This window comes from Pseudomonas sp. CAM1A, assembly GCF_047501685.1.
In the GTDB taxonomy this organism is placed as follows: Bacteria; Pseudomonadota; Gammaproteobacteria; order Pseudomonadales; family Pseudomonadaceae; genus Aquipseudomonas.
In genome coordinates this window covers 228,002-283,644 of the sequence record NZ_JBFNXP010000004.1, presented here as the reverse complement: position 1 = coordinate 283,644, position 55,643 = coordinate 228,002, and the positions used below count along the sequence as shown (strand labels likewise).

Below are 55,643 nucleotides of genomic sequence, written 5' to 3'. Positions count from 1 at the left end.
GACCACGCCTGGGCCGTAGATCTTCGCCGCCAGGGCGGGCGAGATACAGATCAGGCCGACCGGCTTGCCCGCCTCGGCAAAGGCTTCGGCCAGGGCCAGCACATCCGGGTTCACGGTGCAGTTGGCGCCTTCGACGGCGAAGTTGGAGAGGTTCTTCGCCGCGCCGAAGCCACCGGGCACGATCAGGGCGTCGAAATCCGAGGCACTGGCTTCGCGAATGTCCTTGACCTCGCCACGGGCGATGCGCGCCGACTCCACCAGCACGTTGCGCGACTCGGGCATCTCTTCCCCGGTCAGGTGGTCGATCACATGCATCTGCGCGATGTTCGGCGCGAAGCACTGCACCTGGGCGCCGCGCTGGTCCAGGCGCAGGAGGGTGATCACGCTTTCGTGGATTTCGGCGCCGTCGTACACGCCGCAACCGGACAGAATCACCGCAACTTTTTTCGTCATGCTCAATACTCCAGTGTCGAGGCGCTAAATGTCCTCTAGTTTGGCAGATGTAGCCATGGGATTTGCCCTTCCGCGGGCCTAATCTTCGTGGACAACCTTGGAGGTGGCCGTTCATGGACCTGATTCTGCTGGCCGTGCCGTTCTTCTTCGTGCTGATCGCGGTGGAGCTGATCGCCGATCGCGTGCGCGGGCGGCGCAACTACCAGCTTGCCGACTCGATCAACAGCCTGAGCACCGGCGCGCTGTCCACCAGCACCGGGCTGCTGACCAAAGGGGTAGGGTTGGTCACCTACGCCGTGGCCTGGGAGCACCTGGCCTGGTTGCGGCTGCCGGCCGATGCCTGGTGGGTGTGGCTGGTCGCCTTCGTGCTCTACGACCTCTGCTATTACTGGCTGCACCGCCTGGGCCACGAGCGCAATGTCTTGTGGGCCGCGCACTCGGTGCACCACCAGAGCGAGGAGTACAACCTCACCACCGCCCTGCGCCAGACCAGCAGCGGCTTCCTGTTTTCCTGGATCTTCTACCTGCCGCTGGCGCTGCTGGGCGTGCCGCCGCTGGTGTTCATCACCGTGGCGTCGCTGAACCTGCTGTACCAGTTCTGGGTGCACACCCGCCATGTACCCAAGCTGGGCTGGCTGGAGTGGATCTTCATCACGCCGTCCAACCATCGCGTCCACCATGCGCAGAATCCTCTGTACTTGGATCGCAACTACGGCGGGGTGTTCATAATCTGGGACCGGCTGTTCGGCACCTTCCAGGAAGAGGACGAGCGCGAGCCGGTGATCTTCGGCGTGACCACGCCGCTGGCCAGCTGGAACCCGCTGTGGGCCAACGTGCAGTTCTACGCCCAGCTGTGGGACGACGCCCGGCGAACGGCCCGTTGGTGGGACAAGCTGCGTATCTGGTTCATGCCCACCGGTTGGCGGCCGGCGGATGTGGCCGCTGCTTATCCACAGGCCAAACAGGACCTTGCCGCGTTTCGCAAGTTCGCGATCCCGCTGGGCGGTGCGCAGCAGCTGTACGTCACGGTGCAGTTCGCGATCTACGTGGCGTTGGGCAGTTATCTGATGGAGGTTGCGGAACAGGTGACGCCCGCGGCCCTGACAGTGGGCTGGACGGTGATGGCGTTCGGGCTGTTCGTGCTGGGCGTTGCGCTGGAAGACCGGGCCTGGGCAGGGCGCCTGGAGCTGGCGCGCCTGCTGTCGAATGCGCCAGCGCTGTACCTGGCCGACGCGCTGGGCTTAGTGCCGGTCACGCCCCTGTTCTGGTTGCTGCTCCTGGGCTACAGCCTGCTCAGCCTCGGCGGCCTGGCCCTCAGCCGCCGCGCGGCGCTCGGCGCGGCTATTGCGAAAGCGCCGGCGCAGCCAGAGCGCGAGGCCCAGCACCAGCAGGCCGCCGAGCACCCATAGCTCGTATTTCTTGATGCTGCCCAGCATGCCTTCGAGGATGGCGCCGAAGTGGTAGGCCGCCAGGCCCAGGGCCAGGGCCCAGACCGCGGCGCCGATACCGTTGAGCAGCAGGTAGCGGCGTGGCGGGTAGCCGGACAGGCCGATGGCCACCGGCATCACTGTGCGCAGGCCGTAGACGAAGCGGAAGCTCAGCACCCAGATGTCCGGATGGCGGCGGATATGTTCCAGTGCGCGGTCGCCCATAGCCTGCCAGCGAGGCTTGCGGGCGAGGATCTTGCGCCCGTGGCGGCGGCCCATGAAGTACCACAGCTGGTCACCGGCGTAGCTGCCACAGAAGGCCACCAGGACCACCAGCTTGATATCCATGTATTCGCGGAACGCAAGAAAACCTGCGAGCACGAGGATCGTCTCGCCTTCGAAGAACGTGCCGAGAAAAAGGGCAAAGTAGCCGAAATCGTTCAGGAATTGTTGAAGCATTTTCTGGCGTGCTGGCGAAATGAACGCGCAGCCTACCCCTTCAGGCGCGTTCGGGAAAGTGTCCAAATGTGTCTCGACGTGAACAATTCCTACAAGGACAATGACTGCGGCCACAAGTCGCAGGGTTGCCTAAGGATGTAACACAGGCGTCATAATGGCCGCTTATAACTGTCGCGCTGCCCGCCCGCGCGGGCTCAGGAGTCTGCCGTGAGCTTTACCCCCGCCAACCGTCTGTTTCCTGCCACCCGCCTGCGTCGCAACCGCCGGGACGAGTTTTCCCGTCGCCTGGTTCGCGAAAACACCCTGACCGTCGATGACCTGATCCTTCCGGTATTCGTACTGGACGGCGAGAACCGCCGTGAAGAGGTGCCGTCCATGCCGGGCGTCGAGCGCCTGTCGATCGACCTGTTGCTGGAAGCCGCACAGGGTTGGGTAGAGCTGGGCATTCCGGCGCTGGCGCTGTTCCCGGTGACTCCGACCGAAAAGAAATCTCTCGATGGCGCCGAAGCCTGGAACCCGGACGGCATCGCCCAGCGCGCCACCCGCGCCCTGCGTGCCCGCTTCCCGGAGCTGGGGGTGATCACCGACGTGGCCCTGGACCCGTTCACCACCCATGGTCAGGACGGCATCCTCGATGAGGAAGGTTACGTGCAGAACGACATCACCGTCGACGCCCTGGTGCGCCAGGCGCTGTCCCATGCCGAGGCCGGCGCGCAAGTGGTTGCCCCCTCCGACATGATGGACGGCCGTCTCGGCGCGATCCGCGAGGCCCTCGAAGTGGCCGGCCACGTCAACGTGCGCATCATGGCCTACTCGGCCAAGTACGCCAGTGCCTACTACGGCCCGTTCCGCGACGCCGTCGGCTCGGCGCTGAACCTGGGCAAGGCCAACAAGGCTTCCTATCAGATGGACCCGGCCAACAGCGACGAGGCCCTTCACGAGGTGGCCACCGACCTCGCCGAAGGCGCCGACATGGTCATGGTCAAGCCGGGCATGCCGTACCTGGACATCGTCCACCGGGTGAAGACCGAGTTCAAGGTGCCGACCTTCGTCTACCAGGTCAGCGGCGAGTACGCCATGCACATGGCCGCCATCCAGAATGGCTGGCTGAGCGAGGCCGTGATCCTCGAATCCCTCACTGCTTTCAAACGGGCAGGCGCTGATGGCATCCTGACCTATTTCGCCGTGCGTGCCGCTCAATTGATGAGAGGGCAGTAACGCCCTCCAGGAACGTCAGATGAATAACGAAGTACTAACCCCTGTCGAAATCAAGGATGCCCAGGCCGTGCCCGAAGAGATGGTGCAGACCCCGCCCGACCTGCCGGCGGTAGTGGAGCCGGAGCCGGTCGTCGAAGCCACTCCGGCACCAGCGCCTGTGCCGGCCCCGGCGATCGCCGTGCCGAGCCTGGACGACAGCAGCCTGTACATTCATCGCGAGCTCTCGCAGCTGCAGTTCAACATCCGCGTGCTGGAGCAGGCGCTGGACGAATCGTACCCGCTGCTTGAGCGCCTGAAGTTCCTGCTGATCTTCTCCAGCAACCTCGACGAATTCTTCGAGATCCGCGTGGCGGGCCTGAAGAAGCAGATCAACTTCGCCCGCGAGCAGGCTGGCGCCGACGGCCTGCAGCCGCATCAGGCGCTGGCGCGCATCAGCGAGCTGGTGCACCTCGAGGTGGATCGCCAGTACGCGATCCTCAACGACGTGTTGCTGCCGGAGCTGGAAAAACACGCCATTCGTTTCATCCGTCGGCGCTACTGGACGCCCAAGCTCAAGACCTGGGTACGCCGCTTCTTCCGCGACGAGATCGCGCCGATCATCACCCCGATCGGCCTCGACCCGACCCACCCGTTCCCGCTGCTGGTGAACAAGAGCCTGAACTTCATCGTCGAGCTCGAGGGTGTCGATGCCTTCGGCCGCGATTCGGGCCTGGCGATCATCCCGGCGCCGCGCCTGCTGCCGCGGGTGATCCGAGTGCCGGAGGACGTGGGTGGACCTGGCGACAACTATGTGTTCCTGTCGTCGATGATCCACGCCCACGCCGACGACCTGTTCCAAGGCATGAAGGTCAAGGGCTGCTACCAGTTCCGCCTGACCCGCAACGCCGACCTGGCGTTGGACTCGGAAGAAGTCGACGACCTGGCCCGTGCCCTGCGCGGCGAGCTGTTCTCGCGCCGCTACGGCGATGCGGTGCGCCTCGAGGTGGCGGATACCTGCCCGAAACACCTCTCCGACTACCTGCTCAAGCAGTTCAGCCTGAGCGAGAGCGAGTTGTACCAGGTCAACGGCCCGGTCAACCTGACCCGCCTGTTCAGCATCACCGGCCTCGACAGCCACCCGGAGCTGCAGTACACGCCGTTCACCCCGGCAATCCCCAAGCTGCTGGTGAACGCCGACAACATCTTCAGCGTGATCGGCAAGCAGGACGTGCTGCTGATGCACCCGTTCGAGTCGTTCACCCCGGTGATCGACCTGTTGCGCCAGGCCGCCAAGGACCCGCACGTGCTCGCCGTGCGCCAGACGCTCTATCGCTCGGGCGCCAACTCGGAGATCGTCGACGCCCTGGTGGACGCGGCGCGTAACGGCAAGGAGGTCACCGCGGTGATCGAACTGCGCGCGCGCTTCGACGAAGAGTCCAACCTGCAGATGGCCAGCCGCCTGCAGGCCGCCGGCGCGGTGGTGATCTACGGCGTGGTCGGTTTCAAGACCCACGCCAAGATGATGCTGATCCTGCGCCGTGAGCAGGGCGAGATCGTGCGTTACGCACACCTGGGTACCGGCAACTACCACGCCGGCAACGCCCGCCTGTACACCGACTACAGCCTGCTGACCTCCGACGACGCCCTCACCGAGGACGTCGGCAAACTGTTCAGCCAGCTGATCGGCATGGGCAAGACCCTGCGCATGAAGAAGTTGCTGCACGCGCCCTTCACCCTGAAAAAGGGCATGCTCGACATGATCGCCCGGGAGACTCAGTTCGCCCTGGAGGGCAAGCCCGCGCACATCATCGCCAAGTTCAACTCGCTGACCGACGCCAAGATCATCAAGGCGTTGTACAAGGCCAGCCAGTCGGGCGTGCGCATCGACCTGGTGGTGCGTGGCATGTGCTGCCTGCGTCCGGGCATCCCGGGGGTGTCGCACAACATCCACGTGCGCTCGATCATCGGTCGCTTCCTCGAGCACACCCGGGTGTTCTACTTCCTCAATGGCGGCGAGGAGCAGATCTACCTGTCCAGTGCCGACTGGATGGAGCGCAACCTCGACAAGCGTGTCGAGACCTGCTTCCCGGTGGAAGGCAAGAAGCTGTTGCTGCGGGTCAAGAAGGAGCTGGAAGGGTATCTGACCGACAACACCCAGGCCTGGACCCTGCAACCGGACGGACGTTACGTGCGCAGCACCCCGACCGGCAACCAGAACCCGCGCAGTGCCCAGTCGACCCTACTGGAGCGCCTGAGCAACCCGGTCCTCAACGTACGCTGAGGACGAAGCCGACCCGGGCCAGCCACTCCGCCTCGTTGGCGAAGTCGGCCTGGGTCAGCTGGTTTTCTTCCAGCCAGTTTCCTGGGAAGACCACTTCGAGGCTGTCGTCGCCGGCCTGCAGCACCACTTTCGGCATCTGCTGGTTGCCGCGGATATGGTGGAACAGGATAGCGAAGCGCAGCAGCACGCACAGGCGGATCAGCTTGATGCCTTCGTCGCCGAACTCGGCGAACTTGTCCTTGGGAATGTTGCGGCGATGGCCGCGCACCAGCAGGGCCATCATCTGCTGGTCCTCGCGGGAGAAGCCAGACAAGTCGGAGTGCTCGATCAGGTAGGCACCGTGCTTGTGGTAGTGGTAATGGGCGATATCCAGACCCACTTCGTGCACTTTCGCCGCCCAACCCAGAAGATCGCGCCAGTTGCCGTCCTCAAGGTCCCATGCCTTGGCCACCTGGTCGAAGGCGTGCAGCGCCTTGCGTTCCACGCGGGCGGCCTGGCCTTGATCGACGTGGTAGCGCTCCATCAGCGAGTTCAGGGTACGCTCGCGCACATCTTCGTGATGGTGGCGGCCCAGCAGGTCGAACAGCACGCCTTCGCGCAGGGCACCGTCGCAGTGTTCCATGCGCTGAAGCTCCAGCGCATCGAAGATCGCCTCGAGGATGGCCAAGCCCGCCGGGAAGATGGTCCGGCGATCGGGCTTGACCCCTTCGAAGTCGATCTTGTCGGTCTCGCCAAGCTTGAACAGCTTGCGCTTGACCCAGGCCAGGCCCTCGGCATTGACCTCGCCGTTGCCCAGCCCGCCGGACTTGATGGCGGCGCCGATGGCGCGGATGGTCCCGGACGAGCCGATGGCTTCGTCCCAGGTCAGGCGGTGCAGGGCGTTCTCGATGCTCATCAGCTCCAGGCGCGCGGCGGTGTAGGCCTGGGCATAGCGCGCCGGGGTGATCTTGCCGTCGCGGAAGTAGCGCTGGGTGAAGCTGACGCAGCCCATCTGCAGGCTTTCGCGCAGCAGCGGCTCGAAGCGCTGGCCGATGATGAACTCGGTACTGCCGCCGCCGATGTCGGCGACCAGGCGCTTGCCCGGGGTGTCGGCCAGGGTGTGGGACACGCCCAGGTAGATCAGGCGCGCCTCTTCACGGCCGGAAATGACCTCGACCGGATGACCGAGGATGGCCTCGGCGCGCAGGATGAATTCGTTGCGGTTGCGTGCTTCGCGCAAGGCGTTGGTGCCGACGATGCGCACCGCGCCCTGGGGCATGCCGTTGATCAGCTGGGCGAAGCGCTTGAGGCATTCCAGGCCGCGCTGCATGGCTTCTTCGCTGAGCTTGCGCTCATCGTCGATGCCGGCGGCGAGCTGAACCTTTTCTCCAAGCCTTTCGAGGATGCGGATTTCCGTGTGATGGGCCTTGGCCACGACCATGTGGAAGCTGTTGGAGCCCAGGTCGATGGCGGCGATCAGAGACAGGTTCTTCGCGGTGGTATGCGGCATGGTCTGGAGGTTCTCGGTCGTTAACCCGGCAATCGTGCCACGATCGCGGGTCTACGCCAACGAGCGGCACTGCAAGGCTTGATGCATGGCAATGTCATAGCAATGTTATGACCGTGATATGACGGTTTCGATTCGTGGCGTCTTGCACAACTATAGTTACACTCAATCAGCTGTGGCTTCCTGTCGCGCCTGGGTGCGGCTATGATGGGCAACGTTTTTTGTGCTTACGACCTGGAGATATCCATGAGCAGCGATCTTATCAAACATGTCACCGACGCCAGCTTCGAAGCCGACGTACTCAAGGCTGAAGGCGCGGTGCTGGTCGACTACTGGGCTGAATGGTGCGGCCCATGCAAGATGATCGCGCCGGTACTGGACGACATCGCTTCGGAATATGAAGGCAAGGTGACCATCGCCAAGCTGAACATCGACGAAAACGCCGAGACCCCGGCCAAGCACGGCGTGCGTGGCATCCCGACGCTGATGCTGTTCAAGAACGGCAATGTCGAGGCGACCAAGGTCGGCGCGCTGTCCAAGTCGCAGCTCAAAGCGTTCCTCGACGCCAGCCTGTGATGTGAAGAAGCCCCGCAAATGCGGGGCTTTTCTTTATCTGTTGTAGGTGGTTTCCCTGGGGGCTGGCGAGCCCCGGCCCTGCGGCCATCCAGTCGGATAGCCCCGTAAAACACTGGCCAAAACCACTAGACGTCGAAAAAAGCAAGTGTTACATTCGGCCTCGCACTGCTTCTCCAGTGCCCTCTGCACGCCGTCGCCGAAGCATCCCTAATTCGAATCAGTACGCGATCCTGTCGCCATCTAGCGGCGCGGCCTCATTAAGCCAACTGCTTAATTTTTCCCTTCCTTACATGATTACGTCACTCCCCTTATGAACCTGACAGAACTCAAGCAAAAGCCGATTACCGATCTTTTGGAAATGGCCGAACAGATGGGCATCGAAAACATGGCCCGTTCGCGCAAACAGGACGTGATTTTCGCCCTGCTGAAAAAGCATGCGAAAAGCGGCGAAGAGATCTCGGGTGACGGCGTGCTGGAGATTCTCCAGGATGGTTTCGGTTTCCTGCGTTCGGCGGATGCCTCTTACCTGGCCGGCCCTGACGACATCTACGTTTCGCCCAGCCAGATCCGTCGCTTCAACCTGCGCACCGGCGACACCATCGTCGGCAAGATCCGCCCACCGAAGGAAGGCGAGCGTTACTTCGCGCTGCTGAAGGTCGATACCATCAACTTCGACCGTCCGGAAAACGCGAAGAACAAGATCCTCTTCGAAAACCTGACGCCGCTGTTCCCCAACAAGCGCCTGAAGATGGAAGCCGGCAACGGCTCCACCGAAGACCTCACCGGTCGCGTCATCGACCTGTGCGCCCCGATCGGCAAAGGCCAGCGTGGCCTGATCGTCGCTCCGCCGAAAGCCGGTAAGACCATCATGCTGCAGAACATCGCGGCCAACATTACCCGCAACAACCCCGAGTGCCACCTGATCGTCCTGCTGATCGACGAGCGCCCGGAAGAAGTGACCGAGATGCAGCGCACCGTGCGCGGCGAAGTGGTCGCCTCGACCTTCGACGAGCCGCCGACCCGCCACGTGCAGGTCGCCGAAATGGTCATCGAGAAGGCCAAGCGCCTGGTCGAGCACAAGAAAGACGTGGTCATCCTGCTCGACTCCATCACCCGTCTGGCGCGTGCCTACAACACCGTGATCCCGAGCTCCGGCAAGGTGCTGACCGGTGGTGTCGACGCCCACGCCCTGGAGAAGCCGAAGCGCTTCTTCGGTGCCGCGCGTAACATCGAGGAAGGCGGTTCGCTGACCATCATCGCCACCGCGCTGGTCGAGACCGGCTCGAAGATGGACGAAGTGATCTACGAAGAGTTCAAGGGCACCGGCAACATGGAGCTGCCCCTGGACCGTCGTATCGCCGAGAAGCGTGTGTTCCCGGCCATCAACATCAACAAGTCCGGTACCCGTCGCGAAGAGCTGCTGACCGCCGACGACGAACTGCAGCGCATGTGGATCCTGCGCAAGCTGCTGCACCCGATGGACGAGATCGCCGCCATCGAGTTCCTGGTCGACAAGCTCAAGCAGACCAAGACCAACGATGAGTTCTTCCTGTCGATGAAGCGCAAGTAAGCTTCCCGGCCAGGTACTGAAAGGGGCTGCTTTGCAGCCCATCGCCGGCGAAGCGGCGATGGGATCGCGAAGCGGCCCCTTTTCATTTTTTGCCCCCAAACAAGGCGTGAACGGCGCTACACTCTGCACCCCGACCGATACGCCCAACACGAGGCCCTTGCATGCAGTATCGCGATCTACGCGACTTCATTCGTGGCCTGGAACAGCGCGGTGAACTCAAGCGCATCCAGGTTCCCATCTCCCCAGTTCTGGAAATGACCGAAGTCTGCGACCGCACGCTGCGCGCCAAGGGCCCGGCCTTGCTCTTCGAGAAGCCCACCGGCTTCGACATGCCGGTGCTGGGCAACCTGTTCGGTACCCCCGAGCGCGTGGCCATGGGCATGGGCGCCGAGTCGACCGAAGAACTGCGCGAGATCGGCAAGCTGCTGGCGTTTCTCAAGGAGCCCGAGCCGCCGAAGGGCCTGAAGGATGCCTGGTCGAAACTGCCGATCTTCAAGAAGGTCGTGTCCATGGCGCCGAAGGTGGTCAAGGACGCGGTATGCCAGGAAATCGTGGTCGAAGGCGATGACGTCGACCTCGGCCAACTGCCGATCCAGCACTGCTGGCCGGGTGATGTAGCACCGCTGATCACCTGGGGTCTGACCGTGACTCGCGGGCCGAACAAGGACCGCCAGAACCTGGGCATCTATCGCCAGCAGGTGATAGGCCGCAACAAGGTGATCATGCGCTGGCTGAGCCATCGTGGCGGGGCGCTGGACTACCGCGAATGGTGCGAGAAGCATCCTGGCCAGCCGTTCCCGGTAGCCGTGGCGTTGGGCGCGGACCCGGCGACCATCCTCGGTGCCGTGACCCCGGTCCCGGACACGCTGTCCGAGTACGCCTTCGCTGGCCTGTTGCGTGGCAACCGCACCGAACTGGTCAAATGCCGTGGCAACGACCTGCAGGTGCCGGCCACCGCCGAGATCATCCTCGAAGGCGTGATCCACCCCGGCGAGATGGCCCCGGAAGGCCCGTACGGCGACCACACCGGCTACTACAACGAAGTGGACAGCTTCCCGGTGTTCACCGTTGAGCGCATCACCCACCGGCAAAAGCCGATCTACCACAGCACCTACACCGGCAGGCCGCCGGATGAGCCGGCGATTCTCGGCGTGGCGCTGAACGAAGTGTTCGTGCCGATCCTGCAGAAGCAGTTCCCCGAGATCACCGACTTCTACCTGCCGCCGGAAGGTTGCTCGTACCGCATGGCGGTGGTGACCATGAAGAAGCAGTACCCGGGCCACGCCAAGCGCGTGATGCTGGGTGTGTGGTCGTTCCTGCGACAGTTCATGTACACCAAGTTCGTTATCGTCACCGACGACGATATCAACGCCCGTGACTGGAACGATGTGATCTGGGCCATCACCACGCGCATGGACCCCAAGCGTGATACGGTGATGATCGACAACACCCCGATCGACTACCTCGACTTCGCGTCGCCGGTGTCGGGCCTGGGGTCGAAGATGGGCCTGGACGCCACGCACAAATGGCCGGGCGAGACTACACGCGAATGGGGCCGGGTCATCGTCAAGGACGAGGCCGTCACCCGCCGTATCGATGAGCTGTGGGACCAGTTGGGAATAGATTGATGCAGGTAACCTTGCAGCCTTCCGGGGCGGTACTGGCGGTCGAACCGGGKGAAAGGATTCTGGATGCGGCACGGCGCCTGGGCTATGACTGCCCGAACAGCTGCCGCAACGGCAACTGCCATGTGTGTGCCGCGCTGCTGGTGGAAGGCAGTGTTCGCCAGGAAGGCCAGGTGCGCGATCACGGTGAGCTTTTCACCTGTATCGCCGAGCCGCTGGAGGACTGCGTGTTGCTGTGGGATGGTGTGCTGGCCCTGGGCGAGCTGCCGGTGCGCAAGCTGGCCTGTACCGTGAGCGAGTGCGTCGAGGTCGGCGGCGATGTCTGGCGCGTATGCCTGCGCGCACCTGCCGGCAAGCCGCCGCGCTATCACGCGGGGCAGTACCTGATGATCGAGCGCGAGGGCATGGAAAAGGCAGCGTTCTCCCTGGCATCGGCGCCCCATGGCGGGCGCGACCTGGAGCTGCATGTGCTGGCCCGCGAAAGCAGCGCGGTGCAGTTGATCCAGCAGTTGCAGCGTAATGGCCTGGCGCGCATCGAGCTGCCGTTCGGCGACGCCCACCTGGCGGAGCTGCCCGACGGCCCTCTGGTGCTGATCGCCGCCGGCACCGGCATGGGCCAGATGCACAGCCTGCTCGAACACTGCCGCGCACAGGGGTTCAAGCATCCGGTGCACCTGTACTGGGGCGTGCGCCGGCCTGAAGACTTCTACCAGATCGAGCACTGGGACGAGTGGGAGCGCTTGCCCAACCTGTTCCTGCACAAGGTGGTCAGCGACCTGTGTGGCTGGGAAGGACGCTGCGGCCTGCTGCACGAGGCGGTGTGCGAGGACATCGGCGACCTGAACCAGGTGCACGTCTATGCCAGCGGCTCGCCGAACATGGTTTACGCCACCCTCGATGCATTGGTCGAGGCAGGCATGGATGCCCACCGCATGCGGGCTGACGTGTTTGCCTACGCGCCACGTGGATGAAGTAACCCGGCACGTTGCAAGGGCGTGCCGGGTTTAATAACCAAGTGTTTTCCTGCTGATTATATGGCGGCGATTGTTACCGGTGCGGGTAATAAGTTTCGCTATACTCGGACTATTAGTTCCCGTTCAGCGGATGCTTTAATGAAATCCTGTTTTTGGGGTTGAGTGCAAAGTGCGTTCTGCCTTACGTTAGGTGCCAGGTTAATCGCGGGGCAAGCCCGCTCCCACGCTATCTTGGTGGGACCTCGGTGGGGCCTTGAGGCAGCGGGCTTGCCCCGCGACAACGACCGGACAGGCACTGCAATACACGTACTTTGGTAGTTCACAGGAAATAATGGCGGCAGCTCATGTCGACACTTGAAAGTTCATCCTGGCAAGTCTCCTATCCGCCGTCGCTCGACTTCGGCCAACAACTCACCGCCGAACAATTGCATCGCTCGATGCAGGACACCATGTCCCAGCACGAAGGCGGCCCGGTCTGGCTGTTCGCCTACGGTTCGCTGATCTGGCGCCCCGAATGCAACTCGGTCGAGCGCCAGCGGGCACGGGTGCATGGTTACCACCGCGGGCTCTACCTGTGGTCCCACGAACACCGTGGCACCCCGGAGTGCCCGGGCCTGGTGTTTGGCCTGGACCGCGGCGGCTCCTGCAGCGGCTTCGCCTTCCGTCTGGACGAAACCAACCTGCATGACTCGCTGATGGCACTGTGGCAACGCGAGATGCCGTTCCCGGCCTATCGCCCGCATTGGCTGAGCTGCCGCCTGGACGATGGCAGCAAGGTGCAGGCACTGGGCTTCGTGCTGGAGCGGCACCTGCCGTGCTACGCGGGCAACCTGCCGGACACCCTGCTCAGCCAGATCCTCGCCAGCGCCAAGGGGCGCTACGGCACCACGCGCGATTACGTCGAGCAGACCCTCAACGCCCTGCGCAGCCACCAGATGCCCGATCGCAACCTGGAAGCGCGCTTCAGGCGGTGCCACAACCTGCGCGAGGCGTGAGCCCCGCGCATCGGGCTCATTCCTGGCCGGCGGTGGTACCGAGGAACTTGCGCAGGAACTGGCGGGTGCGTTCTTCCTTCGGATTGGCGAACAGCGCCTTGGCCTCACCCTGCTCGACGATCACCCCCTTGTCGAAGAAGATCACCCGGTTGGCGACATCGCGGGCGAAGCTCATTTCGTGGGTGACGATGATCATGGTGCGCTTTTCCTCGGCCAGGCCGCGGATGGTTTCCAGCACTTCGCCGACCAGTTCGGGGTCGAGTGCCGAGGTGGGCTCGTCGAACAGGATCACCTCAGGCTCCATGGCCAGGGCGCGGGCGATGGCCACCCGCTGCTGCTGGCCGCCGGACAGGCGGCGCGGGTAGGCGTCTTCCTTGCCCGCCAGGCCGACCTTGGCCAGCAGGCGCCTGGCCAGCTCGATGGCCTTGTCGCGGGGCGTCTTCTTGACGATCACCGGCCCTTCGATGACGTTTTCCAGGGCGGTGCGGTGAGGGAACAGGTTGAAGTTCTGGAATACGAACCCGGCCTGTTGGCGCAGGCGGCGGATCGCACCCTGCTGGCCACCCAACGGACGGTTGGCGTCGATGCTGATATCGCCGATCTGGATGCGCCCGGCATCGGGGGTTTCCAGCAGGTTCAGGCAGCGCAGGAAGGTGGTCTTGCCCGAGCCGCTGGGGCCGATGATGGCCACCACTTCGCCGGGCTGCACGCTCAGGTCGATGCCGTTGAGCACGGTCTGGCCCTTGAACTGCTTGGTCAGGCCTTCTACTACGATCATCTCAGTGCTCCTGGTCGTGCTGGTTGACCCGCGCTTCCATGCGGTTCTGGAAGTGCGCCAGGATGCTGCAGAGGATCCAGTAGACCACCGCGACAGCCAGGTACATGGTGAAGACTTCGAAAGTCCGGGCGGTGATCAGCTGCGCCTGGCGGAACAGCTCGGGCACCTGGATGGTCGCCGCCAGGGCGGTGTCCTTGACCAGCGAGATGAAGCTGTTGCCCAGCGGCGGCAGGGCGGTGCGCAGGGCCTGCGGCAGGATCGCCCGGCGCATCGCCTGGGTGCGGGTCATGCCGATGCTGGCTGCTGCTTCCCACTGACCACGGTCGATCGAGGAGATCGCCGCGCGGAGGATTTCGCAGATGTACGCCGCCATGTTCAACGACAGGCCGATCAGCGAGGCCGGGATCGGGTCGAGCTCGATGCCGATCTGCGGCAGGCCGAAGTAGATCACGAACAGCTGCACCAGCAGCGGCGTGCCACGGAAGAACGACACGTAGATGCGCGCCAGCCAGTCCAGCGGCAGGATCTTCGACAGCCGCATCAGCGCCAGGGCGAAGCCCAGCACCAGGCCAAAGAACATGCCGCCGACGCTGAGTAGCACGGTATAACCCGCGCCCTTCAACAGGAAGGGCGCGGAATCGATAACGAGTTGCAGGCTTTCAGCGATCATTTGGTGACATCGGCACCGAAGTATTTCTCGGACAGCTTGGCCAGCGAGCCGTCGGCCTTGAGCTTGTCGATGGCCTTGTTCAGCGCCTCAAGCAGCTCTGGTTCACCCTTGCGCAGGGCCACGCCGCTTTCCAGGCGCGAGAAGGCGTCGCCGGCCAGATCGGTGTCCTTGAATTTCTGGGCGTACTCCAGGGCGGCCAGGCGGTCGATCAGGATGGCGTTGATGCGGTTGTTGCGCAGGTCGGCGAACTTGGTCGGGTCGTCGTCATAGGTACGCACGTCGGCATTCGGAACGTCCTTCCTCACCCATTGCTCGTAGTTTGTGCCCAGGCCCACGCCCACTTTCTTGCCGGCCAGGTCCTGGGCGGTCTTGATGTTCAGTTGCTCGACGTTCTTCTTCAGGACCAGTGCCTGGATGCCGGAGATAGTGTAGGGCTCGGAGAAATCGTACTTCTTCTTGCGTTCCTCGGAGATGGTCACCTGGTTGATCACCACGTCGAGGCGCTTGGATTCCAGTGCGGCAAGGATGCCGTCCCACTTGGTCGGCTGGACCTTGGCCTTGACCCCCAGTTCCTTGGCCAGCAACTCGGACAGCTCGACCTCGAAGCCGGTCAGCTTGCCGTTCTTGTCCTGGAAGCTGAACGGTGGGTAGGTGCCCTCCAGGCCGACGTTGATCACGCCTTTTTCCTGGATGGTCTTCAACTGCTCGCCGGCAAAGGCCTGGCCGAGCAGGCCGGCGCCGAGCAGGAACGCCAGGCTGGCGTTGAGAAGGGGTTTGGCGAATTTGGTCATGGCATGCCCCGCGCTTGTTGTGGAAGTAGTGAGGTGGCGACTATAGAGGTGGGCTTCATAGGCCGGGAAATAATAAAAAATCAGGTTGTTATTCCCAAGCTGCAAATTGCAGCGGCTTATACCCGACTTAGCTCAGGATGGAATAAAGCGTTGTTTTTTCCAAGAGGCAGATTTGACGTATCGTGTTTTACACCTCCTTGTAGGAGCGTATGCATACCGAGAAAGCCGCCTGGCAGGAGAAACACCGTGAGCGAACAACCATCAACCGGGCACTGGCAATTGCAGGGTATCGTCAGTGGCCTGCGCAGCGCCCGTGAACAGTGGCGCAGCAGCAATGGCCGCAGCAGCGGCGAGCAGGGTGGGCGCGAGCTGCCGTCGCGCGAGGCGCTGCGGCAGATCCTCGAGCAGTTGTGCGGCGCGCTGTTCCCCATGCGCCTGGGGCCGGTGGACCTGCGCGAAGAGAGTGAAGACTTCTATGTAGGCCACACCCTCGACGCTGCGCTGACCGCACTGCTGACTCAGGCGCGCCTGGAGCTGCGTTACGCGGCGCGCCATGGCAAGACCGATGTAGTCGATGTCGATACCCACGCCCTGCGCCTGATCCAGGATTTCGCTGCGGCCCTGCCAGCACTGCGCGTGCTGCTGGACACCGACGTGCTCGCCGCCTACCACGGCGACCCGGCGGCGCGCAGCGTCGATGAGGTGCTGCTGTGCTACCCGGGTATCCTTGCAATCATCCACCACCGGTTGGCCCATCACCTGTACCAGGCCGGGCTACCGCTGCTGGCGCGGATCAGCTCGGAGCTGGCGCACTCGGCCACCGGCATCGACATCCACCCCGGCGCGCAGATCGGCCCGAGCTTCTTCATCGACCACGGCACCGGCGTGGTGATCGGCGAGACCGCGATCATCGGCGAGCGGGTGCGTATCTACCAGGCCGTGACCCTGGGCGCCAAGCGCTTCCCCAGTGACGAGTCGGGCACCCTGCACAAGGGCCTGGCGCGGCACCCGATTGTCGAGGACGACGTGGTGATCTACGCCGGCGCGACCATCCTCGGGCGGATCACCATCGGCAAGGGTTCGACCATTGGCGGCAACGTCTGGCTGACCCGCAGCGTGCCGGCCGACAGCAACATTACCCAGGCTAATCTGCAGCTGGATTGCGAGGGCAAGAAAGCCCTCTAGCTCAGGGCTTGTAAGGCGTGGCGGCGGGACTTCCCGCTGCCACCTCGATCACGCCCTGGAGCGGCATCGGGTCGCATTGAAATCCAATCCATGTTTAACTTGAACGCTTGTTCAACGAAAAACGCTGGTCCATTGCCGGTGTTCAAAAGGAGGAATCGCCTTTGCTGAACCCGTTCAATCCGAACCTCACGTCCCGTGACGAGGTGCCCGTTCGATGAGTGCACCGACCCCCGACCTTGCCAACGGCAAGATCCGCATGAACCCCCCCGTGTTCTATTTCGCGGCAAGCTTCATCCTCATTTTCGGCCTGATCGTCATCGCCCAGCCCCAGGCGGCCGGCGAGTGGTTGCTGGCGGCGCAGAACTGGGCGGCCAACACGGTCGGCTGGTACTACATGCTGGCCATGACCCTGTACCTGGTCTTCGTGGTGGTCACTGCCTTGTCCGGCTACGGCAAGATCAAGCTCGGTGCCGATCATGACGAACCCGAGTTCAGCTACCTGTCCTGGGCCGGCATGCTGTTCGCCGCCGGCATCAGCATCACGCTGTTCTTCTTCTGCGTCTCCGAACCGCTGACCCACATGCTCCAGCCGCCGCAGGGCGAGGCGGGCACGGCCGAGGCCGGGCGCCAGGCGATGCAGGTACTGTTCCTGCACTGGGGCCTGCACGGCTGGGGCGTATTCGCCTTCGTCGGCATGGCGCTCGCCTACTTCGCCTACCGCCACAACCTGCCGCTGGCCCTGCGCTCGGCGCTGTACCCGCTGATCGGCAAGCGCATCAACGGGCCGATCGGCTACGCGGTGGATGGCTTCGGCATCATCGCCACGGTGTTCGGCCTGGGCGCCGACATGGGCTTTGGCGTGCTGCACCTGAACGCAGGCCTGGACTACCTGTTCGGCATCAGCCACAGCCAGTGGGTGCAGGTGATCCTCATCACCCTGATGATGGGCGCGGCGGTGGCCGTGGCGGTCGCCGGGGTGGAGAAGGGCGTGCGGGTGATGAGCGATATCAACCTGTTCCTGGCCTGCGCGCTGCTGCTGTTCGTGCTGTTCGCCGGGCCTACCCAGCACCTGTTCAACACCCTGATCCAGAACCTCGGCGACTACCTTGGCGCGCTGCCGCGCAAGAGCTTCGATGTGTACGCCTACGGCGAGCAGCGCGACTGGCTGGGCGGCTGGACGGTGTTCTACTGGGCCTGGTGGATTGCCTGGGCGCCGTTCGTGGGGTTGTTCATCGCCCGTATCTCGCGGGGCCGGACCATCCGCGAGTTCGTCTTTGGCGTGCTGCTGATCCCGCTGGGCTTCACCCTGGCGTGGATGTCGATCTTCGGCAACAGCGCCCTCGACCAGGTGATCAACCACGGCATGACCGCGCTCGGCCAGTCGGCCCTCGACAACCCGTCGATGAGCCTGTACCTGCTGCTGGAAACCTACCCGTGGAGCAAGACGGTGATCGCCGTGACGGTGTTCATCAGTTTCGTGTTCTTCGTCACCTCGGCCGACTCCGGCACCGTGGTGCTGTCGACGCTTTCGGCCAAGGGCGGCGGCGCCGACGAGGACGGCCCGAACTGGCTGCGGATCTTCTGGGGCGCGATGACCGCGCTGATTACCAGCAGCCTGCTGTTCGCCGGCAGCATCGATTCGCTGAAGTCGGCGGTGGTGCTGACCTCGCTGCCGTTCTCGCTGATCCTGCTGTGCATGATGTGGGGGCTGCACAAGGCCTTCTACCTGGAAAGCCAGCGGCAGATCGCGCAGATGCATTCGCTGGCGCCGTTCGCCCAGTCCCGGCGCGGGCGTGGCGGCTGGCGCCAACGCCTGAGCCAGGCGGTGCACTTCCCGTCTCGGGACGAGGTGTATCGCTTCATGGACGACGTGGTGCGCCCGGCCATTGCCGAAGTGCGTGAAGTGTTCGAGCAGAAGGGCCTGGTGCTGATCACTCAGGACGACCCGAGCCACGACAACGTCAGCTTGAAAATCGGCCATGGCGAGGAGCAGCCGTTTATCTACCAGGTGCAGATGCGCGGTTACTTCACGCCATCGTTCGCCCTGGGCGGGCTGGGCACCCAGGACTTGAAGAACCGCCGCTACTACCGTGCGGAGGTGCACCTGTCCGAGGGCAGCCAGAACTACGACCTGGTGGGCTACAGCAAGGAGCAGATCATCAACGACATCCTCGACCAGTACGAGCGGCACATGCAATACCTGCATCTGGTCAGGTAGATCGCTGGCTTCCACAGGGTTGTTGCAAAACCTGTGGGAGCTGGCTTGCCAGCGAAAGGAGGCCAAAGGCCTCCCCCGATCTTTCAGAAAGGCGCATCCCCCAGGATGGTTGCCCGATGCATCACCCGCCGGCTGGGCCGGTAATCATCCACCGCAAAGTGCTGCGTTACGCGGTTGTCCCAGAACGCCACGTCATTTTCCTGCCAACGCCAGCGGATGCTGAACTCCGGCCGCGTCGCATGGGCGAACAGCAGCTTGAGCAGCGCCTCGCTCTCCAGTTCGTTCAGTTCGTTGATCCGCGTGGTGAACCCCTCATTGACGAACAATGCCTTGCGCCCGCTGACCGGGTGGGTGCGCACCACCGGGTGCGACAGCGGCGGGTTGTTGCGCCGGGTCGCCTCCCAGCGTGCCAGGTCCTCGGGCGTGGTGCCGAAACGCTCCAGCGGGAACGACTTGGTGAAATCATGGGTGGCGGTCAGGCCGTCAAGCATCGTGCGCAGCGGCGCGGACAGCGCCTCGAACGCAGCGATGCCGCTGGCCCACAGAGTGTCACCACCAAAGGCCGGCAACTGCTTGGCGCTGAGCACCGCGCCCAGCGCCGGGGTGGGCAGGAAGGTCACGTCGGTGTGCCACACGGCGTTGTCGCGCACGTCGGTGACTGCGGTGTCGAGGATCAGTACCTGCGGCGTCTCCGGCACATTGGGGTAGATCGGGTGGATATGCAGGTCGCCGAAGCGGGCGGCGAAGCGCGCCTGCTGCTCGGGGGTGATCGGTTGGTCGCGGAAGAACAGCACCTGGTGTTCGAGCAGCGCCTGTTCGATGGCATCGCGCTGTTCGAGGGTGATATCGCGGCTGATGTCCACGCCGCTGATCTGCGCGCCCAGTGCCGGGCTCAAGGGGGTAACGGTCAGGCTCATGTCGTTTCTCGTTGCAGATGCCGGGTTGCCGGCGTGGTCATTCAGTGGTCAATGGCTCTGGCCGTGCCAGGGCACCAGCTTGCGCTGCAGGGCGCGCAGGCCCATCTCCAGGGCGAAGGCGATCAGGGCGATCAGCAGGATCCCCAGGACCACCACATCGGTGACCAGGAACTGCGCGGCGGACTGCACCATGAAGCCCAAGCCACTGGTGGCGGCGATCAGCTCGGCGGCCACCAGCGTCGACCAGCCAACGCCAAGGCCGATGCGGATGCCGGTGAGGATGTCGGGCAGTGCGCTGGGCAGGATCACATGGCGGATCAGTTGGATTTTGCTGGCGCCCAGCGACTGCGCGGCGCGCAGCTTTGCAGGGTCGACGGTGCGCACGCCGGTGGCGGTGGCGATGGCGATCGGGGCGAAGATCGCCAGGTAGATCAAAAGCACTTTCGACAGCTCGCCGATGCCGCACCAGATGACGATCAGCGGCAGGTAGGCCAGTGGCGGAATCGGTCGGTAGAACTCGATCAGCGGATCAAGGATGCCGCGGGCCACGCGGTTGTAGCCGATGGCGATGCCCACCGGGATGGCGGTCAGGGTGGCGGCCAGCAGCGCCAGGCCGATACGGCCCAGGCTTGCGCCCAGGTGCTGCCACAGGCTGGCGTCCATGTAGCCCTGGGTGAGCAGCGTCCAGCCCTTGGCCAGGATATCGGCGGGCGAGGGCAGGAACAGCGGCTCGATCCAGCCGGCTGCGGTTACCAGCCACCACACGAGTAGCAGGGTGGCCAGGGTGAGGACGCTGATCCAGCGGGTTGGCAAGGGCTTGCGGGTTTTCACGACAGGTGGCGTCCGTTGTGCCTGCTTGGCGGCGGCCGGCAATTCGATGCTGCTCATGCGGACTCCTGACGTTGCGAGAACACCCGCGCCAGTACGTGCTCGCGGGTTTCGATGAAGCGTGGATCGGACTTGATCGCCCGGGCCGACTCGCCAGCGGCGTAGCGCTGGCCGAAGTCCAGTTGCAGGCGCTCGACCACTCGTCCCGGATTGGGCGCCAGGAGCACCAGCTCGGTGGCGAGGAATACCGCTTCCTCGATGTCATGGGTGATCAGGAACACCGGTTTGGCGGTGCGCTGCCAGACCTGCAGCAGCAGCTCCTGCATCTGTTCGCGGGTAAAGGCATCGAGGGCGCCGAACGGCTCGTCCATCAACAGCACCCGCGGGTCGGCGGCCAGCGCCCGGGCCAGGCCTACACGCTGCTTCTGCCCACCCGACAGTTGCCAGATGCGCCGCTCGCCGAAGCCGGCCAGGTCGACCAGCGCCAGCATTTCGCGGGCCTTGGCTTCACGCAGGGCCCGAGGCACGCCGGCCAGCTCGAGGCCGAAGGCGACGTTGCCAAGCACGTCCTGCCAGGGCAGCAGGGCATCGTCCTGGAACACCACGCCGCGCTCGGCGCCCGGGCCTTGCACTGGCGCGCCGTCGAGGCTGATGCGCCCGCCGCTGGGGGGGACGAAGCCGGCGATCAGGTTGAGCAGCGAGGTCTTGCCGCTGCCGGAAGGCCCGAGGGCCACCAGCAGCTGGCGCGGGCCCAGGCTCAGGTTGATGTCGGCCAGCACCGGGGTTGCGGCGCCGGGGTACTGTGCGCTGATGCGCTCCAGTTCGAGCAAGGCCATGACGGGCTCCGGATCAGTTGGGCAGGTATTGGGCGCTGACGTAGGGCGCGTAGTCGGGCAGCACGGCGTCGACCTTGCCCTGCTGCTTGAGGAATGTGGCGGTGTCGGTCAGCGCCTGGGTGGTCGGTGCGCCCAGGGCGCTGGCCTGATCGGCGGCCAGTGGGTAGACGTTGCCCTGCAGCAGCACCGGAATATCGGCGGGCTTGGCGCCGGACAGCTTGACCAGCTTGGCGACGTTGTCCTTGTCGGCCAGCCAGGCTTGCGGGTCCTTGCGGTAGTCGGCGTAGGCGTCGAGTGTGACCTTGGCGAACGACTTGACGATCTCCGGGTGCTTGGCGGCGAAGTCCTTGCGCACGATCCAGGCATCGAAGGTCGGCGCGCCTTTCTCGGCCAGTTCACCCGAGGTGATCAGCACCTTGCCGTTTTCCTTGGCCACGCCCAGGGCCGGGTCCCAGACATAGGTGGCGTCGATGTCGCCGCGTTTCCAGGCGGCGATGATCGCCGGTGGCGCGAGGTTGAGGATCTGCACCTTCGACGGGTCGATGTTCCAGCTCTTCAGAGCGGCCAGCAGGCTGTAATGGCCGGTGGAAACGAACGGCACGGCGACTTTCTTGCCCACCAGGTCCTGTGGGGTCTTGATGCTGTCGCGGGCGACCAGGGCTTCGCCGGCACCGATCTGGGTGGCGATCAGGAAGGTCTCGACCGGCAGCTTGCGGGTGGCGGCGGCGGCCAGCGGGCTGGAGCCGAGGTAGCCGATCTGCACGTCGCCCGAGGCGACGGCGGTGATCACGTCGGCGCCATTGTCGAACTTGCGCCAGTCGATGCTGGCCTTGCTGTCCTTTTCATAGGTGCCATCGACCTGGGCCACCTTGGCCGGGTCGACGGTGGTCTGGTAGGCGACGGTCAGGTCGGCGGCCTGGGCCAGCCAGCTGGCACTGGCGAGGGTCAGGGCGGCGAACAGGCGCAGCGGAGCATGCGGGATCATGGTTGAACCTCTCGTCAGGCATTCGGGGATAGATGGCGAGAAGACTAGATGATCTAAGAAATATGAAATAAATAACTTTTTAGAATTAGCTTAAAAGCCAATCGCTCTGACCCCCGCCTGTAGGGGGCGGCGGTGCCGGTGGCGGAATCTCCCAAGCCAGCTAGGCTTGATCGGTTCCAACGGCAGGCCATCGGTCGTCACGTCTGCAAACGTTTGCACATAACCTAAAGGTATGATTGACGGCGTCGATACAACGATTTGTAGGAATGGTTCCGATGTTATTCCGTAAAAATCTTACAGATTCATAAAACGGTCATTTTGGATTTATAGGATTGTCATTATCCTGTAGCGCAGATCGACGGATTAGACCAAAGTCGCGAATCGATCGTTAGCGATTGACTTGGCGGTCACGCTTTAGGGCTAAATCGCCAATCCGGGTGAGTGGGGCAGCAGACTCCGCCGCTTGAGACGCACAAAAATTAGAACGTAGAGGAGCAAAACATGTACAAGTCCAGCCTGGCCCTGGCCGTGGCACTGGGGGTTCTCGCCCAACAAGCAGGCGCTGCCGGTTTCATCGAAGACAGCAAGCTGTCCCTGAGCTCGCGCACCATGTACTTCGACAACAACAACCGCGAAGCGCACGCCACCCCGGCAACAGCGACTCGTCCGGCCGGCAAGCGTCCGGATCAGCGTGAAACCGGTCAAGGTTTCAAGCTCGACTACATCTCCGGCTTCACTGAAGGCACCGTAGGCTTCGGTGTCGATGCCCAGGCCGTGTGGGGTATCCACCTCGATGGTGGCAAGGGCTACCACAAGTCCGGCTTCCTTCCGGACGATACTGACGGTTCGTCGGTAAGCCAGTGGGCACGTGTTGGCGCCAACGCCAAGGCTCGCTTCTCCAAGACCGAAGCGCATTTCGGTAGCGCCCTGGCACCGATGCTGCCGATCCTGGTCTCCAACGACGGTCGTCTGCTGCCGCAAACCTTCGAAGGCGCCACCATCACCTCGAAGGAAATCGACAACCTGACCATCAACGCCGGTCAGCTGACCCACGCGATGGGCCGTGCCTCGAGCAACCGTACCGGCCTGTCGGTCAACGGCGCGACCGCTGACAGCAACAAGTTCCGTTACGGCGGCCTGGACTACAAGCTCACTCCAGACCTGACCCTGCAGTACTACTACTCGAACCTGGAAGACTTCTACAAGCAGAGCTTCCTGGGCGCCACCCACGTGTTCAAGATCGCTGACGACCAGTCGTTCAAGACCGACCTGCGCTACTTCGACAGCAGCAGCGATGGCAAGAACGGCCACGGTGGCGGCTACAACTTCAACAACAACGGTGGTTATGCCAAGGAAACCGGCAAGGTCGACAACAAGACCTGGTCCGCCATGTTCACCTACACCCTCGGTGGCCATGCGCTGATGCTCGGCCATCAGCAGGTCAACGACGATGGTGGCTTCGTCTGGCTGAACCAGGGCGGTGTCGTTGATGGCAACGGCCGTGCAGAAGGTGCTGGCGGCGCCAGCTTCTACCTGTTCACCGACAGCATGATCAACCAGTTCGCCAAGGCCGGTGAAAACACCACCTTCGGTCAGTACTCCTACGACTTCGCCCGTCTGGGCGTGCCGGGCCTGAAGGCTTCGGTAGCCTACCTGCGTGGTCAGGATGGTCGTAGCACCGATGGCCACGGTACCTTCAGTGAGTGGGAGCGCGACGCTCGCGTCGACTACGTTCTGCAGGAAGGCACCCTCAAGGGCCTGGGCTTCAGCCTGCGTCAGGGTGTCTACCGCGGCACCGGTTCGGGCTCCGCGAACGACCAGGACCAGACCCGCTTCATCGTCAACTACACTTACGCCTTCATGTAAGTCGTAGCTGCACAAAGAAAGCCTCGCCTAGTGCGAGGCTTTTTTGTGTCTGCGAATCCGTATGCAATATGGTTATAAATAAATCGATATTTATTCTTTTTATTTTGATTCGGAAGCAGGCACATTGAACCCACAAGGCCAGACACAGCACAGGAGCCGCTTCCATGAGCCTAAAACTCGGCGATATCGCCCCCGATTTCGAACAGGATTCCAGCGCCGGCAAGATCCGCTTCCACGAATGGCTGGGCGACAGCTGGGGCGTGCTGTTCTCCCACCCGGCCGACTTCACCCCGGTGTGCACCACCGAGCTGGGCCTGACCGCCAAGCTCAAGGAAGATTTCGCCAAGCGCGGGGTCAAGGCCATCGCCCTGTCGGTGGACCCGGTCGACTCGCACCACAAGTGGATCGATGACATCAACGAGACCCAGAACACCGTGGTCAACTTCCCGATCATCGCCGACGCCGATCGCAAGGTCTCCGACCTGTACGACCTGATCCACCCCAACGCCAGCGACACCCTGACCGTGCGCTCGCTGTTCGTCATCGATCCGAACAAAAAGGTGCGCCTGACCATCACCTATCCGGCCAGTACCGGGCGCAACTTCAACGAGATCCTGCGGGTGATCGATTCGCTGCAGCTGACCGACAACTACAAGGTCGCCACGCCGGGCAACTGGCAGGACGGCGATGAAGTAGTGATCGTGCCTTCGCTCAAGGACGAAGATGAAATCAAACGGCGTTTCCCGAAAGGGTATCGGGCGGTGAAACCCTATCTGCGGCTGACCCCGCAACCCAATCGTTGAGGTATTCCTCGTTGCATTGCTCTTAGCCAAGCAGGGATCTTCGGGCCGTTTCGACGGCCCTTTTTTATTGCCTGGCTGCAGCAACTCTTAAATGCATAAATGGAATAAACAAATGAAAAAATATGATTTATAGGTATATGTGACGAGCTGTTAATGTCGTTACATCCAGCGGGGACAACCCCTCGCGGCCCTGCAATCGAATCGAAGGAAGCGCTTTCAATGCTGGTTGTCTCTGTCGGTGGTAGCCCCAGTCTTCGTTCACGCTCCGGCGTGCTGCTAGAGCGCTCGCGCGACTGGCTGCAGGAGCGGGGCGTCGAAGTGGTGACCTTCCAGGTGCGTGAGTTTCCCGCCGAAGATCTGCTGCATGCCCGTTTCGACAGCCCGCAGGTGCGCCACTTCAACGAACTTGTAGCCCAGGCCGACGGCCTGGTGGTGGCCACCCCGGTGTACAAGGCGTCCTTCGCCGGAGCCTTGAAGACCTTGCTCGACCTGCTGCCCGAGCGCGCCCTGGAACACAAGGTGGTGTTGCCGATCGCAACCGGTGGCAGCATCGCCCATATGCTGGCTGTGGACTACGCGCTCAAGCCCGTGCTGTCGGCCCTCAAGGCGCAGGAGACCCTGCAAGGGATCTTCGCCGACGACAGCCAGATTGCGTACGGTGAGGGCACCCGACCCGCGCAACTGGCCGCCGCCCTGGAGCAGCGCCTGCAGGACTCGCTGGAAACGTTCCACAGCGCCATGGCGCGCCGGCCTCAACCTGTCGCCCCCGGCGTGCTCAACGAACGCCTGATCAGTGCCCGCTGGAGTATCTGAACCAGGCTTTACCGCTCCATCGCTGTCCCCACCTTACTCGCCCGCCAACGAGGCAAGCAGGTGCTACCCGAACCCAACTCGCACAGGAGAGCGCCATGCGCACAGTCTTCTTGCGTCGTGGTCTGGTCGCCCTGTTCGCGGCGGCTGTGTCCTTCGGCGCCATCAGCCAAGCCCAGGCCGAGAGCCTGCGTATCGGTTACCAGAAATACGGCACCCTGGTGCTGCTCAAGGCCAAGGGCTCGCTGGAAAAGCGCCTGAAGGAACAGGGCATCGACGTGCAATGGACCGAGTTCCCCGGCGGTCCACAGCTGCTCGAAGGGCTCAACGTCGGCTCCATCGACTTCGGCGTGACCGGCGAAACGCCGCCGGTGTTTGCCCAGGCCGCGGGCGCCGATCTGCTCTACGTCGCCTATGAACCGCCAGCCCCGCACAGCGAGGCGATCCTGGTGCCGAAGGGGTCGACGATCCAGTCGGTGAAGGAACTCAAGGGCAAGAAAGTCGCCCTCAACAAGGGCTCCAACGTGCACTACCTGCTGGTGCGTGCCCTGGAGGACGCCGGCCTCAAATACACCGATATCCAGCCCGTCTACCTGCCCCCGGCCGATGCCCGCGCTGCCTTCGAGCGCGGCAGCGTCGACGCCTGGGTGATCTGGGACCCGTACCAGGCCGCCGCCGAGCAACAGCTGCAGGCACGCACCCTGCGTGACGGCAAGGACCTGGTCGACAACCACCAGTTCTACCTCGCCACCCGCAGTTATGCGACCCAGCATCCGGCGGTAATCAACACCCTGGTCGAAGAAGTGCGCGCCGTGGGCGAATGGTCCCAGGCCAACCCGCAGCAGGTCACCGACCAGGTTGCGCCGCTGCTCGGCCTGCCCGCCGACATCACCCTGACTTCGGTCAAGCGCCAAGGCTACGGCGCCGCGCCGCTGACCCCGGACGTGATCGCCGCGCAGCAGAAGATTGCCGACACCTTCCAGGCCCTGAAGCTGATTCCCAAGCCCTTGAGCATCAAGGACGTGATCTGGACACCCCCGGCCAAGGTCGCCAGCGCGCCTTGAACGTTTCGCCTGCGCCGGGGCGTCGCCCCGGCATGAGCCACCCTTGAGGAGACAACTCCAATGAGCCTGAACATCTTCTGGTTCCTCCCTACCCATGGTGACGGCAAGTACCTGGGCACCAGCGAAGGTGCCCGCGCCGTCGATCACGGCTACCTGAGCCAGATCGCCCAGGCCGCCGACCGCCTGGGCTTCGGCGGCGTGCTGATCCCCACCGGACGTTCCTGCGAGGACTCCTGGCTGGTGGCGGCGTCGCTGATCCCGGTGACCGAGCGCCTGAAGTTCCTGGTGGCCCTGCGCCCGGGGATCATCTCGCCGACCGTGGCTGCGCGTCAGGCCGCCACTCTGGATCGCCTGTCCAACGGCCGGGCGCTGTTCAACCTGGTGACCGGTGGCGATCCGGACGAACTGGCCGGTGATGGCCTGCACCTGAACCACCAGGAACGCTACGAGGCGTCGGTGGAATTCACCCGCATCTGGCGCAAGGTGCTGGAAGGCGAAACGGTCGATTACGACGGCAAGCACATCCAGGTCAAAGGCGCCAAGCTGCTCTACCCGCCGATCCAGCAGCCGCGCCCGCCGCTGTACTTCGGTGGTTCTTCCGAGGCCGCCCAGGACCTGGCCGCCGAGCAGGTCGAGCTGTACCTGACCTGGGGCGAACCGCCGGCGGCCGTCGCCGAGAAGATTGCCCAGGTACGCGAGAAGGCTGCGGCCCAAGGCCGTGAAGTGCGCTTCGGCATTCGCTTGCACGTGATTGTGCGGGAAACCAACGAGGAGGCCTGGGCCGCCGCCGACAGGCTCATCTCGCACCTGGACGACGACACCATCGCCCGTGCCCAGGCGTCGCTGGCGCGCTTCGACTCGGTCGGCCAGCAGCGCATGGCCGCCCTGCACGGTGGCAAGCGCGACAAGCTCGAAGTGGCCCCTAACCTGTGGGCCGGCGTCGGCCTGGTGCGCGGCGGCGCGGGTACCGCCCTGGTGGGCGATGGCCCGACGGTCGCGGCGCGGGTCAAGGAATACGCGGCCCTGGGCATCGACACCTTCATCTTCTCCGGTTATCCACACCTTGAGGAGTCGTACCGTGTCGCCGAGCTGCTGTTCCCGCATCTGGACGTGCAGCGCCCGGAACAGCCGACAACCGGCGGCTACGTGAGCCCGTTCGGTGAAATGGTCGCCAACGACATCCTGCCCAAATCCGTGTCGCAGAGCTGAGGGCCGGGGCCATGAGTCGTGCATCCACCACCACCTGGTCCAAGCGCCTGGCGCCCTGGGCCCTGCCGATTCTGCTGTTGGCGGTATGGCAGTTGGCGGTCAGCGCCGGCTGGCTGTCGACCCGCATTCTGCCGGCGCCGAGCGCGGTGGTCAGTGCCGGCGTCGAGCTGGTGCGCAGTGGCCAGATCTGGACCCACCTGGCCATCAGCGGCTGGCGTGCCGGCCTGGGCTTCTTGATCGGCGGCAGTCTCGGCCTGTTGCTCGGCTTCATCACCGGCCTGTCGAACTGGGGCGAGCGCCTGCTCGACAGTTCGGTGCAGATGATCCGAAATGTGCCGCATCTGGCGCTGATCCCGCTGGTGATCCTGTGGTTCGGCATCGACGAGTCGGCAAAGATTTTCCTGGTGGCCCTGGGGACGTTGTTCCCCATCTACCTGAACACCTATCACGGGATTCGCAACGTCGATCCGGCCCTGGTGGAGATGGCGCGCAGCTACGGGCTGTCGGGCTTCGCGCTGTTCCGCCAGGTGATCCTGCCGGGGGCGCTGCCGTCGATCCTGGTCGGCGTGCGCTTCGCCCTGGGCTTCATGTGGCTGACGCTGATCGTCGCCGAGACCATCTCGGCCAACTCGGGCATCGGCTATCTGGCGATGAATGCCCGCGAGTTCCTGCAGACCGACGTGGTGGTGCTGGCGATCGTCCTGTACGCGGTGCTCGGCAAGCTCGCCGACTTGGCCGCCCGTGGCCTGGAGCGTGTGTGGCTGCGTTGGCACCCGGCGTACCAGGTGGCGAAAAAGGAGGGCGTGTGATGACCGTGCTCAAGGAACAGCCACCACGCTTGCTGCGTGGCATCCCCCTGGCGGCCCGGGACCTGCGTCGTACGTTCGGCCAGCGCGAAGTGCTGCGCGGGATCGACCTGCACATTCCGGCCGGCCAGTTCGTCGCCATCGTCGGTCGCAGCGGCTGCGGCAAGAGCACCTTGCTGCGCCTGCTGGCCGGGCTTGACCAACCCAGCGACGGCCAGCTGCTGGCGGGGGCCGCGCCGTTGTCCGCGGCTCGCGAGGACACTCGCCTGATGTTCCAGGACGCGCGTCTGCTGCCCTGGAAGAAGGTGATCGACAACGTAGGCCTGGGCCTGTTCGGCAACTGGCGGCCCCGCGCCCTGGAGGCATTGGAGGCGGTCGGCCTGGTCGACCGCGCCAATGAGTGGCCGGCGGCCTTGTCCGGTGGCCAGAAACAGCGGGTGGCTTTGGCCCGGGCGCTCATTCATCAGCCGCGCCTGCTGCTGCTGGACGAGCCACTGGGCGCGCTGGATGCCCTGACCCGTATCGAAATGCAGCAATTGATCGAGCGCCTGTGGCGCCAGCACGGTTTCACCGTGCTGCTGGTCACCCACGACGTCAGCGAAGCCGTCGCCGTGGCCGACCGGGTGATCCTGATCGAAGACGGCGCCGTCGGCCTGGACCTGGTCGTCGACCTGCCACGGCCACGGGTGCGGGGTTCGCACCGCCTGGCGGCGCTGGAAAGCGAAGTGCTCAACCGTGTTCTGTCCGTTCCGGGCACCCCGCCCGAGCCGGAGCCTGTAGCCCCACTGCCCACGCAATTGCGTTGGGCTCATTGAATCCTCGAAGCCGCAAAAAGGAATGACGCCATGACCATCAAAGCCATCAACGTTCGCAACCAGTTCAAAGGCACCGTGAAGGAAATCCTCGAAGGCCCGGTACTCTCGGAAATCGACGTGCAGACCGCCTCTGGCATTGTCACTTCGGTGATTACCACCCGTTCCGTGAAGGAGCTGGAGCTGCAGGTGGGCAGCGAGGTGATCGCCTTCGTGAAGTCGACCGAGGTGTCCATCGCCAAACTCTGATTTCCGGTGTCTTGCGAAGCGTGGGAGCGGGCTTGCCCCGCGATGGCGTCAGTCGACACATCTACGTGGCCTGACTTGACGCTATCGCGGGGCAAGCCCGCTCCCACGCGGTATTAGCGCTTGGCCAGATAAGGCGGCAGATACAGCCCCAGATACGCCTCGAAAACGCGCATCCCTTCCTCCGCCATGCGTGGCGTGATTGCTTCATGCAGCTGCATCGAGCGGGCATACACCCGATCGCTCAGCTCCATCGCCAACGCGAACACATCCACATCCCGAGGCATCGCCGGCAGCTGGAAATACCGGTCGAACAGCCTGTGCATCAGCTCGCCCAGCTCCAGGTCATGCTGACGATCAGCCTGCACCACTTCACTCAGGCCATGCTGGGCCAGGATCAGCTGCCGCGCTGCGGCATCTTCGTTGTAGATGTCGAGCATGCGTTGCTCGATCAGCCGCGACAGTTGCGGCCAGGTACTGAATGCGCTGTTGTCGATGGGCGCGCTCAGGGCTTCGCGAAACGCCCGATGCACGTCGGCGGTCAGCGCCTCCAGCAAGGCCGGCACGCTGGCGAAGAAGTGATACACCGACGATGGCGGGATCTGCGCCCGTTCGGCCACGCTGTAGATCGACAACCCCGCCACCCCTTGCCCAGCCAGCAGCTCGCGGGCCGCGGCCAGGATCGCTTCAATCCTGGCCTGGCTGCTGGCGCGTGGCTTGCGTGGGGTGGCGGTGCGGTTCATCAGTTGCTGATTGCCAGGATGCTGGCCTGGTAGGCACCGACGAACAGGTCGAAGTCTCCGACCTCTTCCTGTTCCAGCTCGGACTGCTTGGCGATTGACTCGCGAGCAAGGGTTTCGAAGGCCTGTTGCTGCGCGCTGCTCAATGGCTGCTCGCGGAAGCTCTCGGCGTGCAGGCGGCTCTGGCGCAGGGAGAACTGGACGAAGGTCTCGTCATGCTCGGTCATGCGCGCCAGCACCTGGGCCGATGGTGTCAGCTCGGGGTCGTCGACCTTGGCCTGCTGTGCTTCCAGGGCCTTGGCGTGGTCATTGCCACCCTGGGCACGGTCGAGCAGCCCGGCCAGATGGCCGATCCGCTCGATCAGCTCGCTTGCCCATTGCTTGAGCGCGACCGGCTGCCCGTCACGGCGCAGTTCCAGGCCCGGGCGCCGACCCTCCTTGACCACGGTGAGGAAGTTGTCGGTGCACTGGCCGCATTCGCCGTTGTCCAGCGGTGGGCTCTCTTCGAGGGCGCAGAACAGCAGGAACGCGTCGAGGAAGCGCGCCTCGGTCAAGTCGATACCCACTGGCAGGAACGGGTTGATGTCCAGGCAGCGCACTTCCACGTATTGCACGCCACGGGAGGTCAGGGCCTGGATCGGCCGCTCGCCGGTGTAAGTGACGCGCTTGGGGCGGATGTTCGAGTAGTACTCGTTCTCGATCTGCAGGATGTTGGTGTTCAACTGCACCCACTCGCCATCGACGTGCGTGCCGACCTCGACATAGGGCGGGTAGGGCGTGCCCACGGCCTTGCGCAGGCTGTCGGTGTAGCTGGCCAGGTTGTTGTAGCAGGGCGTCAGGCCCGCCTGGGCGTTGCTCTGGTAGCCCAGATCGCTCATGCGCAGGCTGGTGGCGTAGGGCAGGTACAGTGTTTCGGCGTCGAGCTCTTCGAGTTGGTGCGGGCGGCCGCGCAGGAAGCCCTTGTCCAGTGCGGGGGACGCGCCGAACAGGTACATCAGCAGCCAGCTGTAGCGGCGGAAGTTGCGGATCAGCGCGATATAGGCCGAAGACTGATAGTCGCGGTCGTCCTGCTCGCCGCCTTCGGCGTTGCGCAGCAACGGCCACAGCGCCTCGGGCAGCGAGAAGTTGTAGTGGATGCCGGCGATGCACTGCATGGTGCGGCCGTAACGCAGGGCCAGGCCCTTGCGATAGACGTGCTTGAGCTTGCCGATGTTCGAGCTGCCGTACTCGGCGATAGGGATGTCTTCCTCGGCCGGCAGCGCGCAGGGCATCGACGGGCTCCACAGGTATTCGTCGCCCAGCTTGGTGTAGACGAAGCGGTGGATCTGGTCGAGGCTCTCGAGCACCTTGGCCGGGTCGGCCAGGGCCGGGGTGATGAACTCCAGCAGCGACTCGGAATAGTCGGTGGTGATCTGCTCGTTGGTCAGCGCCGAACCCAGGGCTTCGGGGTGCGGGGTCTGGGCCAGGCGACCTTGGTCGGTCACGCGCAGGCATTCGCGCTCAATGCCGTGCAGGCACTGCTTGAGCAGGTCGATATTGTCGCCGAGCAGGCTCAGGCGGCGGTTGAGGAGGTCGCTCAAGATGGATTCCTTCACGCGTCAGTCGCCCCAATATGGGGGTAGGGATGACGGTCTACAAGGGTAGTTGGGAAAGGAACTGGCGTTGTCGCCTGGTTTACGCGGTTCCGTCGCTGGCCTGTATGCGTCTGGTCGCGGGGCAAGCCCGCTCCCACGAACCATGGAGACGCTCGTGGGAGCGGGCTTTCCCCGCGATCAGGTGTACAGCATTACGCCGAAAATACCGCAGATGGGGGCCTGTCAGCTAGAGAACCGCGAAGGTTCCCTGCGCCTTGGCCACCAGCTTGTCGTCCTGAAGCACGTCGGCGTCGACCACCAGCGTGCGCCGCCCTGCGTGCAGCACCCGGGCGGTGCACAGCACCTCGCCCTCGCTGACGGCGCGCATGTAGTTGATCTTGCACTCGATGGTCACGCTCTGCTGGTCGAAGCCATGGCTGGCCGAGCAGGCCAGGCCCATGGCGATGTCCACCAGGCTGAAGATCGCCCCGCCGTGCAGCTTCTGGCCGCGGTTACGCAGGTGCGGCTCGAGTGCCAGGGCTACCTCGGCAACGCCTGTGTCCAGGCGTTGCAGGCGGCAGCCGAGGAGCTGGCTGAAGGCGCTTTCGACGTACTCCTTCGGTACTTCCATCACTTCTTCTTCAGTTGCTTGGCGTTAGCGAACAGCGATGCCATGGCGTTGTTGGCCGGTGCGGCGGCGGTAGTCTCGCGCTGGCGCGGCGCCTGCTGCTGGCGGTTGCCTCCATTGCCACGGTTACCGCCACGGTTGCCCTCGACCTTCTCGCCCGGGGTGTCGCTCATGCGCATGGACAGGCCAACGCGCTTGCGCGGGATGTCCACTTCCATGACCTTGACCTTGACCACGTCGCCGGCCTTGACCGCCTCACGCGGGTCCTTGACGAACTTCTCGGACAGCGCCGAGATGTGCACCAGGCCGTCCTGGTGCACGCCGATGTCGACGAAGGCGCCGAAGTTGGTGACGTTGGTCACCACGCCTTCGAGGATCATGCCCGGCTCCAGGTCCTTGAGGTCTTCGACGCCGTCCTGGAAGGTGGCGGTCTTGAACTCCGGACGCGGGTCGCGGCCCGGCTTGTCCAGCTCTTGCAGGATGTCGGTGACGGTCGGCAGGCCGAAGGACTCGTCGGTGAATTTCTTCGGGTCCAGGCGCTTGAGGAAGCCGCTGTCGCCGATCAGCGAGCGGATGTCGCGGTCGGTGTCGGCGGCGATGCGCTGCACCAGTGGGTAGGCTTCCGGGTGCACCGCCGAGGCATCCAGCGGGTTGTCGCCGTTCATCACGCGCAGGAAGCCGGCAGCCTGCTCGAAGGTCTTCTCGCCCAGGCGGCTGACCTTTTTCAGCGCGGCGCGGGTGGCGAACGGGCCGTTGGCGTCGCGGTGGCTGACGATGTTCTGCGCCAGGGTCGCGTTGAGGCCGGAGATGCGCGTCAGCAGCGCCACCGAGGCGGTGTTGACGTCCACGCCCACGGCGTTCACGCAGTCCTCGACCACGGCGTCCAGGCCACGGGCCAGCTTCACCTGCGACACGTCGTGCTGGTACTGGCCGACACCGATGGATTTCGGGTCGATCTTCACCAGTTCGGCCAACGGGTCCTGCAGGCGGCGGGCGATGGACACGGCACCGCGGATCGACACGTCCAGGTCCGGGAACTCGCGGGCTGCCAGCTCCGAGGCCGAGTACACCGAAGCACCGGCCTCGGAGACCATGATCTTGGTGATTTTCAGGGCCGGGTATTTCTTCACCAGCTCGGCCACCAGCTTGTCGCTTTCGCGGCTGGCGGTGCCGTTGCCGATCGCGATCAGCTCCACCGAGTGCTTGGCGCACAGCGCGGCCATGACGGAAATGGTGCGATCCCAGTCATTCTTCGGCGCGTGCGGGTAGACCGTGGTGTAGTCCAGCAGCTTACCGGTGGCATCGACCACGGCGATCTTGCAGCCGGTACGCAGGCCCGGGTCGAAGCCAAGCGTTGCGCGCGGGCCGGCCGGGGCGGCCAGCAGCAGGTCGTGCAGGTTGTGGGCGAAGACATTGATCGCCTCGCCTTCGGCGTTTTCGCGCAGCTCGCCGAACAGGTCGGTTTCCAGGTGGGTGTAGAGCTTGACCTTCCAGGTCCAGCGCACCACCTCGCCCAGCCACTTGTCGGCCGGGCGGTTGCGGTTCTCGATGCCGACATGGTTGCCGATCATCACCTCGCACGGGTGCAGGGTGCCCGGCAGTTCTTCGCCAACTTTCAGCGAGGCGCTCAGCACGCCTTCGTTGCGTCCGCGGAAGATCGCCAGGGCGCGGTGCGACGGTGCGCTGCGCAGCAGTTCGTCGTGGGCGAAGTAGTCGCGGAACTTGGCGCCTTCGTCTTCCTTGCCGGCGACCACGCGGGCGGTGAGTACCGCTTCCTGCTTGAGGAAACTGCGCAGCTTGTCCAGCAGGCCGGCGTCTTCGGCGAAGCGCTCCATCAGGATGTACTTGGCGCCTTCCAGGGCGGCCTTGACGTCGGCCACGCCCTTGTCCGCGTCGACGAAGCGCGCGGCTTCGGCTTCCGGGTTCAGTTGCGGGTCATTGAACAGGCCGTCGGCCAGCTCACCCAGGCCGGCTTCCAGGGCGATCTGGCCCTTGGTGCGGCGCTTCTGCTTGTACGGCAGGTAGAGGTCTTCGAGGCGGGTCTTGGTATCGGCCAGCTTGATCTCGCGCGCGAGTTCCGGGGTCAGCTTGCCCTGCTCATCGATGCTGGCCAGGATGCTGGCGCGGCGCTCGTCGAGCTCGCGCAGGTAGCGCAGGCGCTCTTCCAGGTGGCGCAGTTGGGTGTCATCCAGGCTGCCGGTCACTTCCTTGCGGTAACGGGCGATGAAGGGCACGGTCGATCCTTCGTCCAACAGGCCCACGGCCGCTTCGACCTGCTGTGGGCGCACGCCCAGTTCCTCGGCGATACGGCTGTTGATGCTGTCCATGAAAACCACCTGACAAATAGTGAATGCAAGGCCGCGGGTGGGCGTTGAGCCCCGGCGACACTGGGTGAAAGCCGCGCATTATACCCATCGGGCCGGGCTTGCGGTGATGGCGCGGCGCCAGTCGTCGATGGGGCGGCAGTGGCACGGCGGGAAAAATCTGCTAACAATGCACACGGCACGCGCGGCAATGGCTACGCCATAATGCGCGGCGATATCAGAGGAGTAATTCATGACCAGCACCGCAAACGCCGTAGAAGGCGACAAGATTCTCATCGTCGACGACGACCCGGGCCTGAGCAGCCTGCTGGACCGTTTCTTCACCAGCAAGGGCTTCCGTGTGCGCACCGTGCCCAACGTCGAACAGATGGATCGCCTGCTGGCACGTGAAGTGTTCAACCTGGTGGTGCTCGACCTGATGCTGCCTGGCGAGGACGGCCTGTCCGCGTGCAAGCGCCTGCGCGCCTCGAACAATCAGATCCCGATCATCATGCTTACCGCCAAGGGCGACGAGCTCAGCCGTATCAAGGGGCTCGAGCTTGGCGCCGACGACTACCTGGCCAAGCCGTTCAACCCAGATGAGCTGGTGGCCCGGGTCAAGGCCGTGCTGCGCCGCCAATCCCCAGCCGTGCCAGGCGCGCCGGGCAGCGAGGAAGAGACCGTTACCTTCGGCGACTACGAATTGTCGCTGGCCACCCGCGAGCTCAAGCGCGGTGAAGAAACGCACATGCTCACCACCGGCGAGTTCGCCGTGCTCAAGGCCCTGGTGATGCATGCTCGCGAGCCGCTGACCCGCGACAAACTGATGAACCTGGCCCGTGGCCGTGAGTGGGACGCCCTGGAACGCTCCATCGACGTGCAGATTTCGCGCCTGCGCCGGATGATCGAGCCCGATCCGTCCAAGCCACGCTACATTCAGACCGTATGGGGTGTGGGCTACGTCTTCGTGCCGGACGGAAACGCCGGCAAATGAGCCTGCCGGCTCGTCAGGGTGCAGCAGGGCGGCTCATGCGAGCCGCCCTGTTTTCGTCTATGGCGCCCGGCCTTTTCAGCAAAGTAGTCGATCGATGAAAACGCCTCTCTGGTTCCCGCAAAGCTTCTTCGCCCGCACCCTCTGGCTGGTGCTGATCGTGGTGCTGTTCTCCAAGGCATTGACGCTCGTGTACCTGCTGATGAACGAGGACGTGCTGGTCGACCGCCAATACAGCCACGGCGTGGCCCTGACGTTGCGCGCCTACTGGGCCGCGGATGAAGAGAACCGCGACCAGATTGCCGAGGCCGCAGGCCTGATCCGTGTGACCGGCGCCGGCGTGCCGGAAGGCGAGCAGCACTGGCCCTACAGCGAGATCTACCAGCGCCAGATGCAGGCCGAGCTGGGCGAGGACACCGAGGTGCGGTTGCGCATCCACGCACCGCCCGCGCTGTGGGTCAATGCTCCGAGCCTGGGCCCTGGCTGGCTCAAGGTGCCGCTGTATCCGCACCCGCTGCGTGGGCAGAAGATCTGGAATGTGCTCGGCTGGTTCCTCGCCATCGGCCTGTTGTCCACCGCGTCGGCCTGGATCTTCGTGCGCCAGCTCAACCAGCCGCTCAAGCGCCTGGTGTTCGCCGCCCGCCAGCTGGGCCAGGGGCGCAGTGTGCGCCTGCCGATCAGCGACACCCCCAGCGAAATGACCGAGGTGTACCGGGCGTTCAACCAGATGGCCGAGGATGTCGAGCAAGCCGGGCGTGAGCGCGAGCTGATGCTGGCGGGGGTGTCCCACGACCTGCGCACACCGCTGACGCGCTTGCGCCTGTCACTGTCACTGATGGACAGCGACAGCGATCTCAGCGACGACATGGTCCGCGATATCGAGGACATGGATGCGATTCTTGACCAGTTCCTGGCGTTCATTCGCGACGGGCGCGACGAACCGGTGGAAGAGGTCGACCTCAACGACCTGATCTACGAAGTAGTGGGCCCCTACAACCAGCACAAGGAGCAAGTGCGCCTGTGCCTGGAGCCGATTCCGCCGTTCCCGCTGCGCCGGGTGTCGCTCAAGCGCATGCTCGGCAACCTGATCGGCAACGCCCTGCATCACGCCGGCAAGGGGGTTGAGGTAGCGGCCTATGTGTCGGGTGACCAGAGTGCGCCCTATGTGGTGCTCAGCGTGCTGGATCGGGGGGCGGGGATCGATGAGTCGGAGCTTGAGACCATCTTCAACCCGTTCATCCGTGGCGACCGGGCGCGAGGCGGCAAGGGCACCGGGCTGGGGTTGGCGATCGTCAAACGGATCGCCGCGCAGCATGGCGGCAATGTCGAATTGCGCAACCGCTCCGGTGGCGGGATCGAGGCGCGGGTGCGGTTGCCGCTGGGGCTGTTGCTGCCGCGTAACGCTGTGTGAACGCATCGCGGGGCACGTCGGTCAACCCGACCTGCCCCGCGCTTGGTTTCAGCCCTTGCCCTTGGTCCGCGTCTGGTTCGGCCCGCTGTTCTTTTCCAGGTGCTCGATGATCATCCCGGCCACATCCTTGCCGGTAGTCACCTCGATCCCCTCCAGGCCTGGCGATGAGTTCACCTCCATCACCAGTGGCCCATGGTTCGAGCGCAGGATATCCACACCCGCCACGCTCAGCCCCATCACCTTCGCCGCGCGAATTGCGGTCATGCGCTCTTCGGGGGTGATCTTGATCAGGCTGGCCACACCCCCGCGATGCAGGTTGGAGCGGAACTCGCCTGGCTTGGCCTGGCGCTTCATCGAGGCGATCACCTTGTCGCCGACCACGAAGCAGCGGATATCGGCGCCGCCAGCCTCCTTGATGTACTCCTGGACCATGATGTTCTGCTTCAGGCCCATGAACGCCTCGATCACCGACTCGGCGGCCTTGGTGGTCTCGCACAGCACCACGCCGATGCCCTGGGTGCCTTCCAGTACCTTGATCACCAGCGGCGCGCCGTTGACCATCTGGATCAGGTCGGGGATGTCGTCCGGCGAGTGGGCGAAGCCGGTGACCGGCAGGCCGATACCGCGCCGCGACAGCAGTTGCAGCGAGCGCAGCTTGTCCCGCGAGCGGGCGATGGCCACCGATTCGTTGAGCGGGTACACGCCCATCATCTCGAACTGGCGCAGCACCGCGCAGCCATAGAAGGTGACCGAGGCGCCGATGCGCGGTATGACCGCGTCGAAGCCCTCCAGGGGTTTGCCGCGGTAATGGATCTGCGGCTTGTGGCTGGCAATGTTCATGTAGGCCCGAAGCGTGTCGATCACCACCACTTCGTGGCCCCGCTGGGTACCGGCCTCGACCAGGCGGCGGGTGGAATACAGACGCGGATTGCGCGACAGCACAGCGATCTTCATGCAGCACCTGTGACAGGGGAAAGGGTGGCCGCGAAGGCCGGTTTGTCCTGAACGTACTTGAGGCCGGGGTTGACCACCAGCTGGCCATGGATGAGCGCCTTCGAACCAAGCAACAGCCGATAGCGCATGCTTTTGCGGCAGGCCAGGGTGAATTCGACCTCCCAGACCCGGTCACCGAGCGCCAGCGGCGTGCGTATCACGTAACGGGTCTGGGCATGGCCATTGGAGCTCTTGATCGTCTTCATGGTCACCATGGGCGCTTCGCAGCGCCGGTGGCGCAGTTGCACCACCGAACCCAGGTGGGCGGTGAAGCGTACCCATTGCTGGCCATCGCGCTCGAACGGCTCGACCTCCGTGGCATGCAGGCTGGAGGTGCTGGCGCCGGTGTCGATCTTGGCGCGCAGGCCGGCGACACCGAGGCCGGGCAGGGCGACCCACTCGCGCAGGCCGATCACAGTCAGGTGGTCAAATGTCTTCACTAAGCGTGCCCTGCGGATAAGGAGGTGAACTGTAATGACGGCACGGACTTTTTGCATCTGTCAGTCACGGTAGTACAGTTCCGTGAAAGACAGAATTCGAGGAAAAACCATGGCACAAAAGCCTGAAGACGACGACAAGGTACGCCTGGACAAGTGGCTGTGGGCAGCGCGCTTCTACAAGACCCGCGCATTGGCCAAGGCGGCCATTGAAAGTGGCAAGGTGCACTGCCGGGGCGAGCGCTGCAAGCCGGGCAAGGAGCCACGGGTGGGCGATGAGTTCGTGCTGCGCACCGGTTTCGACGAGCGCACCGTGGTGGTCAGGGCGTTGTCGGTGGTGCGCCGTGGCGCGCCCGAAGCGCAGACGTTGTACGAGGAAACCGCCGAGAGTGTGAAGCGCCGCGAGCAGGCCGCTGAAATGCGCAAGGCGGGGGCGATGGGCGTGACCACCGACGGGCGGCCGACCAAGAAGCAGCGCCGGCAGATTCACCAGTTGCACGGCAGTTTCGAGTGACGAGGGCCGCATAGCGGCCCCGTGAACGATCAGGCGGCGCGAATCACGCTCATCCGCCCGATCAACGGCAACTTGCCCAGCAGGTCGAACAGCGGTGCCGTCCAGCGCAGCAGCGCTGCGCTGCCTTTGGCCGCCAGCGGCGTGTAGCAGCTCCAGCCCAACGCCAGCACCGCCATCAGCAAGCCACCGATGTAGTCATCCTGCCCCCAGTGGGCACCGGCGACCAGGCGCGGCAGCATGAACAGCAGGGCCAGCCCCCACACCAGCAAGTACTGCAGCGGGCGACGGCTGAACAGGCTCATGAACAGTGCCCAGACCAGCAGCACCGAGGCGTGATCCCCCGGGAAACTCTTGCTCGAGCGGTCCTTGAGCTCCCAGGCCGCCTCCAGGTTCGGGTAGTAGTCACTGAGGTGCACCACGTCGTCGAACATCATCGACGGGCTCTTGTGTTGCCACCCGGCTGCATCCACCCACTTGGAAAACAGCGCGCGAATCACCACTAAGAGGAGTAGCGTGACCAGAAAGCCGAAAAAGGCCTGGCGGACCTGGGCTGCCTTGAACACCCAGTCACCGCGGATAAGCACTGCCAGAAGGATCAAACCGACGACGATGTCGAACGGGCGCAGGCTGCCGACGGTCCAGATGTAGCGCCAGGTGGTGTTGTCGGCCAGCGGCGCATTCAGGCTGTGGAACAGCCACTCGTCGAATGTCAGGCAAAGGATCTGGCCAACGGGCCATAACCAGAAACACAGTAGTGCGATGGGCAGCAGGGTGCAGGCTGCCAAAGGTCCCCAGGACCACCTTGCTTGGAACAGTGGTCGATTGTCCATAAAATACCTCGATATCCAGCAGGAAGTGAGCGCCTTGTGAGCGCTCTGCGACGGACCTTGCGGTCTCCTGTAATTATTTTGTAATCATTTTTAGAAAGCCAGACAACCATGAGCGACTTGCCAGATACCGATTTCACCCAACGCTTCCTGTTCGACGACCGCGATGTGCGCGGCGAGATGGTCGCGCTGGAACGCAGCTACGCCGAGGTGCTGGCCAAGCACGACTACCCGCAGCCGGTAAAGCATCTGCTCGGTGAACTGATGGCCGCCGCCGCGCTGCTGGTGGGTACCCTGAAATTCGATGGCCTGCTGGTGCTCCAGGCGCAGTCCCAGGGCCCGGTGCCGCTGCTGGCCATCGAATACACCAGCGAGCACGACATCCGTGGCCTGGCGCGCTATGACGCCGAGCAGATCAAGGCAGATGCCAATCTGGCCGACCTGATGCCGGGCGGTCACCTGGTGCTGACCATCATTCCGGTCAATGGCCAGCGTTACCAGGGCACTGTCGAGCTGGACGGCAAGGACCTGTCGGAGTGCTTCACCAACTACTTCGTCATGTCGCAGCAGGTGAACACCTGCATCTCCCTGACCGCCGATGGCACCCGCGCCCGTGGCCTGCTGGTGCAGCAGCTGCCCGCCGAGATCCACAAGGACAGCGAGGAGCGCGAGGAAAGCTGGGCCCACGTCAAGGCCCTGGCCAACACCGTGAAGATCGAGGAACTGCTCGGCCTGGACAACGAAACCGTGCTGCACCGCCTGTACCACGAGGACGCGGTTCGCCTGTTCGATATCCAGCCGCTACGCTTCCGCTGCAGCTGCTCGCGCGAGCGCTCCGGCAACGCCCTGGTCAGCCTCGGCGAGCAGGACGCCAATGCGCTGGTGGCCGAATGTGGCGGCCAGGTCGAGATCGATTGCCAGTTCTGCAACGAGCGTTATGTGTTCGACGCGAGCGATGTTGCGCAATTGTTTGCTGGCGGTGGCACCGAGGCGCCATCAGAAACTCAGCACTGAAACGGTTCACTACAGGAAATACTCCTGTCGAATTGCGCAAAAGCGCAGTTCTGACAGGAGGGGCCTACTTTTTTTGGGCTTTTCTGGCATAATCCGGCCACTTTTTTCGCTGTAGTAGTTTTTTCGAGACAACTACAAAACGTTTGGAGCACTCGGCCTCGGGCCGGATGGGGTATCTCATGACGCAAGCCAACAACACCGTGTACACCGACCTGAGCGTCGATGAGCTGGTAAAAGAAGCGCTGTCCCGCGGTGAAGGCGTGCTGGCCGATACCGGCGCGCTGGTGGTGGAAACCGGTCATCGCACCGGCCGTTCGCCGGCTGACCGTTTCATCGTCGAAGAACCTTCCACCCAGGACCAGATTGGCTGGGGCCCGATCAACCGCAAGTTCCCGGCCGACAAGTTCGATGCCCTGTGGGACCGCGTAGAAGCGTTCAACAACGCCCAGGATCACTTCGTTTCCTACGTCCACGTAGGCGCTGCCGCCGAGCACTACCTGCCGGTCAAGATGACCACCCAGACCGCCTGGCAGAATCTGTTCGGCCGTTGCCTGTTCATCAACCCGGCCCAGTACAACCCGGCTGGCCGCGATGAGTGGCAGGTGCTCAACGTCGCCAACTTCGAGTGCGTGCCAGAGCGTGACGGCACCAACTCCGACGGTTGCGTGATCATCAACTTCGCCCAGAAGAAAGTGCTGATCGCCGGCATGCGTTACGCCGGTGAAATGAAGAAAGCCATGTTCTCTGTGCAGAACTTCCTGCTGCCGGCCGCCGACGTGCTGCCGATGCACTGCGCCGCCAACATCGGCGAAGCGGGTGATGTCACCCTGTTCTTCGGCCTGTCCGGCACCGGCAAGACCACCCTGTCGGCCGACGAAAGCCGTTACCTGATCGGTGACGACGAGCACGGTTGGGGCGAAGGCGTGGTCTTCAACATCGAAGGCGGTTGCTATGCCAAGTGCATCGACCTGTCCGAGAAGAACGAGCCGGTCATCTGGAAAGCCATCAAGCACGGCGCAGTGCTGGAAAACGTCGTCATCGACGAGGCCAAGCACGCCGACTACGCCGACGTGAGCCTGACCCAGAACAGCCGCGCAGCCTACCCGCTGACCCACGTAGCCAAGGTCTCGGAAAAGAACCTGGGCGGCGAACCGAACGCGGTCATCTTCCTGACCTGCGACCTGACCGGCGTGCTGCCGCCAGTGTCGATTCTGAACAACGAGCAGGCGGCCTACCACTTCCTGTCCGGCTACACCGCGCTGGTCGGTTCCACCGAAATGGGTTCGGGCAGCGGCATCAAGTCGACCTTCTCCACCTGCTTTGGCGCACCGTTCTTCCCGCGCCCAGCCGGCGTCTACGCCGAGCTGCTGATCAAGCGCATCAAGGCGTTTGGCTCCAAGGTCTACCTGGTCAACACTGGCTGGACCGGTGGTGGCTACGGCGTTGGCAAGCGTTTCAGCATCCCCACCACCCGTGGCGTGATCGCTGCCATCCAGAGCGGCGCGCTGGTCGGTGCAGAAACCGAGCACCTGGACATCATCAACCTGGACGTGCCGAAGGTCGTTCCGGGCGTCGAGACCGAGCTGCTCAACCCGCGCAACACCTGGGCTGACAAAGCTGCCTACGACGAAGCTGCCAAGGGCCTGGCCACGCTGTTCACCGAGAACTTCAAGAAGTTCGACGTTTCCGACGCCATCAAGGCCGCTGGTCCGCAGCTGTAAGCTGCTGCCGGTTCGGATAAGGAAGCCGCCCCTCGGGGCGGCTTTTTCGTTATTCGATGTAGGATCGGGTTTGGTCTGCGATAGGGGCGATACAGTACCGGCAGAATCTGTTTCACTTGCAGGGTACCCACCAGAATGCAGACGGCCCCATGATCGAGTCCCCGCTACGCTCCGCCTTCTCCCATTTCCACCCCATCCTGACCCGTCCCCAGGACAACGACCACAACGGCCACCTTGCCGGCTCAACCGTGCATGCCTGTTTCGAAACCGCGATCCAGGCTTTCCTGGTCGAACAGGCCGAGCTGGACCTGCGCGACGGTGAACTGGCCGGGTTCGTCGTGAGTTCGGCGGCAGATTTCTTCGCCTTGCCTGGCTTTCCCGACGTGCTCGAGGTCGGCCTGGGGGTGACCCGTCTGGCGGGCAGCACCGTTGAGTTCCGCCTGGCGCTGTTCCGCCCGGGCGAGGCCGAAGCCTGTGCGGCGGGCAGCGTGGTGCAGGTGTTCATCGAACGTGTGTCGGGCCGCCCGGCGGCATTGCCGGAAACGCTGCAACTGATCCTCGCCGGGCTGTCGCTCAATCGTTGAGGCGAATGATCCCTTCGCGCACGGCGAACAGCACCAGGCCGGGCACGTCGTGAATCTGCAAGCGGTGCATGATCTGCGAGCGGTGCGCCTCGACGGTCTTGATGCTCAACCCCAGGCCGTCGGCGATGGAGCGGGTGGTCTCGCCCCGGGCGATCAGGCGCAGGATCTCCAGCTGGCGGGTGGTCAGGGGCGGCGGCTGGACCTGATTGGCAACGCGTTTGCGGCTGTGCTTGAGGGCCTGGCCGATGACCATCGGCAGCACCGCCGATGACAGGTACTGGCCACCGCCGCGCAGCGTCTGCAGGGCCTGCTCCAGTTCGCTCACCGTGGCGTTCTTGAGCAGGAAACCATGGGCGCCCAACTGCAGGCAGCTCATCACATGCTCGAGCTCCGAGCGCGGCGAGAACATCAGCACCCGGCTGGCGGGGGCGCGAATGAACAGTTCCTGCAGGGCCTGCTGGCTGTCCAGTTCGCCGCTCATGTCGAGCACCACGATGTCCGGCTTGAGCTTTTCGGCCAGGCTCACGGCACTCATGGCATCACCGGTATCGCCCACCACGACGAAATCTTTCTTCTGCTCCAGCAAGGCACGCAGGCCGGCGCGGAAGAGGGGCGAATGATCGGCAAGCAGAATTCGGCAAGGCATGGATTAGGGCCTGTTTCGCAAGGGAAGGGGGGCGGCAGGCCTGCTCGATCCGAAAGCGCACTGCCGCGCAACTGCGCGATCAGTCCTTGTCTGCCGATTGGCGCGGCAGTGCCTCTTATCATAGGCGTTCGAACACCGACGGCAGTAGCGGGCGCAGAGGCAGGCCCAGCGCATGGACGCTTTCGCTGTGGCCGATGATCAGCAGGCCACCGGGGCGCAGGTGCCCTAGCAACTGCTGGAGCACCTCGCTCTTGTAGCGTGGCGCCAGGCTCGACAGCAGGTTGCGCAGCAAGATGACGTCGAAGCTGCCGAGGTGGGCAGGCAGGGGCCGGATCAGGTTGATGGCCTCGAAGCGTACCTGCTCGCGCAGGCCGGGTGCGATGCGTAGCCGGCCTGCCATCTCGCCGACGCCGCACAGGCAGTGGCGGGCCAGCCAGCCCTCGGGGAAGTAGCGGGCCTGGGCGATGTCATAGATGCCGGCGCCTGCATTTTCCAGCAGTTGCGGGTCGAAGTCGCTGGCCAGTACCTGCCAGCCTGGGAGACGGGCTTTTTCGGCGGCAACCATGGCCAGGCTCCAGGCTTCTTCGCCGGTGGCACAGGCTGCGCTCCACAGGCGTGCGGGGTGGTCGAGGTCGGCCAGCCAGCCGGCCAGGCATTCGAAGTGGCGATGTTCGCGAAAGAAGTAACTGTCGCGGGCGACCAGCAGGCGCAACAGATGCTCGTGCTCGTCGGTGCCCTTCGGGCTCTCGAGCAAGCCGAGGTACTGCTCGTAGTTGGCCAGGCCCAGAGCCTTCAGGCGCTTGTGCAGACGTGCCGCGACCACGGCCCGGCGATCATCGGCCAGTTGCACACCGGTAGCCTGCATCACGCGCTGGCGTATCGAAGCAAAGCCGGCTTCGCTGAGCAGTGGCGGACGGCGGCTGGGCATCCTTCAGCCTCTCCTGGCCCGGGGCAGACAGATGAGATCGGTGAAGGTCGCGCGCATTCCCTGCGTCCTGTACGTGGTCGAAACAGCGATGATAACTAGTGGCTAGTGGCCTCCATATCGGGGTGGCCCTTAATCCCTTGGCGTGCCTGCAAACGAAAAGGCCCTGCCGGTGAGGGCAGGGCCTTAGGCGTCAGGCGTAAGCCTGGCGATCAGTCATGGCGCCAGTGGCGCTTGTGCTTGCGGTGGCCGTAGTGATGGCCGCGGTCGTAATGGCGGCGGTCATCGTAGTCACGACGGTAGCGGCGCGACTCATGGCGCTCGTCTTCGTCGGCCTTGTTGCCCATGTAGTTACCCAGTGCGCCACCCGCGCCACCGCCGGCCGCCGCACCAATGTAGCTACCGGTGGTACCGCCCACCGAGCGGCCGACCACGTTGCCGCCGGCTGCGCCCAGTGCGCCACCGATGGCCGCTTCGCCGCGCTGGCGCTTGTCGGCACCCAGGGCACCGCCGGCCGCGCCGCCCAGGCCGGCACCAATGGCGCCGCCGGTGCTACCACCGATGGAGTTGCCCACCACGGAGCCGAGTACCCCACCCAATGCGCCGCCAATGCCGGCCTCGGTGGTGCCGCCTGCCATGGCAACGCCGCTGAGCAGACCGAAAGACAACAACAGAATCGAGGAGTACTTCTTCATCAAGAGAGCCTCAGAGGGATGACGAAGCGGAATTTGAGGCTCGGCGAAGCGGCTGGCAATCGGAATCCGACGAGTAGCACGAGTTGTACACAATTCTCTAAGTTATTGAATTGTGTATGAAACTTTCTCGATTTTCGCTTGTCTGAGGTACTTATGACAAAGCCCTGAACCGTTGCGGAACAGGGCTTTTTTGTGGGCGGCGTTCAGCTTTGCCGGGCGCGATTCAGATGATACGCCCGTCGTCCCGCGCGCGCTCCAGCTTGATGGCAATAAACTTCGAGGTCGGTGTATGGCTGCCGTCACCGATGCTCTCCAGCGGCACCAACGGGTTCACCTCTGGGTAGTAGGCAGCCGCCTGGCCAGCGGGAATGTCGAACGCCAGCAGGGTGAAGCCATGCACCCGGCGCACATGCTCATCGCCCCACAGCGACACGATGTCGACCTTCTGCCCCGGCTGGAAGCCCAGACGGACGATGTCGGCTTCGTTGGCGAACAGCACGTCGCGCTGACCGCGCACACCGCGATAACGATCGTCCATGCCATAGATGGTGGTGTTGTACTGATCGTGCGAGCGCATCGACTGCATGATCAGGTCCGGGAGCTGGCCGCTGGCGCGCACGCGCTCGTCGAGCAGGCTATCCGGCAGGAGGTTGGCCTTGAAGTTGGCGCGGCCGCTGGCGGTCTTCCACTGCCGGCTGCCGGCGCTGTTGCCGAGATAGAAGCCGCCGGGCATGTGCAGGCGCTCATTGAAGTCGGCGAAACCCGGGATGGTGTCGGCGATCAGGTCGCGAATTCGGTCGTAGTCGGCCACCAGCCAGTGCCAATCCACCGGCTGCTTGCCCAGGGTGGCGGCGGCGATGCCGGCCACCACGGCTGGCTCCGAGCGCATCTGCCGGGACAGCGGCTTGAGCTGGCCATTGGAGGCGTGGACCATGCTGAACGAGTCCTCCACCGTCACGGCCTGCGGGCCTTCGCCCTGCAGGTCGATATCGGTGCGGCCCAGGCACGGCAGAATCAACGCCTGCTTTCCATGAACCAGGTGGCTGCGGTTGAGCTTGGTACTGATGTGCACGGTCAACTCGCAGTTGCGCAGCGCCTGGGCGGTGCGTTCGGTGTCCGGCGTGGCCTGGGCGAAGTTGCCGCCCAAGCCGATGAACACCTTGGCCCGGCCGTCGAGCATGGCGTGGATCGCCTCGACGGTGTTGTGACCGTTGTGGCGCGGCACCGGGAAGCCGAAGCGTTTTTCGATGGCATCGAGCAGGAACACCGGTGGGCGTTCGTTGATGCCCATGGTGCGGTCACCCTGCACGTTGCTGTGGCCGCGCACCGGGCACAGGCCGGCGCCCGGTACCCCGAGGTTGCCGCGCAGCAGCATCAGGTTGACGATTTCCTGGATGGTCGGCACCGAATGGCGGTGCTGGGTGATGCCCATGGCCCAGCACATGATCACGCGTTTGCCTTTGCAGTACATGCGTGCCGACAGTTCGATGTCGGCCAGGGTCAGGCCCGATTGAGCCTGGATCTGCTCCCATGAGGTGGCATCGACCACTGCCAGGTACTCGTCCACGCCATGGCCGTGTTCGGCGATGAAGGCATGATCGAAGATCGCCGGCGCGCCGCTGGCCTGGGCTTCGCGTTCCCATTGCAGGAGGAACTTGGCCATGCCGCGCAGCAGCGCCATGTCGCCGCCCAGCGCGGGGCGGAAGAACGCAGTATTGGTCGGACGGTCGCTGTTGGTCAGCATCTCCAGCGGGTTCTGTGGGTGCTGGAAGCGCTCCAGGCCACGTTCCTTGAGCGGGTTGACGCACACCACCTGGGCGCCGCGTTTCACCGCGTCGCGCAGCGGGTCGAGCATGCGTGGGTGATTGGTGCCGGGGTTCTGGCCCCAGACGAAGATCGTGTCGGCGTGCTCGAAATCGTCGTAGGTGACCGTGCCCTTGCCCACGCCGACGCTCTGGCCCAAGGCTACGCCGCTGGCCTCGTGGCACATGTTCGAGCAGTCGGGGAAATTGTTGGTGCCGTAGGCGCGCACGAACAGCTGATAGAGATAAGCCGCCTCGTTGCTGGCCCGGCCGGAGGTATAGAACTCGGCCTGGTCGGGGCTTGCCAGGTTGTTCAGGTGCCGGGCGATCAGGGCGAAGGCGGCGTCCCAGTCGATCGGCCGGTAGTGGTCGGTGATCGGGTCATAGACCATCGGCTCGGTCAGCCGGCCCTGATACTCGAGCCAGTAGTCGCTCTGCCCCAGCAGCGCGCTCACGCTGTAGCGGGCGAAGAACGCGGCGTCTACGCGGCGCTTGGTGGCTTCCCAGTTGACCGCCTTGGCGCCGTTCTCGCAGAACTTGACCATACCGCTCTCGGGCGAGTCGCCCCAGGCGCAGCCGGGGCAGTCGAAGCCGCCGTTCTGGTTGGTCTTGAGCAGGGCGCGGATGTTTTTCAGGGCATTGTCGCTGCCCACCCAGGCCTTGGCCACACTGCGCAGCGCGCCCCAGCCGCCGGCGGGGCCGGGGTAAGGTTTGTAGCGAGGGGTGGAGGCGGGGGCGTTGTCTGGCAGTTTTTCGTAGGAGGTCACGGCTGTTGCTACTCCGCCGCTGGGCTGAACACCCGCGGTGCGCTGTGTTTGGGCAGATGAATGAGGTTGAGGTTGTGCTTGCGCGCCCATTGCAGGGCCAGGCCGGTCGGCGCGGAAAGGCTCACCAGGGTCTGGATGCCGGCGCGCAGGACCTTCTGGATCAGCTCCAGGCTGCAGCGGCTGGTGACGATGGCCAGCCCCCCTTGGGTCTCGATGCGCTGGCGCAGCAGGGCGCCGATCAGCTTGTCCAAAGCGTTGTGCCGGCCGATGTCCTCGCGGCCCAGCAGCAGCTGGCCGTCGCGGTCCATGAACAACGCCGCATGCACCGCGCCGCAGTGCTGGCCGAGGGGCTGGAAGGCATCGATTCGCTGGCGCAGGTCCTTGAGCCAATCCGCCGGCGGCAATGGTGCGCCGGGTAGAACATTCAGCTCGGGCAGCGCCTGTTCCAGCGCCTCGACGCCACACAGGCCGCAACCGCTGGTGCCGGCCAGTTGGCGGCGCTGGTTCTTCAGGTTCCAGAAGGCGCGGCTGGAAATCTCCAGGTCGGCGTAGAGCGCCGAACCGCTGCCGGAGAGCTTCACGTCATAGATTTCTTCGGTACCGGCAACGATGCCGCTGCCGACGCTGAAACCGACGGCGAAGTCTTCCAGGTCGGTCGGGCTGACCAGCATCACCGCCTGGTTCAGGCCGTTGTAGACGATCGCCAACGCCACTTCCTCGGCCAGCGGAGTTTTGTCGCGGGCGGCATCGGAAAGCTGGACATAGTCGTAGGTGTTGCTGGCGGCGGGCAGGGCGAGAGGCATTGACGCCGCGCAGACCGGTGGCTTGCTGTTCATCGGCTCGAATACCGGCTGGCAGTTTGACCCCACAAGCCTAGGCCCCTGTGCCGATGGCGTCTAATCGCTAGCGTCTATCCCGTGATAGAGCGCGTCGATTGGTCGCACCGGGGCGGATTGGCCGATCCTGGCCTAGACTCCTGCTTCCATGGATTCACCATCAAAGGAGCGCCACATGAGCCTGTTCAGTTTCGTGAAGGAAGCCGGCGAGAAGTTGATCGACCTGTTGACCCCCGGCAACGCCAATGCCGAGGAACAGTTGAAGAAGCACGTCCAGGACGTTGGTCTGGGCAACCCGAACATCTCGGCCACTGTAGAGGGTGACAAGGTCATCCTCAAGGGCGAGGTAAGCAGCCAGGAAGAGAAAGAAAAGATCATCCTGGCGGCCGGCAACATCGCCGGTGTGGCCTCGGTGGATGACCAGATCACCGTTACCGGGCCGGTGGCCCAGGCTGCGCGGTTCGTCGAGGTCGAGAAGGGTGACACCTTGAGTGCCATCTCCAAGCGTGTCTATGGCGACGCCAACAAGTACAACAAGATCTTCGAGGCTAACAAGCCGATGCTGAAGGACCCTAACAAGATCTATCCGGGGCAGGTGCTGCGTATTCCTGATTGACCGCATCGCGGGGCAAGCCCGCTCCCACACGTGTGGGAGCGGGCCTATAGCCCTGCCAGCAACGCCCGATAATCCTCTACAGCGGCAAACTCCTGGGTATCCCTTGGTCCGGCCTGGCTGTCAGGTTGGCGCACAGCCAGCAGATGCCCCACGCCAAATTGCCGGGCACTGCGCAGAATCGCCAGGGTGTCATCGATGAACAGGCTGCGCGCCGGCTCGAAGCCGATGTCCGCCTGCAACGCATCCCAGAACTGCGGGCTCTCCTTCGGATAGCCATAGTCGTGCGAGCTGATCAGTCGTTCGAAGTACGGCGCCAGTTCCACCCGCTCCAGCTTCAACGACAGCGAGTCGCGGTGCGCGTTGGTGATCATCACCACCCGCTTGCCGGCCTTGCGAATGGCGGCGAGGAAGGTATCGGCATCCGGCTTCAAGGCGATCAGGTCGGCGATCTCCAGCTTCAGCTCGCGGATCGGCAGGCGCAGTTCGCGGCTCCAGAAGTCCAGGCAGTACCAGTTGAGCGTGCCGGCATGCTGTTCGAACAGCGGGCGCAGTTCGAGCTCGGCCATGGCCCGGCTCACGCCGTGCAGCTCGGCATAGCGCTGGGGCAGGTGCTCCAGCCAGAAGCGATTGTCGTAATGCAGGTCGAGCAGGGTGCCGTCCATGTCCAGCAGGACGGTATCGATGGCGGACCAGGGAAGAACGGGCATGGGAAATTCTCGATCAGTCGGCAAGCCACGGTATAGTAACCCGTTCACGCCAAGGAGCCGCCCCATGCGCCAGAAACCCACCGTCCTCAGCCGCGAGATCGTCGCCAGCAGCCGCCTGTTCCGCGTCGAAGCCGTGCAGTTGCGCTTCTCCAACGGTACCGAGCGCACCTATGAGCGACTGGTCGGCCGTGGCAATGGCTATGGCGCGGTGATGATCGTGGCCATGCTCGATGCCGAGCATGCGGTGCTGGTCGAGGAATACTGCGGCGGCACTGATGAATACGAGCTGTCGCTGCCCAAGGGCCTGATCGAACCGGGCGAGGACGTTCTGGCCGCCGCCGACCGCGAGCTCAAGGAAGAGGCCGGGTTCGGCGCGCGCCAGCTGGAACACCTGACCGAGCTGTCGCTGTCGCCCGGCTACATGAGCCAGAAGATCCAGGTGGTCCTGGCCACCGACCTGTACGAAGAACGCCTGGAGGGCGACGAGCCCGAGCCGATGCGGGTCGACAAGGTCAACCTGCGCGAGCTTTCGGCCCTGGCCATGCACCCGCAGTTCACCGAAGGCCGGGCGCTGGCGGCGCTGTACCTGGCCCGTGACCTGCTGATCCAGCGTGGGGTACTGAGCGTATGAATGATCGGCAACTGATGGAGCGCGTGGTCAAGCTCGCCTTGTTGGCCGGCGAAGCGACCCTGCCGTTCTGGCGTGCTGACGTGGCGGTAAGCAACAAGGCCGACGATTCACCGGTGACCGCTGCCGACCTGGCGGCCCACCGGGTTATCGCCGATGGCTTGCAGGCGTTGGCGCCGCAGATTCCGGTGCTCTCCGAAGAGGACTGCGAGATCCCGCTGACAACCCGCGCGGGCTGGCAGCGTTGGTGGCTGGTCGATCCTTTGGATGGCACCAAGGAGTTCATCGCCGGGAGTGAGGAGTTCACCGTCAACATCGCACTGATCGAAAACGGCGAGGTGGTGTTCGGTGTGGTGGCGATGCCGACCAATGGCCGCTGTTACTTCGGTGGGCGCGAGTTCGGTGCCTGGAAGGCCGAGCGTAACGAAGAGGCTCAACCGATCCAGGTGCGTAATGCCCCACCGGCTCAGGAGCGGTTTACCGTCGTCGCCAGCCGTCGGCATTCAAGCCCGGAGCAGGAAGCGCTGCTGGCAGGGCTTGGGAATGCGGTGGGCGAGCTGGAACTGGCCAACATCGGCAGCTCCTTGAAGTTCTGCCTGCTCGCCGAAGGCAGTGCCGACTGTTATCCACGGCTGGCGCCGACCTCGCAGTGGGATACTGCGGCTGCCCAGGGCGTGCTGGAAGGTGCCGGGGGCGAGGTGATCGGGTTGGACGGGTTGCCGTTCCGCTACCCACCGCGTGAGTCGCTGCTCAATCCGTTCTTCCTGGCGTTGCCCCGCGCTGCTGAATGGCGACAGGCGTTCGTCGAGCTGGCGAGTGCGATCAAAGCTTGAGCTCGTCTTTCAGCGATGCAGCACGTACTGCCCGCTGAACGTCACCGCAGGCTCGTCACTACCCTCGTTGCTTACCACCGTCTCCAGTGTCAATCGTGCCCGTCCACGACGCTGGTACATCGTCAGGAATCGCTCCCAGGTCTTCTCGTCAGGTGCCGGGCAACGCGCCACGGCAGCCCCGGTGACTGGCAGCGGGTAGCTGATCTGCCCTTCCTGGATGACGATATGCCCGTCATCGATCCCCAGCTCGCGCAGGCGCAGGTGCAGCCAGCCCCAGCCCACCAGCACCGCGCCGCAATACAGGCTGCCGCCGAACATGGTGCTCTTGTGGTTGACGTTGGGCGCCAATGGCAGCTTCAGGTGCAAGGTGTGCGCGTGCCAATCGATGACTTCCATGCCCATCTCGCGAGTCAGCGGAATATCGCCGTGCAGCACGGACTGCAGATACTGGCTGTCGTTGCTCATTGACGGTTGTCCTCCTGGTCGTCATGCCCGCCAAAGCTCAGGCTGTGCTTGCGCAGCTTGTCGTGCAGGGTCTTGCGTGGGATGCCAAGGGCCTCGGCGAGGCTGCGCATGGAGCTGTGCGGCTGCATCAGTTCGGCGGCGATCAGCGAGCGCTCGAACTGCTCGACCTGCTCGCTGAGGTTGCCGGCGGGCACCGCAACATGGATATCGTTGGCCGCCGCAGGCGTCTGGCCATCAAGGGCCAGCTCCAGGCCAAGGGCAAAGCGTTCGGCGGCATTCTGCAGCTCGCGGACATTGCCCGGCCAGTCGTGGCGCAGCAGCAGGGCCCGCTGCGCCGGTTGCAGGTTGTGGGGCGGCAGGCCATGGCGTTCGCTGGCGGCATCGGCGAAGTGCTGGAACAGCACCAGGATGTCGTCGCCGCGCTCGCGCAGTGCGGGGATACGCAGCGGCGCGACATTCAGGCGGTAGTACAGGTCGGCACGGAAGCGGCCTTGGTCGGCGGCTTGGCGCAGGTCTTCCTTGGTGGCGGCGATGATACGGATATCCAGCGGTATCAGCTGGTTGCCGCCCAGACGCTCGACCACTCGCTCCTGTAGCAGGCGCAGCAGCTTGACCTGCACATCCAGGCTCATGCTCTCGATTTCGTCGAGGAACAGCGTACCGCCATTGGCGAACTCGAACTTGCCGATGCGGCGTTTCTGCGCGCCGGTAAAAGCGCCCGGCTCATGGCCGAACAGCTCGCTCTCGACCACCGACTCGGCCAGGGCGCCGGCATTGATCGCCACGAACGGGCCATCGCGCCGGCTCGACAGGTCGTGCAGGGCGCGGGCCACCACCTCCTTGCCGGCGCCGGTCTCGCCAAGGATCAGCACGTCGGCGCGAGTGCCGGCCAGGGCGCCGATCTGCTCGCGCAGGCGCTGCATGCCGGGCGACTGGCCGACCAGGCGCGTGGCCAGGTGCTGGCGGTCGCTCAGGGCCAGGCGCAGGCTGCGATTGTCCAGCACCAGGCGGCGCAGGGCCAGGGCGCGGCGCACGCTGTCGAGCAGGGCGTCGCTGGCGAAGGGCTTCTCCAGGAAGTCATATGCCCCGGCGCGCATGGCTTGTACTGCCAGCGGTACATCACCGTGACCGGTGATCAGCAGCACCGGCAGCTCGCTGTCGCGGGCGTGTAGTTGCTCCAGCAGTTGCAGGCCATCGATGCCGGGCATGCGGATATCGCTGACCACCACGCCCGGCCAGTCCTCCTCCAGGCGTTCGGCCAGGCCTTGGGCGTCGGCCAGGGCCACCACCTTGAGCCCGGCCAGGTCCAGGGTCTGGCTCAGGGCCTGGCGCAGATGCGGGTCGTCATCGACCAGGATCACCTGGGCACGGCTGTCGATCGGTGTCTCGGTGCTCATGCCGAGGTGTCCTCCGAAGATTGCAGGTTGGCGCCGGGCTTGGCCACGCGCAGTTTCAGGGTCAGCAAGGCACCACCTTCCGGGTGGTTGCCCAACAGCAACTCGCCGCCGAGCGCGTGCATCAGGCTTTCGCAGATGGCCAGCCCCAAGCCGAGGCCCTGGGTGCGGGTCTTGGTGGTGAAGAACGGCTCCTTGGCGTGCTCCAGGGCCTGGCGGCTGAAGCCTGGGCCATTGTCGCGGATGCACAGGTAGACGCAGCCGTCCTGGCGCTCGGCACTCAGCCAGAGTTTGCGCGGGTTGGCTTTTTCGGTCAGGGCATCGAGGGCGTTGGCCATCAGGTTGCCCAACACCTGGCGTAGGCGGGTCTCGCCGGCCTGCACCCACAGCGTGGCCTCGGGCAGGTCGCGCACCAGTTCAACGGCCATGGCCCGGCGACGCTTGGCCAGCAGCGCCAGGGCATCATCCAGGGCCGGTTGCAGGGCAACGCTCTCCGGGGCGTGCTGGTCGCGGCGGGCGAAGGCGCGCAGGTGGGCAATGATCGAGGCCATGCGCCCGGTCAGCTCACCAATCAGCTTGAGGTTGCCGCGCACATCTTCGGTGCGCTGATGGTCGAGGAGAATCTCGGCGTTCTCGGCATAGCTGCGAATCGCCGCCAGCGGCTGATTGAGTTCGTGGCTGATGCTCGCTGACATGGTGCCCAGTACCGAGAGCTTGCCAGCCTGGACCAGTTCATCCTGGGCGCGCACCAGCTCCTGCTGGGCGCTTTCGCGCTCCAGCACCGCGCTTTTGAGGCGGGTATTGAGGCCTTCGAGGTCTGCGGTGCGTTCGATCACGCGCTTTTCCAGCTCTTGCCGGGCAAGGGCCTCGAAGTCGATGCGGTCGATGTAGTGGCGGCGGCGCTGCATCACCAGGCCGGCCAGGAGCATGGTCACCAGCAGCGCGCCACCGCCGATGGCCATGACTGTCTGCACCGAGCGATCCACCAGCAGGCGGGGGGCGAGGATATTCACCTGCCAGCCGGTTTCCTTGATGTCGCGGGTCTGGATCAGCCAGGCGTCGCGGTTGAGGCTCAACGGCTGCGGGGCCTGGGTCGGGTAGGGCTGGATGGCGACGATGGCCTGGCGCTCGGCCGCGGTCAGTTCGCGGGTGGCGCGGAAACGCCAGTCCGGGCGCGAGGTAAGTACCACCACGCCGTTCTGGTCGGTCAGCAGCAGTTGTTCTGGCGTACGGCCCCAGAGGGTTTCGGTGTGGTCGAGGTCGACCTTGACCACCAGCACGCCGATCACCTTGTCGCGGTCGTGCACGGCGGCGGCGAAGAAGTAGCCGCGCTTGGCCGAGGTGGTGCCCTGGCCGAAGAACCGCCCCAGCCGCCCCTCCATCGCCTCGATGAAGTACGGGCGGAACGAGAAGTTGCGGCCGACGAAACTGTCCTGCTTGTCCCAGTTGGACGCGGCCAGGGTGTTGCCGCTGACATCCATCAGGTACATCACCTCGGCACCGGTCTGCTGGGTGATGCCCTTGAGCAACCGGTTGGCGTTGGTCACCGCCTCGAGGCGGAACGGGTCAGCCAGCACGCCGCGTAGCGCCGGCAGGTCGCCGAGGATCTGCGGCAGGGTTTCGTAGCGGTGCAGGGTGCCCAGCAGGTTGGCGACGTAGAGGTCGAGGGTCTGGCGATTCTGCGAGGCCAGCTCATCCTGGTAGTAGCGCTCGGCCAGGTGGCGC

52 protein-coding genes and 1 pseudogene (2 of these 53 running past the window's edge) are annotated in these 55,643 nt (G+C 64.3%); 27 read left to right on the top strand and 26 right to left on the bottom strand.

Annotated elements, in window-relative coordinates:
* Positions 1–453, bottom strand: partial view of an isoprenoid biosynthesis glyoxalase ElbB gene (gene elbB / locus ABZO33_RS14120; RefSeq protein WP_414536531.1) — the 5' portion only. The gene continues 213 nt to the left of window position 1, outside the view; 453 of the gene's 666 nt are visible here — the first part of the coding sequence; the start codon lies at positions 451–453; its stop codon lies off the left edge, out of view.
* Positions 454–566: 113 nt separating this feature from the next.
* Here elbB and ABZO33_RS14115 point away from each other — a divergent pair.
* Positions 567–1,193, top strand: a pseudogene (locus ABZO33_RS14115) (sterol desaturase family protein); the annotation flags it as partial.
* Positions 1,194–1,694: 501 nt separating this feature from the next.
* On the opposite strand, the gene ABZO33_RS14110 reads toward ABZO33_RS14115, so the two are convergent.
* Complete coding sequence (locus ABZO33_RS14110; protein ID WP_414536530.1) at positions 1,695–2,339, bottom strand: DedA family protein; 645 nt, start codon at positions 2,337–2,339, stop codon at positions 1,695–1,697.
* Positions 2,340–2,546: 207 nt separating this feature from the next.
* Between ABZO33_RS14110 and hemB the strand changes: the two genes are divergently transcribed.
* Positions 2,547–3,557: a porphobilinogen synthase gene (hemB, locus tag ABZO33_RS14105; RefSeq protein WP_186660580.1), complete on the top strand. Its 1,011-nt coding sequence runs from the start codon at positions 2,547–2,549 to the stop codon at positions 3,555–3,557.
* Between the two features lie 79 nt (positions 3,558–3,636).
* Complete coding sequence (gene ppk1, locus ABZO33_RS14100; protein ID WP_414536557.1) at positions 3,637–5,817, top strand: polyphosphate kinase 1; 2,181 nt, start codon at positions 3,637–3,639, stop codon at positions 5,815–5,817.
* Here the strand turns inward: ppk1 and ppx are convergent.
* Positions 5,804–7,306 (bottom strand): exopolyphosphatase, encoded by a 1,503-nt coding sequence (gene ppx, locus ABZO33_RS14095; protein WP_414536529.1) that lies wholly within the window; start codon positions 7,304–7,306, stop codon positions 5,804–5,806. The genes ppk1 and ppx overlap by 14 nt on opposite strands.
* Before the next feature lie 243 nt (positions 7,307–7,549).
* On the opposite strand from ppx, the gene trxA reads away from it, so the two are divergent.
* From trxA to ABZO33_RS14070, 5 genes are all read left to right on the top strand, one after another.
* Complete coding sequence (gene trxA / locus ABZO33_RS14090; RefSeq protein WP_414536528.1) at positions 7,550–7,879, top strand: thioredoxin TrxA; 330 nt, start codon at positions 7,550–7,552, stop codon at positions 7,877–7,879.
* A gap of 310 nt (positions 7,880–8,189) precedes the next feature.
* Positions 8,190–9,449 (top strand): transcription termination factor Rho, encoded by a 1,260-nt coding sequence (gene rho, locus ABZO33_RS14085; RefSeq protein ID WP_011536308.1) that lies wholly within the window; start codon positions 8,190–8,192, stop codon positions 9,447–9,449.
* Between the two features lie 161 nt (positions 9,450–9,610).
* Positions 9,611–11,077 carry a 4-hydroxy-3-polyprenylbenzoate decarboxylase gene (gene ubiD / locus ABZO33_RS14080; RefSeq protein ID WP_046857534.1) on the top strand — a complete coding sequence of 489 codons (1,467 nt, stop codon included), beginning with the start codon at positions 9,611–9,613 and terminating at the stop codon, positions 11,075–11,077.
* On the top strand, positions 11,077–12,045 hold the full coding sequence (locus tag ABZO33_RS14075) for a CDP-6-deoxy-delta-3,4-glucoseen reductase (RefSeq protein ID WP_414536527.1): 969 nt from the start codon (positions 11,077–11,079) through the stop codon (positions 12,043–12,045). Before ubiD ends, ABZO33_RS14075 begins: the two co-directional genes overlap by 1 nt.
* Before the next feature lie 347 nt (positions 12,046–12,392).
* Positions 12,393–13,043 carry a gamma-glutamylcyclotransferase gene (locus tag ABZO33_RS14070; RefSeq protein ID WP_414536526.1) on the top strand — a complete coding sequence of 217 codons (651 nt, stop codon included), beginning with the start codon at positions 12,393–12,395 and terminating at the stop codon, positions 13,041–13,043.
* 16 nt (positions 13,044–13,059) lie between these two features.
* Here the strand turns inward: ABZO33_RS14070 and tcyN are convergent, their stop codons facing one another.
* Genes tcyN through tcyJ form a run of 3 tightly spaced genes read right to left on the bottom strand, consistent with a single transcriptional unit; the run spans position 13,060 to position 15,282 of the window.
* Positions 13,060–13,821 carry an L-cystine ABC transporter ATP-binding protein TcyN gene (gene tcyN, locus ABZO33_RS14065; RefSeq protein WP_414536525.1) on the bottom strand — a complete coding sequence of 254 codons (762 nt, stop codon included), beginning with the start codon at positions 13,819–13,821 and terminating at the stop codon, positions 13,060–13,062.
* Position 13,822: 1 nt separating this feature from the next.
* A complete protein-coding gene (gene tcyL, locus ABZO33_RS14060) occupies positions 13,823–14,491 on the bottom strand; it encodes a cystine ABC transporter permease (protein WP_414536524.1) in 669 nt (222 codons plus the stop codon).
* Entirely contained in the window at positions 14,488–15,282 is a 795-nt protein-coding gene (gene tcyJ, locus ABZO33_RS14055) for a cystine ABC transporter substrate-binding protein (RefSeq protein ID WP_414536523.1), read from the bottom strand. The genes tcyL and tcyJ overlap by 4 nt, the downstream gene beginning before the upstream one ends.
* 246 nt (positions 15,283–15,528) lie before the next feature.
* On the opposite strand from tcyJ, the gene epsC reads away from it, so the two are divergent.
* Together epsC and betT are read left to right on the top strand one after the other, a co-directional pair.
* Positions 15,529–16,467, top strand: coding sequence for a serine O-acetyltransferase EpsC (epsC, locus tag ABZO33_RS14050; protein WP_414536522.1), 939 nt, complete (start codon positions 15,529–15,531; stop codon positions 16,465–16,467).
* A gap of 256 nt (positions 16,468–16,723) precedes the next feature.
* A complete protein-coding gene (gene betT, locus ABZO33_RS14045) occupies positions 16,724–18,685 on the top strand; it encodes a choline transporter BetT (RefSeq protein WP_414536556.1) in 1,962 nt (653 codons plus the stop codon).
* An 83-nt stretch (positions 18,686–18,768) separates the two neighbouring features.
* Here the strand turns inward: betT and tauD are convergent, their stop codons facing one another.
* From tauD to tauA, 4 genes are read right to left on the bottom strand one after another with little or no spacing between them, the layout of a single operon-like run.
* Positions 18,769–19,602, bottom strand: a complete 834-nt coding sequence (gene tauD, locus ABZO33_RS14040) for a taurine dioxygenase (protein ID WP_414536521.1) — start codon at positions 19,600–19,602, stop codon at positions 18,769–18,771.
* A gap of 48 nt (positions 19,603–19,650) precedes the next feature.
* Positions 19,651–20,490 carry a taurine ABC transporter permease TauC gene (gene tauC, locus ABZO33_RS14035; protein WP_414536520.1) on the bottom strand — a complete coding sequence of 280 codons (840 nt, stop codon included), beginning with the start codon at positions 20,488–20,490 and terminating at the stop codon, positions 19,651–19,653.
* Positions 20,487–21,266, bottom strand: coding sequence for a taurine ABC transporter ATP-binding subunit (gene tauB / locus ABZO33_RS14030; RefSeq protein WP_414536519.1), 780 nt, complete (start codon positions 21,264–21,266; stop codon positions 20,487–20,489). Before tauB ends, tauC begins: the two co-directional genes overlap by 4 nt.
* A 13-nt stretch (positions 21,267–21,279) precedes the next feature.
* Entirely contained in the window at positions 21,280–22,251 is a 972-nt protein-coding gene (gene tauA, locus ABZO33_RS14025) for a taurine ABC transporter substrate-binding protein (RefSeq protein ID WP_038707155.1), read from the bottom strand.
* Positions 22,252–22,752: 501 nt separating this feature from the next.
* On the opposite strand from tauA, the gene ABZO33_RS14020 reads away from it, so the two are divergent.
* The 8 genes from ABZO33_RS14020 (at position 22,753) to ABZO33_RS13985 (ending at position 29,870) form a co-directional block, all read left to right on the top strand.
* Positions 22,753–24,117 carry an OprD family porin gene (locus tag ABZO33_RS14020; protein ID WP_414536518.1) on the top strand — a complete coding sequence of 455 codons (1,365 nt, stop codon included), beginning with the start codon at positions 22,753–22,755 and terminating at the stop codon, positions 24,115–24,117.
* Positions 24,118–24,281: 164 nt separating this feature from the next.
* A complete protein-coding gene (locus ABZO33_RS14015; RefSeq protein ID WP_028689219.1) occupies positions 24,282–24,920 on the top strand; it encodes a peroxiredoxin in 639 nt (212 codons plus the stop codon).
* Positions 24,921–25,139: 219 nt separating this feature from the next.
* A complete protein-coding gene (gene ssuE / locus ABZO33_RS14010) occupies positions 25,140–25,733 on the top strand; it encodes an NADPH-dependent FMN reductase (RefSeq protein WP_046857521.1) in 594 nt (197 codons plus the stop codon).
* 95 nt (positions 25,734–25,828) lie between these two features.
* Positions 25,829–26,794: a sulfonate ABC transporter substrate-binding protein gene (locus ABZO33_RS14005; protein WP_414536517.1), complete on the top strand. Its 966-nt coding sequence runs from the start codon at positions 25,829–25,831 to the stop codon at positions 26,792–26,794.
* 60 nt (positions 26,795–26,854) lie between these two features.
* Positions 26,855–28,003: an FMNH2-dependent alkanesulfonate monooxygenase gene (ssuD, locus tag ABZO33_RS14000; RefSeq protein WP_414536516.1), complete on the top strand. Its 1,149-nt coding sequence runs from the start codon at positions 26,855–26,857 to the stop codon at positions 28,001–28,003.
* A gap of 11 nt (positions 28,004–28,014) precedes the next feature.
* Complete coding sequence (gene ssuC / locus ABZO33_RS13995; RefSeq protein ID WP_414536515.1) at positions 28,015–28,812, top strand: aliphatic sulfonate ABC transporter permease SsuC; 798 nt, start codon at positions 28,015–28,017, stop codon at positions 28,810–28,812.
* Positions 28,812–29,624, top strand: coding sequence for an aliphatic sulfonates ABC transporter ATP-binding protein (gene ssuB, locus ABZO33_RS13990; protein ID WP_414536514.1), 813 nt, complete (start codon positions 28,812–28,814; stop codon positions 29,622–29,624). The genes ssuC and ssuB overlap by 1 nt, the downstream gene beginning before the upstream one ends.
* 30 nt (positions 29,625–29,654) lie before the next feature.
* Positions 29,655–29,870, top strand: a complete 216-nt coding sequence (locus ABZO33_RS13985; RefSeq protein ID WP_008095172.1) for a TOBE domain-containing protein — start codon at positions 29,655–29,657, stop codon at positions 29,868–29,870.
* A gap of 113 nt (positions 29,871–29,983) precedes the next feature.
* Here ABZO33_RS13985 and ABZO33_RS13980 read toward each other — a convergent pair whose 3' ends face one another.
* The 4 genes from ABZO33_RS13980 to ABZO33_RS13965 all read right to left on the bottom strand — a co-directional run bounded on the left by ABZO33_RS13980 (position 29,984) and on the right by ABZO33_RS13965 (position 35,136).
* On the bottom strand, positions 29,984–30,610 hold the full coding sequence (locus ABZO33_RS13980; RefSeq protein WP_414536513.1) for a TetR/AcrR family transcriptional regulator: 627 nt from the start codon (positions 30,608–30,610) through the stop codon (positions 29,984–29,986).
* Positions 30,610–32,187, bottom strand: coding sequence for a glutamate--cysteine ligase (gene gshA, locus ABZO33_RS13975; protein ID WP_414536512.1), 1,578 nt, complete (start codon positions 32,185–32,187; stop codon positions 30,610–30,612). Before gshA ends, ABZO33_RS13980 begins: the two co-directional genes overlap by 1 nt.
* Before the next feature lie 241 nt (positions 32,188–32,428).
* Complete coding sequence (locus ABZO33_RS13970; RefSeq protein ID WP_414536511.1) at positions 32,429–32,812, bottom strand: PaaI family thioesterase; 384 nt, start codon at positions 32,810–32,812, stop codon at positions 32,429–32,431.
* Positions 32,812–35,136, bottom strand: a complete 2,325-nt coding sequence (locus tag ABZO33_RS13965) for a Tex family protein (RefSeq protein ID WP_414536510.1) — start codon at positions 35,134–35,136, stop codon at positions 32,812–32,814. Before ABZO33_RS13965 ends, ABZO33_RS13970 begins: the two co-directional genes overlap by 1 nt.
* Positions 35,137–35,365: 229 nt before the next feature.
* On the opposite strand from ABZO33_RS13965, the gene ompR reads away from it, so the two are divergent.
* A complete protein-coding gene (gene ompR, locus ABZO33_RS13960; protein WP_414536509.1) occupies positions 35,366–36,106 on the top strand; it encodes a two-component system response regulator OmpR in 741 nt (246 codons plus the stop codon).
* A gap of 94 nt (positions 36,107–36,200) precedes the next feature.
* Positions 36,201–37,514, top strand: a complete 1,314-nt coding sequence (locus tag ABZO33_RS13955; protein ID WP_414536508.1) for an ATP-binding protein — start codon at positions 36,201–36,203, stop codon at positions 37,512–37,514.
* A gap of 48 nt (positions 37,515–37,562) precedes the next feature.
* Here ABZO33_RS13955 and rimK read toward each other — a convergent pair whose 3' ends face one another.
* Together rimK and ABZO33_RS13945 are read right to left on the bottom strand one after the other, a co-directional pair.
* Entirely contained in the window at positions 37,563–38,468 is a 906-nt protein-coding gene (rimK, locus tag ABZO33_RS13950; RefSeq protein WP_046857513.1) for a 30S ribosomal protein S6--L-glutamate ligase, read from the bottom strand.
* Positions 38,465–38,947 carry an ATP-dependent zinc protease gene (locus ABZO33_RS13945; RefSeq protein ID WP_038707162.1) on the bottom strand — a complete coding sequence of 161 codons (483 nt, stop codon included), beginning with the start codon at positions 38,945–38,947 and terminating at the stop codon, positions 38,465–38,467. The genes rimK and ABZO33_RS13945 overlap by 4 nt, the downstream gene beginning before the upstream one ends.
* Before the next feature lie 109 nt (positions 38,948–39,056).
* On the opposite strand from ABZO33_RS13945, the gene ABZO33_RS13940 reads away from it, so the two are divergent.
* On the top strand, positions 39,057–39,458 hold the full coding sequence (locus tag ABZO33_RS13940) for an RNA-binding S4 domain-containing protein (protein ID WP_038707163.1): 402 nt from the start codon (positions 39,057–39,059) through the stop codon (positions 39,456–39,458).
* Between the two features lie 29 nt (positions 39,459–39,487).
* Here the strand turns inward: ABZO33_RS13940 and ABZO33_RS13935 are convergent, their stop codons facing one another.
* Positions 39,488–40,288, bottom strand: coding sequence for a phosphatase PAP2 family protein (locus ABZO33_RS13935; protein ID WP_414536507.1), 801 nt, complete (start codon positions 40,286–40,288; stop codon positions 39,488–39,490).
* 108 nt (positions 40,289–40,396) lie between these two features.
* On the opposite strand from ABZO33_RS13935, the gene hslO reads away from it, so the two are divergent.
* From hslO to ABZO33_RS13920, 3 genes are all read left to right on the top strand, one after another.
* Positions 40,397–41,299 carry an Hsp33 family molecular chaperone HslO gene (hslO, locus tag ABZO33_RS13930; RefSeq protein WP_414536506.1) on the top strand — a complete coding sequence of 301 codons (903 nt, stop codon included), beginning with the start codon at positions 40,397–40,399 and terminating at the stop codon, positions 41,297–41,299.
* A gap of 179 nt (positions 41,300–41,478) precedes the next feature.
* Positions 41,479–43,020 carry a phosphoenolpyruvate carboxykinase gene (locus ABZO33_RS13925; RefSeq protein ID WP_414536505.1) on the top strand — a complete coding sequence of 514 codons (1,542 nt, stop codon included), beginning with the start codon at positions 41,479–41,481 and terminating at the stop codon, positions 43,018–43,020.
* Positions 43,021–43,169: 149 nt separating this feature from the next.
* A complete protein-coding gene (locus ABZO33_RS13920) occupies positions 43,170–43,604 on the top strand; it encodes an acyl-CoA thioesterase (RefSeq protein WP_414536504.1) in 435 nt (144 codons plus the stop codon).
* On the opposite strand, the gene ABZO33_RS13915 is transcribed toward ABZO33_RS13920, so the two are convergent.
* From ABZO33_RS13915 to fdhD, 5 genes are all read right to left on the bottom strand, one after another.
* The gene (locus tag ABZO33_RS13915; protein ID WP_414536503.1) at positions 43,594–44,250 is read right to left on the bottom strand and encodes a response regulator; all 657 of its coding nucleotides are present in this window, start codon (positions 44,248–44,250) and stop codon (positions 43,594–43,596) included. The genes ABZO33_RS13920 and ABZO33_RS13915 overlap by 11 nt on opposite strands.
* A gap of 118 nt (positions 44,251–44,368) precedes the next feature.
* Positions 44,369–45,178, bottom strand: a complete 810-nt coding sequence (locus tag ABZO33_RS13910) for a CheR family methyltransferase (RefSeq protein WP_414536502.1) — start codon at positions 45,176–45,178, stop codon at positions 44,369–44,371.
* Between the two features lie 209 nt (positions 45,179–45,387).
* Positions 45,388–45,870 carry a glycine zipper domain-containing protein gene (locus ABZO33_RS13905; RefSeq protein ID WP_046857505.1) on the bottom strand — a complete coding sequence of 161 codons (483 nt, stop codon included), beginning with the start codon at positions 45,868–45,870 and terminating at the stop codon, positions 45,388–45,390.
* Between the two features lie 223 nt (positions 45,871–46,093).
* The gene (locus tag ABZO33_RS13900; protein WP_414536501.1) at positions 46,094–48,439 is read right to left on the bottom strand and encodes an FdhF/YdeP family oxidoreductase; all 2,346 of its coding nucleotides are present in this window, start codon (positions 48,437–48,439) and stop codon (positions 46,094–46,096) included.
* Between the two features lie 8 nt (positions 48,440–48,447).
* Positions 48,448–49,275 (bottom strand): formate dehydrogenase accessory sulfurtransferase FdhD, encoded by an 828-nt coding sequence (gene fdhD / locus ABZO33_RS13895; RefSeq protein ID WP_414536500.1) that lies wholly within the window; start codon positions 49,273–49,275, stop codon positions 48,448–48,450.
* 175 nt (positions 49,276–49,450) lie between these two features.
* Between fdhD and lysM the strand changes: the two genes are divergently transcribed.
* Positions 49,451–49,891, top strand: coding sequence for a peptidoglycan-binding protein LysM (lysM, locus tag ABZO33_RS13890; RefSeq protein ID WP_414536499.1), 441 nt, complete (start codon positions 49,451–49,453; stop codon positions 49,889–49,891).
* Positions 49,892–49,935: 44 nt separating this feature from the next.
* Here lysM and yrfG read toward each other — a convergent pair whose 3' ends face one another.
* Entirely contained in the window at positions 49,936–50,598 is a 663-nt protein-coding gene (yrfG, locus tag ABZO33_RS13885; protein WP_414536498.1) for a GMP/IMP nucleotidase, read from the bottom strand.
* 64 nt (positions 50,599–50,662) lie between these two features.
* Between yrfG and nudE the strand changes: the two genes are divergently transcribed.
* A complete protein-coding gene (gene nudE, locus ABZO33_RS13880; RefSeq protein WP_194789652.1) occupies positions 50,663–51,229 on the top strand; it encodes an ADP compounds hydrolase NudE in 567 nt (188 codons plus the stop codon).
* A complete protein-coding gene (gene cysQ / locus ABZO33_RS13875; RefSeq protein ID WP_414536497.1) occupies positions 51,226–52,059 on the top strand; it encodes a 3'(2'),5'-bisphosphate nucleotidase CysQ in 834 nt (277 codons plus the stop codon). Before nudE ends, cysQ begins: the two co-directional genes overlap by 4 nt.
* A 9-nt stretch (positions 52,060–52,068) precedes the next feature.
* Here cysQ and ABZO33_RS13870 read toward each other — a convergent pair whose 3' ends face one another.
* The 3 genes in view from ABZO33_RS13870 to ABZO33_RS13860 are tightly spaced (each overlapping or abutting the next) and all read right to left on the bottom strand, a layout consistent with a single transcriptional unit that may run on beyond the window.
* Positions 52,069–52,524, bottom strand: a complete 456-nt coding sequence (locus ABZO33_RS13870; protein WP_414536496.1) for a YiiD C-terminal domain-containing protein — start codon at positions 52,522–52,524, stop codon at positions 52,069–52,071.
* Complete coding sequence (locus ABZO33_RS13865; RefSeq protein WP_414536495.1) at positions 52,521–53,921, bottom strand: sigma-54-dependent transcriptional regulator; 1,401 nt, start codon at positions 53,919–53,921, stop codon at positions 52,521–52,523. The genes ABZO33_RS13870 and ABZO33_RS13865 overlap by 4 nt, the downstream gene beginning before the upstream one ends.
* Positions 53,918–55,643, bottom strand: partial view of a sensor histidine kinase gene (locus tag ABZO33_RS13860; RefSeq protein ID WP_414536494.1) — the 3' portion only. It continues 89 nt past the right edge of the window; 1,726 of the gene's 1,815 nt are visible here — the last part of the coding sequence; the start codon falls outside the window, past its right edge — the gene reads right to left on this strand; the stop codon is at positions 53,918–53,920. Before ABZO33_RS13860 ends, ABZO33_RS13865 begins: the two co-directional genes overlap by 4 nt.

Excerpts from the sequence above, each read along its gene's own strand:
- ABZO33_RS14015 (WP_028689219.1), top strand. The coding sequence starts at position 24,282 with ATGAGCCTAAAACTCGGCGATATCGCCCCCGATTTCGAACAGGATTCC.
- ABZO33_RS14020 (WP_414536518.1), top strand. The coding sequence starts at position 22,753 with ATGTACAAGTCCAGCCTGGCCCTGGCCGTGGCACTGGGGGTTCTCGCC.
- ompR (WP_414536509.1), top strand. The coding sequence starts at position 35,366 with ATGACCAGCACCGCAAACGCCGTAGAAGGCGACAAGATTCTCATCGTC.
- ssuB (WP_414536514.1), top strand. The coding sequence starts at position 28,812 with ATGACCGTGCTCAAGGAACAGCCACCACGCTTGCTGCGTGGCATCCCC.
- ABZO33_RS14110 (WP_414536530.1), bottom strand. The coding sequence starts at position 2,339 with ATGCTTCAACAATTCCTGAACGATTTCGGCTACTTTGCCCTTTTTCTC.
- ABZO33_RS13870 (WP_414536496.1), bottom strand. The coding sequence starts at position 52,524 with ATGAGCAACGACAGCCAGTATCTGCAGTCCGTGCTGCACGGCGATATT.
- ABZO33_RS13965 (WP_414536510.1), bottom strand. The coding sequence starts at position 35,136 with ATGGACAGCATCAACAGCCGTATCGCCGAGGAACTGGGCGTGCGCCCA.
- ABZO33_RS13865 (WP_414536495.1), bottom strand. The coding sequence starts at position 53,921 with ATGAGCACCGAGACACCGATCGACAGCCGTGCCCAGGTGATCCTGGTC.
- ABZO33_RS13970 (WP_414536511.1), bottom strand. The coding sequence starts at position 32,812 with ATGGAAGTACCGAAGGAGTACGTCGAAAGCGCCTTCAGCCAGCTCCTC.
- ssuD (WP_414536516.1), top strand. The coding sequence starts at position 26,855 with ATGAGCCTGAACATCTTCTGGTTCCTCCCTACCCATGGTGACGGCAAG.
- ABZO33_RS13910 (WP_414536502.1), bottom strand. The coding sequence starts at position 45,178 with ATGCCCAGCCGCCGTCCGCCACTGCTCAGCGAAGCCGGCTTTGCTTCG.
- tauB (WP_414536519.1), bottom strand. The coding sequence starts at position 21,266 with ATGGCCTTGCTCGAACTGGAGCGCATCAGCGCACAGTACCCCGGCGCC.
- tauD (WP_414536521.1), bottom strand. The coding sequence starts at position 19,602 with ATGAGCCTGACCGTTACCCCCTTGAGCCCGGCACTGGGCGCGCAGATC.
- ssuE (WP_046857521.1), top strand. The coding sequence starts at position 25,140 with ATGCTGGTTGTCTCTGTCGGTGGTAGCCCCAGTCTTCGTTCACGCTCC.
- ppk1 (WP_414536557.1), top strand. The coding sequence starts at position 3,637 with ATGGTGCAGACCCCGCCCGACCTGCCGGCGGTAGTGGAGCCGGAGCCG.
- rho (WP_011536308.1), top strand. The coding sequence starts at position 8,190 with ATGAACCTGACAGAACTCAAGCAAAAGCCGATTACCGATCTTTTGGAA.
- betT (WP_414536556.1), top strand. The coding sequence starts at position 16,724 with ATGAACCCCCCCGTGTTCTATTTCGCGGCAAGCTTCATCCTCATTTTC.
- ABZO33_RS13940 (WP_038707163.1), top strand. The coding sequence starts at position 39,057 with ATGGCACAAAAGCCTGAAGACGACGACAAGGTACGCCTGGACAAGTGG.
- ppx (WP_414536529.1), bottom strand. The coding sequence starts at position 7,306 with ATGCCGCATACCACCGCGAAGAACCTGTCTCTGATCGCCGCCATCGAC.
- ssuC (WP_414536515.1), top strand. The coding sequence starts at position 28,015 with ATGAGTCGTGCATCCACCACCACCTGGTCCAAGCGCCTGGCGCCCTGG.
- tcyJ (WP_414536523.1), bottom strand. The coding sequence starts at position 15,282 with ATGACCAAATTCGCCAAACCCCTTCTCAACGCCAGCCTGGCGTTCCTG.
- yrfG (WP_414536498.1), bottom strand. The coding sequence starts at position 50,598 with ATGCCCGTTCTTCCCTGGTCCGCCATCGATACCGTCCTGCTGGACATG.
- cysQ (WP_414536497.1), top strand. The coding sequence starts at position 51,226 with ATGAATGATCGGCAACTGATGGAGCGCGTGGTCAAGCTCGCCTTGTTG.
- ABZO33_RS13920 (WP_414536504.1), top strand. The coding sequence starts at position 43,170 with ATGATCGAGTCCCCGCTACGCTCCGCCTTCTCCCATTTCCACCCCATC.
- ABZO33_RS14005 (WP_414536517.1), top strand. The coding sequence starts at position 25,829 with ATGCGCACAGTCTTCTTGCGTCGTGGTCTGGTCGCCCTGTTCGCGGCG.
- tauC (WP_414536520.1), bottom strand. The coding sequence starts at position 20,490 with ATGAGCAGCATCGAATTGCCGGCCGCCGCCAAGCAGGCACAACGGACG.
- ABZO33_RS13915 (WP_414536503.1), bottom strand. The coding sequence starts at position 44,250 with ATGCCTTGCCGAATTCTGCTTGCCGATCATTCGCCCCTCTTCCGCGCC.
- tcyL (WP_414536524.1), bottom strand. The coding sequence starts at position 14,491 with ATGATCGCTGAAAGCCTGCAACTCGTTATCGATTCCGCGCCCTTCCTG.
- hslO (WP_414536506.1), top strand. The coding sequence starts at position 40,397 with ATGAGCGACTTGCCAGATACCGATTTCACCCAACGCTTCCTGTTCGAC.
- lysM (WP_414536499.1), top strand. The coding sequence starts at position 49,451 with ATGAGCCTGTTCAGTTTCGTGAAGGAAGCCGGCGAGAAGTTGATCGAC.
- ABZO33_RS13905 (WP_046857505.1), bottom strand. The coding sequence starts at position 45,870 with ATGAAGAAGTACTCCTCGATTCTGTTGTTGTCTTTCGGTCTGCTCAGC.
- trxA (WP_414536528.1), top strand. The coding sequence starts at position 7,550 with ATGAGCAGCGATCTTATCAAACATGTCACCGACGCCAGCTTCGAAGCC.
- ABZO33_RS13955 (WP_414536508.1), top strand. The coding sequence starts at position 36,201 with ATGAAAACGCCTCTCTGGTTCCCGCAAAGCTTCTTCGCCCGCACCCTC.
- ABZO33_RS13925 (WP_414536505.1), top strand. The coding sequence starts at position 41,479 with ATGACGCAAGCCAACAACACCGTGTACACCGACCTGAGCGTCGATGAG.
- fdhD (WP_414536500.1), bottom strand. The coding sequence starts at position 49,275 with ATGAACAGCAAGCCACCGGTCTGCGCGGCGTCAATGCCTCTCGCCCTG.
- rimK (WP_046857513.1), bottom strand. The coding sequence starts at position 38,468 with ATGAAGATCGCTGTGCTGTCGCGCAATCCGCGTCTGTATTCCACCCGC.
- nudE (WP_194789652.1), top strand. The coding sequence starts at position 50,663 with ATGCGCCAGAAACCCACCGTCCTCAGCCGCGAGATCGTCGCCAGCAGC.
- ABZO33_RS13935 (WP_414536507.1), bottom strand. The coding sequence starts at position 40,288 with ATGGACAATCGACCACTGTTCCAAGCAAGGTGGTCCTGGGGACCTTTG.
- tcyN (WP_414536525.1), bottom strand. The coding sequence starts at position 13,821 with ATGATCGTAGTAGAAGGCCTGACCAAGCAGTTCAAGGGCCAGACCGTG.
- ABZO33_RS14070 (WP_414536526.1), top strand. The coding sequence starts at position 12,393 with ATGTCGACACTTGAAAGTTCATCCTGGCAAGTCTCCTATCCGCCGTCG.
- ABZO33_RS13985 (WP_008095172.1), top strand. The coding sequence starts at position 29,655 with ATGACCATCAAAGCCATCAACGTTCGCAACCAGTTCAAAGGCACCGTG.
- tauA (WP_038707155.1), bottom strand. The coding sequence starts at position 22,251 with ATGATCCCGCATGCTCCGCTGCGCCTGTTCGCCGCCCTGACCCTCGCC.
- ABZO33_RS13980 (WP_414536513.1), bottom strand. The coding sequence starts at position 30,610 with ATGAACCGCACCGCCACCCCACGCAAGCCACGCGCCAGCAGCCAGGCC.
- ubiD (WP_046857534.1), top strand. The coding sequence starts at position 9,611 with ATGCAGTATCGCGATCTACGCGACTTCATTCGTGGCCTGGAACAGCGC.